Below are 57,671 nucleotides of genomic sequence, written 5' to 3'. Positions count from 1 at the left end.
CCTCCTGCACGGTGCTGGTGAACATCCCCCACATGACCAGGCTGGTCGCCAGGTAAGGCAGGTACTCGCTGAGCTTCTGCCCGAACAGGGTGCCGTAGACCATGCCGATGGATGCGATGATCACGCCCATGCTGATCGTCAGCCAGAACGGACCGACACGGGAGCGGGCGTAGCGCTGGCGGATTTCCAGCCAGCCCAGCAATGTCCACAGGCGCCAGGAGCGCAGGCTGCGTCCCAGGTCGGAGAGTGCTTCATTCATCAAGGAATTCTCGCGGGTTCAATACGGTCACCGCGTGCAGGACGCGGCGTCAAGCCGCCGCTGGCGCGGCGGCGTGGAATCAATGAAGACCTGGCTCAACGTCCCAGGGCAGCGTCCAGTTCGTGACGGAGATCGGCCAGATCTTCCGTGCCCACCGACAGACGTATCAGGTTGTCGGTGATGCCCAGTCGCTTGCGCTGGGCCGGCGGAATCGACGCGTGGGTCATCACCGCCGGCAGCTCGATAAGGCTTTCCACCCCACCCAGCGATTCGGCCAGTGCGAACAGTTCGCAACGTTCCAGCATGCGGCGGGCCTTGGTCTTGCCGCCCTTCACGCGCACCGAGATGATCCCGCCGAAGCCATCCATCTGGCGCTTGGCCAGAGCGTGCTGCGGGTGGCTCTTCAGGCCAGGATAGATCACAGCTTCGATGCGGCTGTCGCGTTCGAGCCAGCGGGCCAGTTCCAACGCGCTTTCATTGTGTGCACGCATGCGCAGGTGCAGCGTCTTCAGGCCACGCAGGGCCAGGAAGGAGTCGAACGGGCCGGCCACGGCTCCGATCGAGTTCTGCAGGAAGGCCATCTGTTCGGCCAGGGCATCACTGCCGGCCACCACGATGCCACCCACGATGTCCGAATGGCCGTTGAGGTACTTGGTTGCGGAATGCAGGACCAGATCGGCGCCGTACTCCAGCGGACGCTGCACCATCGGCGAACAGAAGGTGTTGTCCACGACCAGGAGCAGGCCCTGCTTGCGGGCGAAGGTGCCCAGCTTGGCCAGGTCCACCACCTTGAGCATGGGGTTGGTGGGGGTTTCCGCCCAGATCATGCGGGTATTGGGCCGTATCGCTGCCCGTACCGCGTCCAGGTCGTTCAGGTCGACATAGGTGAACTCCAGCCCCGCCGAACGCTGACGGACGCGCTCGAACAAGCGGTAGGTGCCGCCATACAGATCGTCCATCGCAATGACGTGGTCGCCCGCGTCCAGCAGCTCCAGCGTCGTCGACGCAGCGGCAAGCCCGGAAGCGAATGCAAAGCCGGCGGTACCCCCTTCAAGGCTGGCGACACAGGCCTCGTAGGCGTTGCGGGTCGGGTTCTGAGTACGTGAATACTCATAGCCCTTGTGCTTGCCGGGGCTTTCCTGGACGTAGGTCGAAGTGGCGTAGATCGGCGTCATGATGGCGCCGGTGCTCGGGTCGGGCTGCTGTCCTGCATGGATGGCACGGGTGCCGAGGCCGAGCGAGTTCGGGGTCTTTGCCATTCGAAGTAACCTGGAGGTACGAAGGTTTGGGGGGCCTATTCTAGGGCAAGCCGTGAGAGGGCCCCGCCAAGGTGTTCAGGAAGGTGGTGATGGCGCCAGGGCCTGCAGGATCAGGCCGTCGGGCGCTGCCGGAAGACCAGTCGGGAGAAGATGACGTAGTTCCAGGATGCCACCATGACCATCACGATCAGTTTCGCCAGCAGGGGCGGAACGCCGAGAGGGCCTGCCAGCAGACTGATTGCGACATTGCCCAGGATCAGGTTGATTACAGCCAGGAGCCCGTACCTGGCCAGTTCCGCGCCCCAGGCGCCTTCACTGCGGAAAACCCAGTGGCGATTGAGCATGAAGCTCACGATGAAGCCGCCAGCGAAGCTGACTGATTGGTTCAGCAGCAACCAGTCCGTACCCAGCCCGGTCTGAAGCAGGAGGAAGATCGCATATTCGACGGCGGCGGCCGAGCCACCGGAAAGGAGGAAGCGAAACAGGCGCGGCATCATGGATACGACAGAAGTCCGGAAAGGGAGGGCACCGTTGGCGGCGCCCTCCGTGCAAGCGTCATGCAAACGGGCTCAGAGCGCTGCTTCCAGCTCCGGCAGGATCGCGAACAGATCCCCGACCAGGCCGATATCGGCAATCTCGAAGATCGGCGAATCCGCATCCTTGTTGATCGCCACGATCGTGCCGGCGTCCTTGATGCCGGTCAGATGCTGGATCGCACCGCTGATGCCCACCGCCACGTACAGCTCCGGCGAGATGATCTTGCCGGTCTGGCCAACCTGCAGGTCGCTGGGCACGTAGCCGGCATCGACCGCAGCGCGCGAGGCACCGACGGCGGCGCCGAGCTTGTCGGCCAGCTGGAAGATGACCTTGAAGTTCTCTTCCGAGCCGACGCCGCGACCACCGGAGACCACGCGCTTGGCGCTCTGCAGGTCCGGGCGGTCGCTGGCACCGGCGGCCAGGCCGACGAAGCGGGTGTGCGAGGGCAGGGCGGCATCGACGCTGGCCGCTTCAACGGGGGCACTGCCACCCTGGGCGGCTTCCGGCCACGACGCAGCGCGCACGGTGGCGACCACGATCTGGTCGGCAGGCGCTTCCACGGTGATGATCGCGTTGCCGGCGTAGATCGGGCGCTTGAAGGTATGGCTGCCTTCGACAGCCATCAGGTCGGAGACCTGGTTGACGCCGAGCAGCGCGGCCACGCACGGCATCAGGTCCTTGCCGAAGGTGGTCGACGGGCCGAACACGTGGGTGTAGCTCTTGGCCAGCTGCGCGATCTGCGGCGCCAGCACCTGGGCCAGGGCCTGGGCGTTGGCGGCGTTGGCCACGGTCAGGACCTTGGCGACGCCAGCGATCTTCGCGGCCTCAGCGGCGACAGCGGCCGGATCGGCGGCCAGTACCAGCACGTCGATGCTGGCGCCGCTGATGGCGGCGGCGGCACTGACGGTCTTGGCGGTGGCGGCGTTGAGCTTGCCGTCGTGGTGCTCGGCGATGACGAGAATCCTGCTCATTACAGCAACCCCTTCTGCTTGAGTGCGGCAACCAGTTCGGCCGCGTCCTTGACCATCACGCCCTTGCTGCGCTTGGACGGCGCGGCGTAGTGGGTGGTCTTGAAGGTGTCGGCGGCTTCAACGCCGAGGTCGGCCAGCTGCAGGGTTTCCAGCGGCTTGGCCTTGGCCTTCATGATGTCCGGCAGCTTGATGAAGCGCGGCTCGTTCAGGCGCAGGTCGGTGGTGACCACGGCCGGCAGATCCACTTCCAGCGTTTCCAGGCCGGCGTCGACTTCACGGGTCACCGTGGCCTTGCCGTCTGCGATTTCCAGCTTGCTGGCGAAGGTCGCCTGCGGGCGGCCCCACAGCGTGGCCAGCATCTGGCCGGTCTGGTTGGCGTCGTCGTCGATGGCCTGCTTGCCGAGGATCACCAGGTCCGGCTGTTCCTTCTCGATCAGCTTGAGCAGGGTCCGGGAGGCGGTCAGCGGCTGGATGGCCTGGTCGGTGACGACGTGGATGGCACGGTTTGCGCCCATGGCCAGGCCGTTGCGCAGGTGCGCCTGGGCGTCGGCCGGGGCGATGGTGGCAACCACGACTTCGCTGGCGATGCCCTTGTCGCGCAGGCGCAACGCTTCTTCCAGGGCGATTTCATCGAAGGGGTTGGGCGACAGCTTGACGCCGTCAGTGACCACGCCGGAACCGTCCGGCTTGACCTGAATGCGGACGTTGTAGTCCACCACGCGCTTGTACGCGACGAGGATTTTCATCTTGTACGGGGTCCTTGTAGTACCGGCCGCTGGCCGGCTCACAGTTGCTGGAGATCATCCGGTCCTGCAACAGCAACCGGTTCGGGGGTGGGATCCCGATTCTAGCTGGCTTGGGGTGACCATGCGAATGCGTATGGTTCGGTGGAGCCGCCACGGCGTCCCCGCGTTGGCGTGCTGCGTGTGCAACATGGTGGTGCGGATGCGGGCGTTATGCTCCGGTGGTCACTGAAGTCGCCACGATGTTTCCCGGGCCCGGGGAGAGCGGGTCATGCGTGCGTCAGAACCTGGAGACGATGTTGATGGGATTCGATCAATGCCCTGCCTGTGAGGGGCAGCTCAAGGCTGGGCTGCAGCCTTGGCACCTGCAATGTGGCCGGTGCAGTTACGAGGGAAGCTCGCTTCGCGTGGATATCGACGTGCAGGGGGATCGCGAGGTGCTGGACGAGGTGCTTCGCGAAGAGGGGTTGAGTGACCTTCGGCAACGCAACTTCGCCGTGCTGGCCGAGGATCTGGCAGCGCGGTTCCCGCAGCGGGCGGAGGGGCGCCCGCGGCTGTTGGATGTCGGGTGTGCCCATGGTTGGTTCCTGCAGGCCACCGAGGGCCATTTCGAGGTCGTGGGCATCGAGCCCGACGCCCGCGTAGCCGATTCGGCCAGCGCGCGCGGCTTGCCCGTCCGCCGGGGGTTCTTCCCGGACGTGCTGCAGGCGGGTGAGAAATTTGACGTGATCGTCTTCAATGACGTCATGGAGCACATCCCCGACATCCTGTCTGCGATGCGGGCCTGCACGGCCGTCCTTCGCCCCGGGGGCGTGGTGGTGATCAATGCACCGGCACGCACGGGCGTGCTCTACCGGGTCGCGCGGGTGATGGCCCGGATGGGGGCACCTGCCAGCTTCGAGCGGTTGTGGCAGAAGGGGTTCCCGTCGCCACACGTGCATTACCTGGACGACGGCAGCATGCGCGCGATTGGTACCCGCACCGGTTTGAGCCTGCAGCACGCCCGTACGCTGCCTTCCCTGAGCGTGAAAGGTCTGTACGCGCGCATCCGCTACGACCGGTCGGTGTCGGCGGCCAAGGCCATGGCGCTCACGGCCGCGTTGAGCGTGCTCGCGCCGGTGATGCGGCTGCTGCCTGCGGACATCAAGGTCTGGATGCTTCAGGCCGAGTCCGATCCTGCTGGCGGGATGGCCGGCTAGCGCCTGTTCATTCAGGTGTTGGGGGGGCGAGCGGCTGGGCATGTATCCTTGGCGGTCAACGTGCGGCGGGTTGCAGACGCAGCCCGCAGATCTGCCCACTTCAAGGAGATGCCTTTCGTGCCCACATGGCTTGTCACCGGCGGCGCCGGATTCATTGGCGGTAATTTCGTTCTCGAAGCCGTCGCCCGCGGCGTCAAGGTCATCAACCTCGATGCGCTGACCTACGCCGGCAACCTGAAGACCCTGTCCAGCCTCGAAGGCAACGCCAACCACGTGTTCGTGCAGGGCGACATCGGTGACAGTGCGCTGGTTTCCCGCCTGCTGGCCGAGCACCAGCCGGACGCGGTGCTGAACTTCGCCGCCGAGAGCCACGTGGACCGCTCCATCGACGGCCCGGGCGCCTTCATCCAGACCAACGTGGTGGGCACCTTGGGCCTGCTGGAGGCGGTGCGCGATTACTGGAAGGCGTTGCCGGCCGAACAGGGCGCGGCCTTCCGCTTCCTGCACGTGTCCACCGACGAGGTGTACGGCACCCTGGGCGAGACCGGCAAGTTCAGCGAAACCACTCAGTACGCCCCGAATTCGCCGTACTCGGCGTCGAAGGCGGCTTCGGACCATCTGGTGCGCGCCTTCCACCACACCTACGGGCTGCCGGTGCTGACCACCAACTGCTCGAACAATTACGGCCCGTACCACTTCCCCGAGAAGCTCATTCCGCTGGTGATCGCCAAGGCGCTGGCCGGCGAGCCGCTGCCGGTGTACGGCGATGGCAAGCAAGTGCGTGACTGGCTGTTCGTGTCCGACCACTGCGAAGCGATCCGCACCGTGCTGGCCAAGGGCCAGGTCGGCGAGACCTACAACGTCGGTGGCAACTCCGAGAAGCAGAACATCGAGGTGGTGCAGGCCATCTGCGCGCTGCTTGATGCCCGTCGTCCGCGCGAAGACGGCCAGCCGCGCAGCAGCCAGATCACCTATGTTGCAGACCGTCCCGGTCATGACCGCCGCTATGCGATCGATGCCTCCAAGTTGAAGAACGACCTGGGCTGGGAGCCGGCCTATACGTTCGAGCAGGGCATCACCTTCACCGTCGACTGGTACCTGGACAACCAGGAATGGGTCAACGGCGTGCTGGATGGCAGCTACCGCCTGCAGCGCATCGGCACCACGGCCTGAACCCAGGAGACAACATGACCCAGCGCAAGGGCATCATCCTCGCCGGCGGTTCCGGCACCCGGCTGTATCCAATCACCAAGGGCGTCAGCAAGCAGCTGCTGCCGGTGTACGACAAGCCGATGATCTACTACCCGCTCAGTGTGCTGATGCTGGCGGGCATCCGTGAAGTGCTCATCATCAATACCCCCCATGAGCAGGTGCTGTTCCAGCAGCTGCTGGGCGATGGTTCGCAGTGGGGCATGGACATCCAGTACGCGGTGCAGCCGAGTCCGGATGGCCTGGCACAGGCCTACCTGATCGGTCGCGATTTCGTGGCCGGCAAGCCGAGCTGCCTGGTGCTGGGCGACAACATCTTCCACGGCCATGGCTTGCGTGAAGTGCTCAAGCGTGCCGATGAGCGCGACCACGGTGCCACTGTGTTCGGGTACTGGGTGAATGATCCGGAACGTTACGGCGTGGCCGAGTTCGACAAGAGTGGCAAGGTCATCGATCTGGTGGAAAAGCCGGAGAATCCGCGCTCGAACTACGCGGTCACGGGCCTGTACTTCTATGACGGCAAGGCCAGCGATTACGCGGCCGAACTCAAGCCGTCGCCGCGTGGCGAACTGGAAATCACCGACCTCAACAAGCGCTATCTGCAGGAGGGCAATCTGCACCTGGAAGCGCTGGGCCGCGGCTATGCCTGGCTCGATACCGGCACCCACCAGTCCCTGCTGGAAGCGTCCAACTTCATCGAGACCATCCAGACCCGCCAGGGCCTGCAGGTGTGCTGTCCGGAGGAAATCGCCTTCGGCAAGGGCTGGATCAATGCCGAACAGCTGGAGGCGCTGGCCGCACCACTGATCAAGAATGGCTACGGCCAGTACCTGCACACGCTCGCCCTGCGAGGAGTCGTTCCGTGAAAGTAATTGAAACCAAGTTGCCCGGTTGCGTGGTGATCGAGCCGGCCGTGTTCGGCGATGCCCGTGGCTATTTCTTCGAGACCTGGAACGCCGAGCGCTTCGCCGCGCTGGGCCTGCCGGATCGATTCGTTCAGAGCAACGTGTCCACCTCGGCACAGGGCGTGCTGCGTGGCCTGCATTACCAGTGGCCGCGCCCGCAGGGCAAGCTGGTGTCGGTGCTGGAGGGCGAGGTGTATGACGTCGCCGTGGACATTCGTCGCGGCTCGCCGACGTTCGGTCAATGGGAAGCGGTGGTGCTGAGCGCGGAGAACAAGAAGCAGTTCTGGATTCCGGAGGGTTTCGCGCATGGCTTTGCCGTGCTCTCCGAGCGCGCGGTGTTCAGTTATCTGTGCACCGAGGTCTACCTGAAGGACTTCGACGCCGGTGTGCGCTGGAATGATGCCGACATCGCGGTGGATTGGCCGGTCAGTGCACCGACGCTGTCGGCCAAGGACGAGAACGCGCCGTTCCTGAAGGACATCGCCGAAGATCGCCTGCCGGTCTACGTGCCATGACTGTTCTGGTGTTCGGTGGCAACGGCCAGGTCGGCCAGGAGCTGCTGCGCGCGCTGGCGCCACTCGGTGAGGTGATTGCCACCACCCGCAGCGGGCAGCTGCCCGACGGCAGTGCCTGCGAGGTGGCGGATTTCGGCCAGCCCGACAGCCTGCCGGCGCTGCTGGACCGGTTGCAGCCGTCGGTGGTGGTCAACGCGGCCGCCTACACGGCCGTGGATCGTGCCGAGCAGGATGCCGAGGCGGCCTTCGCCGCCAACGCGCAGGCACCGGGCGTGATTGCACGCTGGTGCGCCGCTCACGACGTGCCGTTCGTGCATTACTCCACTGATTACGTGTTCGATGGCCAGGGCAGCGCACCCTACCGCGAGGATGAGCCAACCGCGCCGCTGGGCGTGTATGGCACCAGCAAGCGCGATGGTGAGGAAGCGGTGCGTACGGCCGGTGGCCGTCATCTGATCTTCCGCACGGCGTGGGTCTATGCCTCGCACGGCGTCAACTTCCTGCGCACCATGCTGCGCGTGGGCGCCGAGCGCGATGCGTTGCGGGTGGTGGCCGATCAGATCGGCACGCCGACCCCGGCCGCGCTGATCGCCGACGTCACCGCGCAGGCGCTGCAGCACCCCGGGCAGCTGTCCGGTACCTGGCATCTGACGGCCAGCGGCCAGACCAGCTGGCATGGGTTCGCCGAGGCGATCTTCGCCGAAGCATTGGCCACTGGCCTGTTGGCCAAGGTACCGACCGTCGAGGCGATTGCCAGTTCCGAGTATCCGACGCCGGCAAAGCGCCCGGCCTGGTCGGTGCTGGACAACCGCAAGCTGCAGCAGGATTTCGGCATCGTGCTGCCGGCATGGCAGGACGGGTTGAAGCGGGTGATGGCTGAGATTGCCGGCGCCTGACAGTAGATCCACGCCATGCGTGGATAAGGCCCAGATCGGAATCGAACAGCATCCACGCATGGCGTGGATCTACCGATCAACCGGCGGGTGCCGGGCCACAGGCCCGGCACCAGATAACCCTCAACTCCGACCGTACGTATCCTCGAAGCGCACGATGTCATCCTCGCCCAGGTAGCTGCCGGACTGCACTTCGATCAGTTCCAGCGGCAGCTTGCCGGGGTTGCGCAGGCGATGGGTCACGCCCAGCGGGATGTAGGTGCTCTGGTTCTCGCTGAGCAGGATCACCTCGTTGCCGCGTGTCACTTCAGCGGTGCCGCTGACCACGATCCAGTGCTCGGCGCGGTGGTGGTGCATCTGCAGGCTGAGCGTGCCACCGGGCTTGACCGTGATGCGCTTGACCTGGAAACGCTCGCCGTTGTCGATCGAATCGTACGCACCCCACGGGCGGTAGACCTTGCGGTGCCATGTCGCCTCGCTGCGACCGTCGGCCTTCAGCTGCGCCACCACGGTCTTGACCTCCTGCATGCGGTCGGCCTTGCCGACCAGCACTGCATCGTCCGTCTCGACCACGATCACATCGTCCAGGCCGACCAGTGCCACCAGACGCTCCGCGTAGGCGTAGGTATTGCGGCAGTCGATGGCGATCACATCACCCTGGTGGGCGTTGCCGTCGCCGTCCTGCTGCGAGACATCGCGCAGCGCCGTCCACGAGCCGACATCGTTCCAGCCTGCGTCCAGCGGAATCACCACGGCATCGCCGGTCTTTTCCATCACCGCGTAGTCGATGGAGTCGGAAGGAACCGCAGCGAAGGCGTCCTTGTCCAGACGGGTGAAATCCGCATCGCGGCGGGCCTGCTGCCAGGCCTGGCGGCAGCCGGTCAGCATGGCAGGCTGGAAGCGTTCCAGTTCCTGCAGGTAGCGCGAGGCCTTGAACAGGAACATGCCGCTGTTCCAGTAGTACTGGCCGCTGCTGACGTAGCCGGTGGCCGTCTCCAGGTCGGGCTTCTCGACGAAACGCTCGACTGCGCGAAGGCCCTGGCCATCAGCCGCCTTGATGTAGCCATAGCCGGTTTCCGGGCCGGTCGGCACGATGCCGAAGGTGACCAGCTTGCCGGCCTCGGCAGCATTGGCTGCAGCCTGCACAACCTGGCGGAACGCGGCCTCATCGGTGATCACATGGTCCGAGGGCAGCACCAGCAGCAGCGCATCAGCGCCATCACAGGTGGCCTCCAGTGCCGCCACCGCGATGGCGGGCGCCGTATTGCGGCCCACCGGCTCCAGGATGATCGCAGCCGGCTCGGCGCCCACCTGCTGCAGCTGCTCGGCAGCGACGAAGCGGTGCTCTTCGTTGGCGATCACCAACGGACCGTGTGCGGCGATGGGAGCGACGCGCTGCCAGGTGGCCTGCAGCATCGTCTGTTCGCCTGCCAGCGGCAGGAACTGCTTCGGGTACGCCTCGCGCGACAGTGGCCACAGGCGGGTGCCGGAACCACCGGACAGGATGACGGGCTGGATGTTGCTCATGATCTTCCTTGATTACTGCTGGATGAGGCGGGAAATGTCATCAGTGCGCGCCTGCATCAGTGCCGCGTCGCCGCGGGCTTCAACGTTCAGGCGCAGCAGTGGTTCGGTGTTGGAACTGCGCAGGTTGAAGCGCCAGTCGCCGAAGTCGGCACTGATGCCGTCGGTGTGGTCCAGTGCCGGGGACTGCGCCGCGAAGTGCGCCATCACGCGTGCAACGGCCGCCTTTGCGTCGGCGACCTTGAAGTTGATCTCGCCACTGCAGGGGTAGGCGGCCATGCGGTCTTCGACCCAGTCGGCCAGCGAGCGTCCGCTTTCGGAAATCAGCTGGGCGATCAGCAGCCACGGGATCATGCCGGAATCGGCGTAGGCGAATTCGCGGAAGTAGTGGTGGGCGCTCATCTCGCCGCCGTACACCGCATCCTCAGCGCGCATTTTTTCCTTGATGAAGGCATGGCCGCTCTTGCACAGCACCGGCACGCCGCCGGCCTGCTCCACCATCTCCACGGTGTTCCAGACCAGGCGCGGGTCATGCACGATCTTGCCACCGGGATTGCGCGCCAGGATGGCCTTGGCCAGCAGGCCGACCAGGTAGTAGCCCTCGATGAAGCGACCGCTGTGATCGAAGAAGAAGCAGCGATCGAAGTCACCGTCCCAGGCGATGCCGAAGTCGGCACCATGCTCGCGCACCGCGTCGGCGGTGGCAGCACGGTTTTCCGGCAGCAGCGGGTTGGGAATGCCGTTGGGGAAGCTGCCATCGGGCTCGTGGCAGATGCGGATGAACTCGAACGGCAGGTGCGGTGCCAGCAGGTCGACAATCGCGCCCGCGCCACCGTTGCCGGCATTCACCACCAGCTTCAACGGCTTGAGCTTGCCGGCATCGACATAGCTGAGCAGGTGCTGGATGTAGGCGCTCTTGTCATGCTGGGCGGTCTGCCCGGCGCGCGGCGGCTGGGCCTCGGACGTATCGGCGGCCACCGCGTCGGAAATCGCAAACAGGCCGGTATCGGAGCTGATCGGACGGGCATTCTCCTTGACCAGCTTCATCCCGTTGTAGTCCATCGGGTTGTGGCTGGCGGTCACCATCACGCCGCCGGCCGCACCGAGGTGATCGGTCTGGAAGTAGACCTCTTCGGTGCCGCACAGACCGATGTCGATCACCTCACGGCCGGTACCGCGCAGGCCTGCGGCCAGCGCATCCTGCAGCGCCGGGCTGGTCAGGCGCACATCGTGGCCGAGGACCACCGGGCCGGGAGCGAGCTGCGCGGCCAGGGCGACGCCAATGCGGCGGGCCAGGTCTTCGTTCAGTTCTTCCGGCACACGGCCGCGGATGTCGTAGGCCTTGAAGGCGGGCAGGGGCATCGATCAGATCCTTTGTGAGCTCAGTCTTTCATTGTAGCGCCCGACCTGTACGGGAATCGTTTCCATCAGGCAACGCCACGTGACTGACGTTCGAAATCAGGCCTGCACCGACCCTCTGCCGGCCCGGCCACGGCGTTTGACCGGTGCACCCGGCAACGGCGCCAGCAGCGCCTGCACATCGTCCTCGCTGAAGCGCGGCCCGGCGCTGCCGCCGCCTTCCAGGATTGATTCGGCCAGCGCTGATTTGCGCTCCTGCAGCTCGGCGATCCGCTCCTCGATGCTGCCAGCCGCGATCAGGCGGTAGACGAATACCGGTTGCTGCTGCCCGATCCGGTGGGCGCGGTCGCTGGCCTGGTTCTCAGCCGCCGGGTTCCACCAGGGGTCGAAGTGAATGACGGTGTCGGCGGCGGTCAGATTCAACCCCACGCCACCGGCTTTCAGGCTGATCAGGAACACCGGTACCTCGCCCTGCATGAAGCGCTGCACCGGTGTGACCCGGTCCTGGGTATCGCCGGTCAGGGTCACATAGGCCAGGCCCATCCCGTCGAGGGCCTGCGCGATCAGCGCCAGCATGCCGGTGAACTGTGAGAACAGCAGGATGCGACGACCTTCCTCGACCATCGGCGGCAGCATCTCGCGCAACAGCTCCAGTTTGGCCGAGCCTGCAGCCCGTGCCGGGGCGTTGCCCGGCAGCAGGCGCGGATCGCAGCAGACCTGGCGCAGTTTCAGCAATGCATCCAGCACCACGATGTGGCTGCGCGCCAATCCGCTGCCGCTGATGGCCTCGCGTACCTGCTTCTCCATCGCGGCACGCACGGTTTCATAGAGATCACGCTGGCCGCCCTCCATCTCCACCGCGCGGGTGATGATGGTCTTGGGCGGAAGCTCCGAGGCGACCTGGTCCTTGCGTCGGCGCAGGATGAACGGGCGCAGCCGCTGCGCCAGCAACTGGGCACGGCGGTGGTCGCTGCCGCGTTCGATGGGGTGGCGCCAATGCTGGTTGAACTGCTTCTCGGTGCCGAGCAGGCCGGGCAGCAGGAAGTCGAACTGCGTCCACAGTTCGCCCAGGTGGTTTTCCAGCGGCGTGCCGGTCAGGCACAGGCGATGGCGGGCCTGCAATGTGCGCAGCGTGACGGCCGCACGTGATTTCGGATTCTTCACCTGCTGGGCCTCGTCCAGGATCAGCAGATGGTAGGCATGTGCCTGCAGCGCCTGCTCGTCGCGCCACAGCAGGGGGTAGGTGGTCAGCACGAGGTCGTGTGCGGGAATCGATTCGAACAGCGTCTCGCGGGCCGGTCCGTGCAGGGTCAGCACGCGCAGGTCCGGGGTAAAGCGCGCGGCTTCGCTCTGCCAGTTGTGCAGCAGGGACGTCGGCACCACCAGCAGCGCAGGCTGATCCAGACGCCCGCTTTCCTTTTCGATCAGCAGATGCGCCAGCGTCTGCACGGTCTTGCCCAGGCCCATGTCATCGGCCAGTACGCCGCCCAGACCCTGCTGGCGCAGGTACTGCAGCCACGACAGGCCCTCGAGCTGATAGGGACGCAGCGTCGCCACCAGCCCCGCCGGCGGCGATACTTCGCCCAGTGCGGGTGCCTGCATCAGCCGCTGCACGAGCGCCTGGGTATCCTTGCGGCCGCGGAGCTGCAGGCGCGCAGTGTCCTGCAGTGCCTGCAGGCGGCCACGGTCAAGCGCAGACAGGCGCAGCGGCGCGCCACGCTGGGCGAACAGGTCGGCCAACAGGGCCATGATCGGTTTCAGTCGTGCGGCCCGCAGTGCCAGGCGCGTGTTGTCGCCTGCCATCAGCAGGATGTTCTCGTCGTCGCCGATGGCGTCCAGCTGGCCACGCATCCAGCGGGGATCGGACTGCAGCACCTGCTGCAGCAGCGGAACCATCGACACGTTGCGGCCTTCCACCTGGATGTCCAGGCCCAGGTTGAACCAGCCCGCATCCGCCGGGTCCGCCTGGATGTCCAGGTTGATCTCATCGACCCGGGTGATGCGATGGCGGAAATCGTCGTCGGTCTCCACCTTCCAGCCCAAGGCTTCCAGGCGCGGCACGTCGTCCAGCAGGAACCGTGTCCAGTCATGGGTGCGCAGCTGGAACTGCGGGCCTGCGCCATCCAATGGCGCCCGCGGCTCCGTGTCGCGATGCAGCCCCACCGAGCGCAGCTCGGCCTCACGTCGTGATTCCTCACCCAGGTCACGGGGCAGCAGGGCGAGCTGGCCCTCCGGATCGTGTGCGAACAGGCTCGGATCATCCAGGAACCGCACGTGCTCGTCGTACTCGAAGGCCACGGTCGCGATATCGGCCCATTGCGAAGGGTCGCGGGGGCCGAGCCACGGCGGACGGAACTCGACCGTGTGCAGGCGAAGCACGGGGGTCATGGCGCTGATCTGCAGCGTAGGCAGCGTGTCGCTTGCATCGGGGCGCGGCAGCGCGGGGTCGATCTGTTGCAGCAGTTGCGCCACGATCGGTTCCTCATCGGGGAGCAGGTGGGGAAGGGCGAGGAACGCGTCCGCGTCCTCCGGCTTGACGTCCAGCAGGAGAAGGCCGACTTCACCGGAGACCGGATCCAGGTAACCGGCACCAGATCCCAGTACGAGGCCTTCCGCATCGCCTTCCACGCTCAGTGCCGGCGCCAGCAGCAACCTGCCGTGAGTCGTCTCTGCGCTCCACCCCAACGTACCGCGACGTGGTGCGCCGGGCTTGGCCGGCACGCGATCATGCATGCCACATGACACCCAGCCATGCCCGCTGGACACGATCGACTGCAGGATCGTGCCGACGTCGAACCACTCCGGCGGTTTCACCGACTGATGCAGGGCCCACAGCTGCGCCACCGCGGCCAGGTCGGCCTGCGTCAGGTAGGCGGGCGGTTCCAGCAATAGCTGAGGGGTGATTTCCTGCCACTTGTCGAACTCGATCGTGCCGTCGAGGGCGTACTTGACGCGACGGAGCAGGATGGAAGGCCGGTGATTGAACGTGGACAGCTCGAAGATGATGCCGTTTCTACGTGACCGGGGAGGCTGGGCTCTGACGGCCTGCCAGCGTGACAGCTGTTCCAGCAGTTCGCGGCGTGGCGACTGGCCCGGTTCGTGCGCCGACGCTGGATCGTCATCGCCCAGATCTGCTGCGTCCAGCATGTGGGCGACCAGCACGGCCGCCACGTGCTTGCAGTGATGGCCGACAGGGCACGAGCATTCACTTTGCAGGCGGCTGCGAGGATGGCGCAGGCTGGCTTCCAGATCGATTTCCACCCGGTAGGGATATCTGGCCGAGCCTTTCACTTCGGCGATGAGCATTCCACTGGTCAGATGCATGTTGCGGACACCGGACAGGCAACGTTCGCTCTTTTCCAGTGTCCACGCGTCCATCCAGCGGAGCAGGTCTTCTTCGGTGTAGGTCTGGGCCATCAACGAGGGTGGGCCGGGCATGGGGCCGGCCATTGGCAGGGGAACCGGGCATTCTACGGAACCCAGTGCGATGCCCGTGCAATGCTGCGGCGCATCCAGGCCCTTCGCCGCCCTCCAGCTAGAATGCGGTCATCCTCAACGTGCAGGGTAGTACAGCAATGCAGCAATCGACTTCCACCGGCAAGCGCAGCAAGCGCTTCGCCAGTGCGGCGGAGGCCCTGCAAGGGGTGGTCGCCGATGGCCAGACGCTGGCCGTGGGCGGCTTCGGCCTGTGTGGCATTCCCGAGGCATTGATCGCCGCGCTGCGCGACAGTGGTGCCAAGGGCCTGACCGTGATCTCCAACAATGCCGGCGTTGATGGTTTCGGCCTGGGCCAGCTGCTGGAAACCCGGCAGATCAAGAAGATGATTTCGTCCTATGTGGGCGAGAACAAAGAGTTCGAGCGGCAGTTCCTGGCCGGCGAGCTCGAGCTGGAGTTCAACCCGCAGGGCACCCTGGCCGAGCGCCTGCGTGCCGGCGGCGCGGGCATCCCGGCGTTCTTCACTGCCACCGGCTACGGCACCGTGGTGGCCGAGGGCAAGGAAACCCGTGAGTTCGATGGCAAGCACTACGTGATGGAGACCGCGCTGCGCGCCGACGTTGCCCTGGTCAAGGCGTGGAAGGCCGACGAAGCGGGCAATCTGGTGTTCCGCAAGACCGCGCGCAACTTCAACCCGGCCTGCGCGATGGCCGGCAAGGTCTGCATCGTGGAAGTGGAAGAGGTAGTGCCGGTTGGCGCCATCGACCCTGACCAGGTACACCTGCCGGGCATCTACGTGCACCGTATCGTGCACAACCCGCATCCTGAGAAGCGTATCGAACAGCGCACCATCCGCGCGGAGGGCAACTGACATGGCGTGGACCCGCGATGAGATGGCGGCACGTGCCGCCCGCGAACTGACCGATGGCGCCTACGTGAACCTGGGCATCGGCCTGCCGACCCTGGTGGCCAACCACATCCCCGAAGGCGTGGACGTGTGGCTGCAGTCGGAAAACGGCCTGCTCGGTATCGGGCCGTTCCCGACTGACGCCGAAGTCGATGCCGACCTGATCAACGCCGGCAAGCAGACCGTGACCGCGCGTGCCGGTGCCAGCTACTTCGGCAGCCACGACAGCTTCGCGATGATCCGTGGTGGTCACGTCAACCTGGCCATCCTTGGCGCCATGCAGGTCACCGACAAGGGCGACCTGGCCAACTGGATGGTGCCGGGCAAGATGGTCAAGGGCATGGGCGGTGCGATGGACCTGGTGGCCGGCGTGCAGCGCGTGGTGGTGCTGATGGAGCACACCGCCAAGAACGGCGAGCACAAGATCCTGACCGAATGCACGCTGCCGCTGACCGGTGTTGGCGTGGTCGACCGCATCATCACCGACCTCGCCGTGTTCGATGTCACCGACGCCGGTCTGCAGCTGGTGGAAGCGGCGCCGGGCGTCAGTGATGACGAGCTGAAGGAAAAGACCGGCGTGGCGTTCCAGCGCGGCTGAACGATGGATGGAAGGGGCGCGCTGTGCCCCCTCCGCCCTCAACTGCGTCGGGCGTAAGCGTATTCATTGCTGCCGGCCTCCGGGTCGGCCTCACCGAGGCACGCTGCGGCTGTCGTGACGCGCAGTCTGGCGTGTTCGCAGCAGGCGCCCAGCACACGTTCAATGGCATGGGCCAGCGTTCCATCGATCTGGCCCTGCTCGTCCTCGAACGCGCTGCGATGCAGATGCGCGTCCAGCAACGGGCGCAGGGCCTGCAGCCGCCACCAACCCATGCTGCCTGCACCAAAACGGCTGGCGTCCACCGGCGTTTCCAGTCCCAGCCGGACCTGCAGTCGCGCCAATGCGGGACCATTGCCACCGACAAAATCGGCGACCGGCAGCAGGTGCCCTTCGGCCACCACCATGCCCAATCCTGGATCGGCCTGGAACGCGGCATGGATGCGCGCGGCACGTCCGCCCTGCACCAGCCGTTGCAGGAGTTCCTGGCGCCACTGGTCGCCATCGGCGCGATGCGTTGAACGCTTCGTGTGCAGCTTCAGTACTACATCGTGACCGGTCTGCAGCAGCCCTTCGGCGACCTCCAGGAACGGAAGGATGTCGCGCCCATGGTTGTCCACGGCGATGACCTCACCCTCGAGCCCATGCGCCACCAGGGCCTGCCGCACCGGCTCCGCCTGGTGTGCCGGGGTGGTCACCACGATTGTCCAGTCCAGTGCCGCTTCGCGCAGCGCGGACAGGACGTCCGGCAGCGTTTCCAGATACCAGGCATGGAGATGCACTGCCGGTTTCTGAAGCAGTGCCGGAGCAGGCACGAGCGCATCGCGGGTGGCCTGCAGCCAGGCATGACCCAGCCGTGCATCCGGTTCCAGCACGGCGCCTTCTGCCCATTCGTTCCAGGCGTTGATGAACACCATCCGCTGGCTCGCTGGCGCCGGCGCCAGACGTTCATGGATCGTGGTACGCAGCCAGTCCCGGTAGCCGCGTGGGGATGCATGCAGGTAGACGCGGCCACGGCCGGAGCGGCGCGCTTCGTTGTCCCAACCTGGGTTCACGCCCGGGTAGAGCGGGTAGTCCGGCAGCGGTCGCGCTGCAATCTCGGTGGCCAGTTCACGCCAGTCGCGCACATCGCCATTGAAGGCCGGATTGAGCAGCCATTGTTGCGCCGACAGCGAACGCGGGTTGCTCATGTTCGGCGGGAACTCTACTGCCGCGTCGAACCCGATGTCGCGTGGATCCGGGCGCTCGAAGCCCTGCACGTACGCCAGGTGGATCTCGCCGACGCCATTGTCGCGGCACCAGCGGCGCCAGCGTTCGGCGGTCGCCCGGGCGTCGGGCAGCAGGTGCGGGCGATAGACCAGCAGCATCGGCCGGCCCTCGACCTTCAAGGCACGGCGGTCGCGCAGGTAGGGCGCGACATGCGCGATGAAGGCCAGATCGTCCTCGGCGCTGTGCTGCTGGCCGATCAGGATGTCCTCGTCGCGGCCATCCCAGCGTCGTGCCCAGTTCTCGTTGGCCCAGCACAGGCAGAACGGCAGGTCGATGCTGTCGTCGGCCAGCCACTGGTGCAGCGGGTCCTCCATCAGGGTGCGGCCGCTGAACCAGTAGTAGTAGAAGCAGAACGCGCCGATGCCGTACTCCGCAGCGAGGCGTGCCTGGTCCCGCATCACCTGGGGGTTGCGCAGGTCGTAGAAGCCCAGGTCCGCCGGCAGCCGCGGTTGGATATGGCCCTCGAACTGTGGCAGCGCGCGGGTGACATTGCGCCACTCGGTAAAGCCCTTGCCCCACCACGCGTCGTTCTCTGGGAAGGTGTGGAACTGCGGCAGGTAGAAGGCCACCAGCGTGGCGGGCGATGGCGACGGCAGGACCGCCTCGCGCCACGGTGCGTGGCCGATCGCCGCCTCGTCCGCCCGCCAGCGCAGCTGCGCGCTGGCGCGCTGGCCGGCGTCATCCTGCTGCCCCTTCGGTGGTGGCGGCACCCAGTCGCCATGCCGTGCCAGCAGCCGGGTACGCAACCGGTCGCGCTGTGCCTGTGACAATGGCAGCGCCCGGAACAGGGCACGCAGCAACGGGAACACCGCTTGGCGCATGCTCATCGGGGGACGCCCGGTGACAGGTGGAAGGAAACGGACATCGGCATCTGGGCAACGGTCATGGTGCCATTTTCGGTGCTGGCGGCCATGACGGCAAACGCCGGCATGCTAGCGTGTGGCCATGCTCTTCCCCCACGACCTGCCTGACGCCGATGTTCAGCACCTGCCGGGCTGGTTACCGGCGGGCGAGGCCGATGCGCTGCTGCTGATCCTGCAGGCCGCAGTCCCCTGGGAAATCCATCGCATCCGCATGTTCGGCAACTGGGTGGATTCGCCGCGGCTTAGCTGCTGGATAGGCGATCCACAGGCGCGCTACCGCTATTCCGGTGCTGAATTCGTCCCGCACCCCTGGCCGCCCGTATTGCAGGCCATGCGTGAGCGCCTGCAGGCGGAGGGCATCGGTGGCTTCAACAGCGTGCTGCTGAACCGCTATCGTGGTGGCGGTGATTACATGGGCTGGCACAGCGATGACGAGCCGGAGCTGGGGCCGGCCCCGGTGATTGCCTCGCTGAGCCTGGGCGCGGCGCGCCGCTTCCTGCTGCGCCGGCGCGATGACCCGGCGCGGAAGGCCGAGTATCTGCTCGGCCATGGCGATCTGCTGCTGATGGCGGGGCAGACGCAGAGGTTCTACCAGCACGCGCTGCCGAAAATGGCGCGGGTGCAGGGCGAGCGGATCAACCTGACGTTCCGTTGGATTACGCCGCGGTGAGGGCTGCCGCCGGGCATGGCCCGGCGCTACCGGAACCGTGCGGCGGGCGCCGCGTCATGGCCGGCGAAAATCGTGCGGGGTAGCGCCGGGCCATGCCCGGCGAATGCTGCGGTCAGCGCGTAACGGTCGGCTGGTCGGCCTGCCCGCTCTGCAGCGTCCAACCGACGACATCCTGCGCCAGCTGCTGCAGGCCCCGTTCAAAGGCGGCGGTCACCGCCGGCATGTCGGTGCTGCCGACCGGCTGCGACTGGCGGAAGGTGCGGTCAGCGACCACGCGCTGATCGGCGACGTGGATCAGCTTGGCGTTGAGCTCGATCACCACTGTCGGCGTTGCCTGTCCCTGGTAGTCCGATTCGAAGCGGCGCACGTCGGTGGACAGCTTGTAGTCGGCGCGGATGCCGGCGGTGCTGCGCGCCACGCCGCGAATGCGGCCGGAATCCTCGAAGCCGCGCAGCAGGGTGTCTTCGATCATGTCGGTGGCCGGCTGCGCCCAGCTGGCGCCCTTGTAGATTTCCAGTTCCGACGGCGTCGGCCGCACATTGATGCGCGGGCTGTCGACCATGCGCGCTGCGCTGGGCTTGGCCAGCACCAGCTGCCAGCTGGCCTGTGGCCACGCCGGGTCGGCCTTCACCTGCACCGAGGGCGAGTACAGCGTCACTGCGGTCTTTTCGCTGCTGCCAAGGATGGAGCAGCCGCCCAGCAGGGCGACCATCGAAGCGGCCAGCAGCAGGCGCGGAAGGGTGGTCGGGCTCATTGGGGTTCGAACTCCTTCGGGGCGTCGCGGCCAAGCAGGTAGCGCGCGGGGTTGTTCTCGAGGCGGTCGCTGACCCGGCGCAGGTCGCGGATCAGCCCGCGCAGTTCGGTCAGCGTCGGGCCCAGCTGGCCGAGGCCGTCGTTGGCGAAGCTGTTGATGGCAGCACGGTTCTCACCAAGGATCGAATCGGCGTTGCCGGCGGCCGAGTCCAGCTTGACCAGCGTGCCGTCAAGCTTGTCGATGATGCCCGGCAGCTGCTGCACCAGGTTCTTGTCCAGGCGCTCGATGGTGCCGTTGGTGGTCTTCAGCGTGGTGTCGAGACTGCGCGCGGCGTCACGCGCGCTGAGCAGCAGTGCCTGGGTGCCCTGGTCGCGGTCGGCCAGGCCACCGCTGATGGTTTCCAGGTTGGCCAGCGTCGCGTTGATCGAGGCCACGTTGCGGTCGCTGAGGATCTGGTCCATGCGCTCGACGATGCGGTTGGCCACATCGGTGATGTTCTGCAGCGCCGACGGCGTGGTCGGGATGATCGGTGCCGGGTCCTTGTTGACCGTGGTCAGTGCCGGCGACTGCGGCGTACCGCCACTGAGCTGGATGATCGAGGGGCCAGTCAGGCTGGTGATCGCCAGCTTGGCACGGGTATCGGTCTTCACCGGCGTGGTCGAGTTCAGGCGGATGCGTGCGACCACCTGGCGCGGGTCATCCGGCACCAGGTTCAGTTCGATGATCGAACCGACCGCGATGCCGTTGTACTGCACCGGGCTGCCGACCGACAGGCCGGTCACTGCCTCGCGGAACACCACGCGGTATTCCTGCCAGGTGCGGTCGGAGGAGTACTTGGCGGCCCACAGGCCGAAGGCCAGCAGGGCCAGGCCGGTGATCAGGGTGAACGCGCCGATCAGCACGTAGTTGGCTTTGGTTTCCATGGCTCAGGCACTCTCGATCTGTTCGCCGCGCGCGGCACGCGCACGCGGTCCGTGGAAGTATTCCTGGATCCACGGATGATCCAGTTTCTCGATGTCCGGCAGCGGCGCGTTGGCCACCACTTTGCGGTCGGCGATCACCGCCACCCGGTCGCAGATGGCGTACAGCGTGTCCAGGTCGTGGGTGATCAGGAACACGGTCAACCCCAGTGCTTCCTGCAGGGTCTTGATCAGTCGGTCGAAGGCGGCCGCGCCGATCGGGTCCAGTCCCGCAGTGGGTTCATCCAGGAACAGCAGCGGCGGATCCAGTGCCAGTGCACGGGCCAGGCCGGCGCGCTTGCGCATGCCACCGGACAGCTGCGAGGGCAGCTTGTTGATCGCATCGGCGGGCAGGCCAGCCAGCTTCACCTTCAGCAGCGCCAGCTCGTAATGCCACCGTTCGGGCAGTTCGCGATGGTGCTCCTTAAGCGGTACCTGCACGTTCTCGCCCACGGTCAGCGAGGAGAACAACGCGCCATCCTGGAACAGCACGCCGGTGTTGCGTTCGATGTGCAGGCGGCTCTCGGCATCGTCGGCGCGCGCATCGCGGCCGAGCACCTCGATCTGGCCGGCATCGGGAACACGCAGGCCCAGGATCGAGCGCATCAGCACCGACTTGCCGGTGCCCGAGCCGCCCACCACGCCAAGGATCTCGCCCCGGCGCACGTCCAGGTCCAGCCCATCGTGCACGGTCTGGCTGCCAAAGCTGTTGACCAGCCCGCGCACGCGGATGGCCAGGTCGTGGCCGTCGTCGTCCTGCATGGGCACTTCTTCGGGGGTCGGGTGCGTGCTCATGTCACCAGTCCATGTGCATGAACCACAACGCCGCGAAGGCGTCGATGATGATCACCAGCGAGATCGTCTGCACCACGCTGGAGGTAGTGCGTTCGCCGACCGACTGCGCCGTGCCTTCCACCTTCAGGCCTTCCAGGCAGCCGATCAGGCCAATCACCAGCGCGAATACCGGTGCCTTGGACAGGCCGACCAGCATGTGCCGCACTTCCATCGTGTCGTGCATGCGGGCGATGTACATCTGCGGCGGAATATCCAGGTCGAACGCGCCAACGGTGATACCGCCGGCCAGGCCGGCGACCATCGCAATGAAGGTCAGCAGGGGCAGGGTGACCAGTAGCGCCATCAACCGTGGCAGCACCAGCAGGTCGATCGGGTCCAGTCCCAGCGTACGCATCGCATCGATTTCCTCGCGCGCCTTCATCGCACCGATCTGTGCGGTGAAGGCACTGGCAGTGCGGCCGGCCAGCACGATCGCGGTCAGCAGCACGGCGAACTCGCGCAGGAAAGCGATGTTGACCAGTTCGACCACGTAAATCTCGGCGCCGAAATCGCGCAGGATGGTCGAGCCGAGGAAGGCGATCACCGCGCCGACCAGATAGGACAGCAGTGCGACCAGCGGTACCGCGTCCAGTCCGACCTGCTCCATCTGGTGCACGGTGGCGGTCATGCGGAAACGGCGCGGCTCCTTGACCAGGCGGGCTGCCTTGACCAGGTTCTCGCCGAGGAAGCTGCACAGCGCCTTGATGTTGTGGCCGGTGGTGTGAACGCTGACACCCAGCCGCTCCAGTGCGGCCAGCACGCCGAAGTCGCGCTTGGGCTTGGGACGGTCGTCGGCCACTTCTTCGATGGTGCACACCAGCGCCTGGTGGTCGGCACGGAACTGCAGCGCGTCCTCGGCCAGGTCGGCGCGATGGGCCACGCGCAGTACCTGCAGCACGCCGGCAGAATCCATCTTCTCGATGCCGGTGGCATCGATGCCGGTCAGCGTGTCGGGAACGCCGCGCAGGACTTCGGCCGCGGCCAGCGCGGTCTTGAGGGTCCAGGTGCCGGACAGGCGGATCACGCCCGGGTCATGGGCATCCTGTTCGAGCTGGGGGGCGTGGTTCGGGGTCACTTGGGCCATTCGGGTCGCAGCATAACCGTTCTGTATCGGGCTTCGCGTCGAACTCGGATGAATTTCTCCGGTAAGCCTCAGCCTAGGTAATACTACGGCGCATGTCCGCAGACGCTCACACGATCCCCACGCCCCAGGCCACCTACGCGCAGCGCGTGGCCTTTGTTTCCGAGATCGCCGGACGCCTGCACAGCTATGGCACAACGGCCCAGCGCCTGGAAACGGCAGTGGTGGCACTGGCCCGCCAGCTCGATCTGGATTGTGAACCGTGGTCGAATCCCACCGGTATCATTCTCAGCTTCAGCGATCCGGCGCAGGCGATCGGCTCCAGTGACATCACCCGCGTGATCCGCCTGGCGCCAGGTGAAAACGATCTGCACAAGCTCAGCGTCGCCGACCATATCGCCGAGGAAGTAGCCAACGGGCGGATGAGCATCGCCCAGGGCCATACCGCACTGCGCCAGCTGGACAAGGATCCGGGCCGGCGCGGCAAGCTGCGCACCATCCTCTCGTTCACGCTTGGTGCGGCCGGCGTGGCCGGCATGTGGAAGCTGCCGTGGCTGGACATCGCGACCGCCGGTGTCATCGGCTTGATGATCGGCCTGCTCGGCATGGTCACCGACCGTCGCCCGGCCACCCGCGAAGCCGCCGAGGCACTGGCCGCGCTGCTGGCCGGCCTGGTCGCCACCCTGGTCGCGTCCTTCGTCGGGGCACTCAACCTCAATACGGTGATCATCGCCTCGCTGGTGGTGCTGCTGCCCGGCATGTCGCTGACCAATGCGGTCAACGAGCTGGCCAGCCAGCATTGGGTGTCAGGCACCGCGCGTTTTGCTGGTGCGCTGACCACCATCATGAAGCTCAGCGTCGGCGCGATGATCGCGGTGACCCTCGCCGACGTGCTCGGCCTCGATCCGGTGATCCGCGCCACGCGACCGCAGGGGCCCTGGGTGGAGTGGGGCTCGCTGCTGACCGCGGCATTCGCCTTCGCGATGCTGTTCAAGGCCAACCGCCGCGATTATCCGTGGGTGATCGCCGCCTCGGTGGCCGGTTATGCGATCTCCAAGTTCGGTGGCCACGCCTGGGGCGCACCGGCCGGCATCTTCCTGTCGGCGATGCTGCTGACTGCTGGTGGCAACCTGTTCGGCCGCCTCGTTGGCCGCCCGGGTGCAATCATCCGCCTGCCCGGCATCATCATGATGGTGCCCGGCAGCACCAGCCTGCGCGGCGTGCTGACCCTGGTCCAGCAGCAGGACGTGGGCGCCGGCCAAGGCGTGTTCCTGACTGTACTCAACGTGGTGATGGCGCTGGTCGCCGGCCTGCTGTTCGGCAACCTGCTGATGCCAGCGCGCAAAACGCTGTAGATGGGGACCGTTGGTCCACACGCCGAAAAATGAAAAACGCCGGCTTTCGCCGGCGTTTTTCATTGCAACCCGATCCGGCCTCAGGCCTTCTTGATCAGGAAATCTTCCGGCTTCTTGTTGCCCTTGGCGGTCAGCTCGGCCATCCAGCGCGGCTGCTTGCCACGACCGGTCCAGGTTTCCTTGGGGTTGGCCGGATTGCGGTACTTCGGGGCAACCTTGCCCAGCTTGCGGCCGGCGGTCTTCGACGGCGCCTTGGAGACCTTGGCCACCTTGCGCGCGCGCGGGGCCGGGGCGTCGCCGAACAGTTCCTCGATGGTGTAACCCTCGGTCTTGGCCAGCTTGATCAGCTGGGCGCGGACTTTGGTGATCGGCCGGCGCTTGGCGACGATGGTCTGCTGCTTCTTGGCGGTGCGGATCAGGGCGCCCAGCTCGCGTGCCGACAGGCCGGTCAGGTCAATGCTCATTTACTGTTACTCCGGAAACTAATGTGTGGACGGGACGAGCCAGTCCATGGCGTCGGCGGACAGAATAGAGATGAATTAATCAGAGCACAAATGCAGGCAGGACAGGGCTTGGCGACATCCCGGCTGCATTGCGTCGATTTTGACCGGATTATGTCCGCTGCAATATTGCTCGCATGCGCGTCAGGTAAAAAAAGACCGGGGCATGCCCCGGTCTTTTCCTGATCAACCCTGCAGACGCTGCAGCAGGGTGGCTTTGTCCAGGCTTTCCGCTTCGCTGGCGCGGCGTGAGCGGTACTCGTAGGTACCGGCGGCCAGGCCGCGTTCGCTCACCACCACGCGGTGCGGGATGCCGATCAGTTCCATGTCGGCAAACATCGCGCCCGGGCGCAGGCCACGGTCGTCGAGTGCCGCATCCAGGCCGGCATCGTGCAGCTCCTGCAGCAGGTTGGCCGATGCCTCGGCCACGGCGGCATCGCCCTTCGGGTTGATCACGCACACCACCACCTGCCACGGGGCCATCGCGTCCGGCCAGATGATGCCGGCCTCGTCATGGTTCTGTTCGATCGCGGCAGCCACCACGCGCGAGATGCCGATGCCGTAGCAGCCCATCGCCATCACCGCGGCCTTGCCGTTCTCGTCCAGCACGGTGGCTTCCAGGGCCTTCGCATAGGTGCGGCCGAGCTGGAACACATGACCCACTTCGATGCCGCGGGCAATCTTCAGCTCGCCGCCATCGCGCGCGCGATCACCGGCGCACACGTTGCGGATATCGGCCACTTCCGGTTCCGGCAGGTCACGGCCCCAGTTGACGCCGGCCAGGTGGAAACCGGCCTCGTTGGCGCCGACGACGAAGTCGGACATTGCTGCCACTTCGCGATCGGCGACCACGCGGATCGGCCTGGCCGGTGCCACCGGACCGAGGAAGCCGGGGACGCTGCCGAGGTGTGCGGCGATTTCCGCTTCGCTGGCAAACCGCTGGTCTTCCAGGCCGGCCACTTTGCCCAGCTTGATCTCGTTGACCTCATGGTCGCCGCGCACCAGCGCCAGCACGAACTGCTGGGCCTCGCCTTCGCCGGCCATCAGCGCCACCGACTTCACGGTGCGCTGCAGGTCGATACCGAGCAGGGCGGCGACCTCCTCGCAGGTCTTCTGGGTGGGCGTATCAACCTTGCGCATCGCTTCGCTGGCCGCGGCGCGCGCAGCCGGATCGGCGGCGATGGCTGCTTCCATGTTGGCGGCGTAGTCCGAGCCCGTGGAGAACACCAGCGCATCTTCGCCCGAATCGGCGATCACATGGAATTCCTGCGAAGCGTCACCGCCGATCGCACCGGAGTCGGCCTGCACCATGCGGAAATCCAGGCCCAGGCGGGTGAAGATGCGGCTGTACGCCACCTTCATGTTTTCGTACTCGCGCACCAGGTCTTCATCGTGCAGGTGGAACGAATACGCATCCTTCATCAGGAATTCGCGGGCACGCATCACGCCGAAGCGCGGGCGGATCTCGTCGCGGAACTTGGTCTGGATCTGGTAGAAATTCACCGGCAGCTGCTTGTAGCTGGACAGTTCGCTGCGGGCGAAATCGCAGGCGGCTTCTTCAGCGGTGGGGCTGTAGCAGTACACCTGATCCTTGCGGTCCTTGATCTTCAGCAGCTGCGGGCCGAACTTCTGCCAGCGGCCGGTCTGCTCCCAAAGTTCCTTCGGCTGGATGGTCGGGATCTGGAATTCGACGGCACCGGCGCGGTCCATTTCCTCGCGGACGATGCGTTCAACCTTGCGCAGCACGCGCAGGCCCAGCGGCGACCAGGTGTACAGACCCGATGCCAGCTTGCGGATCATGCCCGCACGCAGCATCAGCCGGTGGCTGGTGAGCTCGGCGTCGCTGGGGGTTTCCTTGGTGGTGTGCAGGTGGAACTGGGAGAGGCGCATCGTCGGCTTCGGATAACGGCAGAGACCTCTATTCTGCCAGCCCGGCCGGGGGAGGGGTATCGGCAGGGCTGCGCCCTGCACCCGCAGAAGCGGTAGTGCCGGCCGCTGGCCGGCAACCTCAACAGCAACAGCAGAAGCTGGTTTCCTGGGGATGGCGGGGTGGGTCCGGTTGCGGGGGACGGCGCAAGTACGTCCCTGTAGCCTCGATCGCCGCATCCATGCGGCTCACGCCCCCGCAACCGGACCCACCCCGCCTTCGACAGTTTTCCGCGATCTGTCATGGATCCACGCCGTGCGTGGATGAATCTCCATCGGAATCGAATATCTCGAATTGAATTCGAAGAGCATCCACGCATGGTGTGGATCTACCAGACATCGGGAAACTGTCAGGGGTGGGGCGGTGTGGGTAGGCAGGACCGTTGGCGCCATGGATGGCGCCATCGAGCCCCCATGGAAGGGTTTACGGCGTGTCCTGCCTACCCACACCGCCCCACCACCCCAAGGAATACCTGCTGCTCTGGCCGTTGCCGTTGCTTCGGCCTCGGCAGGTGCAGGGCTGCAAGCCCTGCCGATACCCTCACTCTGCTGGGCAGTACGCCTTGATCGCCGCTTCGGCCAGCCCCTTCTGCGCTGTGCGCTGCTCCGGGCTGAGCGCGGTATCGGCCTTGCCGTCGCCGTTGGTGTCCTGCATGACGGTGCCGGTGCCTTCCAGCAGGGTCAGGTTGGCGCGGGCGGTACTGCACTGCTCGGAAACCGGCGTGGCCTCGGGGGCTGCGGGCGTGGCCGACGCGGGGGCCTGGGGGCTCCGGGCCTGCTCGCGGGTTTCGTACTGTTTGCCCGCCGGAGGGGTCTCCGAATACTGGGTCACGCCATGGGCGTCCTTCCATTTATAGACCGGGCCAGCCACGGCGTTGGCACTGGCCAACAGCAGCAGGCATCCAAGGCAGGACAGGGCACGCATGGCAAACTCCACGGAATGGGCGTAGAACGCCGATTGCAGCATTGCCGCCGACCACTGGCAAGTCGATTAAACTGGATTCCATGGACCCGATCACACCGCCGCCGCGCTCGCGCACGATTTATCTCCTGCCCAACCTGTTCACCACCGCCGGCCTGTTCGCCGGCTTCTACGCGATCATCGCCGCGGCCAACGGGGATTTCGTCAACGCGAGCATCGCCGTGTTCGTGGCGGCGGTGATGGATGGCCTGGACGGGCGCGTGGCGCGCCTGACCGGTACCAGCAGCGAATTCGGCGTGCAGTACGACTCGCTGGCCGACCTGGTCAGCTTCGGCATGGCCCCGGCGCTGGTGATGTACCACTGGTCGCTGTCGTGGCTGAAGTTCGATGACCCGCTGCTCGGCCGCGTCGGCTGGGCGGTGGCCTTCCTGTATGCGGCCTGCGCGGCGCTGCGCCTGGCCCGCTTCAATACCCAGGTAGCCGTGGTCGACAAGCGCTGGTTCGTCGGCCTGGCCAGCCCGGCCGCGGCCGGGTTGATGATGTCCTTCGTCTGGGCTTTTGCCGATGGCAACCTTGGCTGGGACGGCAACCAGCTGCGCTATGTGGCACTGGCGGTGACGATCGTCGCGGCATTGCTGATGGTCAGCCGCATCCGTTTCTGGAGCTTCAAGGGCGGTGCTGCCAAGGGCGGTCGTTCAGACCGGGTGCCGTTCCTGGTGCTGGCGCTGGTGCCGGTTGCCATCGCCATCGCGGTGATCGATCTGCCCCGCGTGCTGTTTGCGGTCGGCATCCTGTACGCCCTGTCCGGCCCGGTGATGTGGGCGGTGCAGCGCCTGCGCAAGAAGCCCGAGGCCGCGTGAGCCAGGATCTGCCCGTGCTGTGGTCATCGGCCCAGCAGGCCTGGCTGCAGGCCATGGGCTACACCGTCTATCGCGACGGCCAGCTGGCCGCTGAGCTGGATGCCGCGCTGCAGTTGAGCGTGGCCGAAGCCGAGGCCGCGCAGCCAGCGGAACCGACGCGGGCAAGCCGTCCAGCCACGCGTGAGCATCTCGCCGAAGCGATCCCCGCACCCCGCGCGGAACCCCCGGCACCGCCGCGCCGCGAGACGCCGGTCACTGCACCTGATACCGCCCCTGCGCCGGTCCGCCCGCTGCCCATCGGCAATGCACGGCAGCCGGTGGTACGCCTGCCGGATCGCCTGCAGATCGCATTGTTGCGGGCCTCTGGCTGCAATCCCAACGACCCGGCGACACAGACACTGATGGAGAGCTGGCCGCTGGACCAGCTGCGTCACGATCCGGCCGCCAAACGTGCGCTGTGGCCGCAGCTGCGCGCCCTGCGCAAGCGGGGCATGCCATGAGTGCGGTCCGGCAGCCCGGTCCGATCAGCCTGCGCGCGCTGCGCGAGAGCGACCTCACGGTGGTGATGGCGATCGAGGTGCGCGGCTATCCGTTTCCGTGGACCCGCGGCATCTTCGTGGATTGCCTGCGTGCCGGTTACCCCGGCCTGGCCATGGAGCGTGATGGTCAGCTGATCGGCTACGGCATGCTCAGCATCGCCGCCGACGAGGCACATGTCCTGAACATCTGCATCGACCCGTCGACGCAGTCGCGTGGCCTGGGTCGCCAGTTGCTGCGTGCGCTGGTGCAACTGGCCGGCGACCGGGGTGCGCAGCGCGTGTTCCTGGAAGTGCGGCCTTCGAATGCGCCTGCACTGGCGCTGTATCACAGCGAAGGCTTCAACGAGATCGGCCGTCGACCGCGCTACTACCCGGCCGCACAGGGCCGCGAGGATGCGGTGGTGATGGCGATCGAACTGGTCCACGGCGACCTGCAGGCGATGCCGCCGTTGTAGCGGGGAATGGTTGCCGGCCAGCGGCCGGCACTACCGGTAGGGTAGGTGCCAACCTGGGTTGGCACGCTCTGCTCACGCCAACCGCAACGCCAACACCCCACCTACGATCAACGCCGCCGCCAGCCAGCGTGCGCGTGGTATCCGTTCGCGCAGCAGGAACACCGAGATCAGCAGCGCAAACAGGATCGACGATTCGCGCAGCGCCGAGACCATCGCCACCGGCGCCTGGGTCATGGCCCACAAGGCCATCGCGTAGGAAGCGGTGGTGCCGGCACCGCCGGCCAGGCCCAACGGCCAGTGCTGGCGCGCATAGGCCAGCACCGCGCCGCGCCGCGTGTACAGCGCCCACAGCGGCAGCGGAATGCCCGACAGCAGGAACAACCACAGTGTGTAGCTGAGCGCGCTGCCGGACTGGCGCGCGCCCTGCGCATCGACCAGCGTATAGGTGGCGATCATCGCTGCGGTCAGCAGTGGCAGGCGCAGCTGGCCACTACGAGCACCCAGTGCCATGCACAGGATGCCGGTGCTCACCAGCACGACGCCCAGCCATGCGGCAGCCGGCAGCTGCTCGCCCAACAGGGTGCCCACCAGTGCGACCAGGATCGGCGCGCTGCCACGCATCAGCGGGTAGGCCAGGCTCATGTCGACCTGCTGGTAGCAGCGCGCGACCAGTCCGTAGTACGTCACCTGCAGCAGCACCGAGGCGGCCAGCCAGGGCCAGCTGTGCGCGGCCGGTAACGGCAGGAAGGGCAGAGCGGCAGCGGACAGCAGTGCGGCGCTGCCGGTGACCAGGACGGTGCCGAGGAACTTGTCCGGTCCGCGCTTGACGATCGCATTCCAGCTGGCATGCAGTGCCGCAGCCGCGAGAACCAGCAGGAAGATGGACAGAGGCATCCAGCGATGATGCCATGCCGGGGAAATGGAAACGCCGGGCATTGCCCGGCGTTTCCGATTCCGCTTCGGTGGGTGCCCACCTCTCCCGCCGTGGTAGGTGCCAACCTTGGTTGGCACATTGCATTTGTGCGGACCGAGGTCCGCACCCACCAGCGCGGTGTTACAGCTTCGCGCGCTGCTCGCGCAGGCCGGCCAGCTGGGTGTTCCAGTCGGCCAGTCGCACGCGTTCCTGCTCAACCACCGCCGGCGGCACCTTGTCGGTGAACTTGGCCAGCTTGGTCTCGCTCTTTTCCTTTTCGGCTTCGACGCGGGCGATTTCCTTGTCCAGGCGCACGCGCTCGGCATCGAGATCGACCAGGCCTTCCAGCGGCACCAGCAGCTTCAGTTCGCCAACAATCGCGGCGGCGGCAGGCGGTGCGCTTTCGCCTTCCGCCAACCACTGGATGCTGTCCAGCTTCAGCAGGAACGACAGCGATGCGCTGAAACGTTCGATGCGCACGCGGTCCTGCTCCAGGCCGGCCTGCAGGCGCAGCGGCACCTGCTTGGACGGGGCCACGTTCAGTTCGCTGCGCACGCGACGCACCGCACTGATCACGGCCTTCAGCCATTCCACGTCGGCCTCGGCCTGGGCGAAATCGCCTTCGAACTCGGCGGCGGTCGGGTACGGACGCAGCGACAGCGTGGTCTCGGCCAGGCCCAGGCGCGGGGCCAGCTGCTGCCACAGCTGTTCGGTGATGAACGGGGTGAGCGGGTGCAGCAGGCGCAGCAGCGCTTCCAGCACGTACAGCAGGGTGTGGCGGGTGCTTTCGGCATCGGCCGCGTCGGCACCGTTCAGTGCCGGCTTGCTCAGTTCCAGGAACCAGTCGCAGAACTCGTTCCAGGCGAACTCGTACAGGCACTGCGCCAGCAGGTCGAAGCGGTAGTTGGCGTAGTGGCCCTGGGCCTCGGTGCACACCGCCGCCAGGCGCGAAAGGATCCAGCGCTCGGCATCGGTGCGCGGGGTCGGCACGCCGTTGAACGCAGCACCCTCGGTGTTCATCAGGGTGAAGCGGCTGGCGTTCCACAGCTTGTTGCAGAAGTTCTTGTAACCCTCGGCGCGGTTCATGTCGAACTTGATGTCGCGGCCGTGGGTGGCCAGCGCGGCGATGGTGAAGCGCAGCGCGTCGGCACCGTGGGCGGCGATGCCGTCCGGGAATTCCTTGCGGGTGGCCTTCTCGATCTTCTCCACCATCTTCGGCTGCATCAGGCCGCCGGTACGCTTGGCAACCAGATCGTCGATGGTGATGCCATCGATGATGTCCAGCGGATCGAGCACGTTGCCCTTGCTCTTGGACATCTTCTGGCCCTGGCCGTCGCGGATCAGGCCAGTGAAGTAGACGTCCTTGAACGGGATCTTCCCGACCAGGTTGTCGGTGGCCATGATCATGCGGGCCACCCAGAAGAAGATGATGTCGAAGCCGGTGATCAACACCGACGACGGCAGGTAGCGGTCGAAACCGCGCTCGGCCATCGCCTGCTCGTTCGGCCAGCCCAGGGTGGAGAACGGCCACAGCTGCGAGGAGAACCAGGTCTCCAGCACGTCGCTTTCCTGGTTCAGCACCACGTCGCTGCCCAGGCTGTGCTTCGCCCGCACTTCCTCTTCGCTGCGTCCGACGTAGCAGTTGCCGGTGGCGTCGTCGAACCACGCCGGGATGCGGTGGCCCCACCACAGCTGGCGGCTGATGCACCAGTCCTGGATGTTGTTCATCCAGTGGCGGTAGGTGTTGATCCAGTTCGGCGGCACGAACGAGATCGAACCGTCCTCGACCAGTTCCAGGCCGCGCTTGGCCAGATCGTCCATCTTCACGAACCACTGGTCGGTGAGGTAGGGCTCGATCACCTGGCCGGTACGATCGCCGCGCGGCACCTGCAGCTTGTGCGCCTTGGTCTCGACCAGGATGCCCAGGTCTTCCAGTTCGGCCAGCACGGCCTTGCGGGCGGCGTAGCGATCCAGGCCCTGGAAGCGCTCCGGCGCGTTTTCATTCAGCGCCGCCACCGGGGTGAACAGGTTGATCATCGGCAGGCTGTGGCGCACGCCCACTTCGTAGTCGTTGAAATCGTGCGCCGGGGTGACCTTGACCACGCCGGTGCCGAACGCGCGGTCGACGTAGTCATCGGCGATCACCGGCACGCGGCGGCCGGTCAGCGGCAGCACCACGCTCTTGCCGATCAGGTGCGCGTAGCGCTCGTCTTCCGGGTGCACCATCACCGCGGTATCGCCCAGCAGGGTTTCCGGGCGGGTGGTGGCGACGACCAGGTAGTCGCGGGTTTCGCGCAGGGTTTCCACGCCGTCGGCATCGCGCTCGACGTGCTCGTAGCTCAGGCCCTCATCCAGCGTGTAGGCGATCGACCACAGGAAGCCGTCTTCCTCGGCGCTCTCCACTTCCAGATCCGAGATTGCCGTCTTCAGCACCGGGTCCCAGTTGACCAGGCGCTGGCCGCGGTAGATCAGGCCCTGCTCGTACCAGCGCACGAAGGCCTCGTTCACTGCCGCCGACGGCTGCGGGTCCATGGTGAAGGTGCTGCGCGACCAGTCGGCAGATGTGCCCAGGCGGCGCATCTGGCGTTCGATGATGTCGCCGGACTGCTGCTTCCACTCCCAGACCTTGCCGATGAAGCCTTCGCGGCCCAGCGAATCGCGGGTCTCGCCGTTGCCTTCCAGCGCCAGGTTGCGGCTTACCACCATTTCGGTGGCGATGCCGGCGTGGTCGGTACCCACCTGCCACAGCGTGTCGTAGCCGCGCATGCGGTGGTAGCGCACCAGTGCGTCCATCAGGGTCTGCTGGAAGGCATGGCCCATGTGCAGGGTGCCGGTCACGTTCGGCGGCGGCAGCAGGATGGTGTACGGCTCGCCCGTGCCGGACGGCTTGAAGTGGCCGGCCTTCTCCCAGGCCTCGTAGAGGTCGGTCTCGAAGGACTTCGGGTCGTAGCTGGAGGCGAGTTGGGTCATGCGGGGGAACCGGTAATCAAGGCGGGAGGGAGATCAGCGCGGCCCGAGGGCGCGCCGGATCTTCTGGTCGGTGTGGTACTGGCTGACCGCGTAGGCGGCCCAGATCGCGGCGGGCAGCCAGCCGATCAGGGTGATCTGCAGGATCAGGCAGACGATGCCGGCAAACGGCCGGCCGATGGTGAAGAAGGACAGCCAGGGAAGAATCAGGGCGATCAGCAGGCGCATCAAGGGGTCCTCGCTGTACTTACATGTCGTGCTTGTTCAGGTCGTAACCGGCGGCCTTGTACTGGCGCCAGCGTTCGCGCAGCGGTTCGCGCGCTTCCGGGTCGGCCGGAACCACTTCCAGCACGCGCTCGCACTCGCCCAGCCACGGTTCATCACGCAGATTGATCACCAGCGGACGGGTCGGTGCCTCGGTGCCGGGTACGGCGATCAGCACCAGGGCTTCTTCCTCGTCCATGTCCTCGCCGGCGATCTGGTGCGGGATGTAGGCATCGTTGTCGAACGCCCACAGCAGCTCGTCCAGCTCCTCGGCCTGGGCCTGGTCGCGGGCCAGCACCAGGGTGAACAGCCCGGCGTCGTTGGCCTTGCGCGCCAGCTCGCAGACCAGGCGCAACGGCTCGGTCAGGAAGCGGGGCTTGGCGATCAGGTAGAAGTCGGCGCGGGGCATGGCAGGGTCCGGGTCAGGCAGGGGCCCGGCGCTGCCGGGCGAGGCCCTGGCCGGCGGGCGCCGGCCAGGGTCGGGTACGGCATCAGGCGCGGGCGACCTGGTCCAGCAGCCACTGGCTCAGCAGGCCGACCGGGCGGCCGGTGGCCATGCCGCGCTTGCCTTCGTCGCTGGCCACGCCGGCGATGTCCAGATGGGCCCAGCGCTGGCCTTCGGCGAAGCGCGACAGGAAGCAGCCAGCGGTGATTGCGCCGGCCCAGCGGCCGCCGATGTTGTAGACGTCGGCGAAGCTCGAATCCAGCATCGGCTGGTATTCGTCCCACAACGGCAGGCGCCAGGCGCGGTCGAACACCTGCTCGCCGGCGGCCAGCAGCTCGTTGGCCAGATCGTCGTGCTTAGTCATCAGGCCGGCGGTCTGGTGGCCCAGGGCGACCAGGCAGGCACCGGTCAGGGTGGCGACGTCGACCAGCGCGGCCGGCTCGAAGCGCTGCGCATAGGTCAGCGCATCGCACAGGATCAGGCGGCCTTCGGCATCGGTGTTGCCCACTTCGATGGTCTTGCCCGACATCGAGGTGATCACGTCGGACGGGCGGTAGGCGTTGCCGTCGATGGCGTTTTCCACCGCCGGCACCACCACCACCAGGTTCAGCGGCAGCTTGGCCTTGACCGCGGCGACGAAGGTGCCGATGACGTTGGCGCCACCGCACATGTCGTACTTCATCTCTTCGATGCCGCCCTGGGTCTTCAGGTTGACGCCACCGGTATCGAAGGTGATGCCCTTGCCGACCAGCACGTACGGCTTGGCGTCGCCGCCGCCGGACCATTTCAGCACGACCAGGCGCGGGCGGTTGGCCGAGCCGCGGGCCACGGCCAGCAGCGAGCCCATGCCCAGCGCTTCCATCTGGTGCTCGTCGAGGATCTCGGCTTCGGCGCCGTCGTGCTCACCGGCGAACTTCACGCCCACTTCAGCCAGGTAGGCCGGGGTGCAGTAGTTCGGCGGCAGGTTGCCCAGTTCGCGGGCGAACTCGACACCGGCGGCGATGGCCTGGCCCTGGGCCAGGGCCTGCGCGTCGTCACCGGCGATGGCCAGCTGGGCCAGGCCGGCGTCGTCGGCCTTCTTCTTGCCCAGGGTGGCGGTGTAGCGGTAAGCGGCGTGATCGGCGGCGATCACTGCCTGGCGGATCGCCCAGGCCGCGTCGCGGTCCTTCACCGCCACCTCGGACAGGGTGAACAGCGCGCTGCGGGCGGCGCCGGCCTTCAGCGCACGCACCGCGTCGCCCACGGCCTTCAGGTACTGCGGCACGCCGAAACGGGCCGCTTCGCCCAGGCCGACCACCAGCACGCGCGGGGCGGTCACGCCCGGCAGGTCGTGCAGCAGGGTGGTGGCGCCGGTCTTGCCGGACAGGTCGCCACGCTGGGCCAGCGCGGCCAGGCGGCCGCCGCTGGCGGTATCCAGTGCCTGCGCGGACGCAGTCAGGGTATGGTCGGCATAGGCGCCGACGACCAGGCAATCAACGGCGGCCGAAGCCGCGGCGAGGTGGTTCAGGGTGAATTCGAGAGCCATTGAGCAGATTCCATTGGCAAGTCCGTACAATCGCGGACCGTTTACGCCCAGACAGTAGACTGGGCGGCACCGCGAACGAACCCCAGAGTTTAAACCACCGCCCCATGTTGAAGCTCGACCGATACCTGCTGGGCGATTTCGTCCAGAGTTTCCTGGCTACCCTGATCGTCCTGCTGGTGGTCAGCGTGGGCGGCGTGCTGGTGGACATCCTCGGCAACATCGCCGACGGGCGCCTGCCGGCCAAGCTGCTGTTCTCGCAGCTGGGCCTGCAGTTCATCGCCTATCTGCCCCTGATCCTGCCGCTGGCGCTGATGCTGGGCCTGCTGCTGGCGGTCGCCCGTCTGTACCGGGACTCGGAAATGGCGGTCATCACTGCCATAGGCGTGGGCCCCAAGCGCCTGCTGCGGCCGCTGCTGATGCTGGTTCTGCCGGTCGTGGCTGTGGTGGGCGCCTGCTCGCTGTGGCTGGGGCCGTGGGCTGGGCGGGTGGCCGAGCAGATGATCATCGAGGCCAACCGCAGTGTGCTGATGGCCGGCCTTGAGCCGGGCCGGTTCACCCCGCTGCCCAATGGCGGCGTGGTCTACCTGTCCTCGATCTCGCCCGATGGCACCCGGCTGGGCAGGGTGTTCCTGCAGCGGCAGAAGGGCGACCGCCTCGAAGTGGTGTCTGCCGCCGGTGGCCGGATGTTCTTTGAAGGCGCCCGCCAGCGCTTCCTGGAGCTGGACGATGGGCACCAGGTGGAGGGCCCCGTAGCCGGTGGGCTGGATTACCGCCTGGCGACCTTTGCGCGCAACGACGTGGCCCTGCCCGACGGCGCGCAGACCCGCACCGAGAACGATCCGGAGCTGATGCCGACCACGAAGCTGTTCGGCGATGCCCGGCCGCAGGCCCAGGCCCAGCTGCATCGCCGGCTGGCCCCACCGCTGATCGCGCTGGCCTTCGCCCTGTTGACCGTGCCGCTGGGCCGCAGCTCGCCGCGCCAGCAGCGCTACGGGCGGATGATGCTGGCCCTGCTGGCCTACATGGTCGGCACCAACCTGATGTTCATCGGCAGCGGCTGGATTGCCACCGGCAAGATCCCGGCCGAGCTCGGCCTGTGGTGGCTGACCCTGCCGCTGCTGGGGCTGGCGATCTGGATGTATGCACGTGATGGCCGCCTGGGCCGTCCGAAGGGAGCCCGCGCATGAGGCTGCGCCCGATGCGTTTCGATCTGTACCTGGGCCAGTCGGTATTCACCACGGTGCTGTTGACCTGGGCGGTGCTGGTCGGCCTGGACGTGGTGATGGCGTTCTCCGGCGAGTTCAAGGACATCGGCAAGAACGGCTACTCGCTGGGCCATGCCGCGGCATGGGTGCTGTACACGGTGCCGCGCCGCGCTTACACCATGTTCCCGACCGCGGCGGTGATCGGCGCGCTGATGGGCCTGGGCCAGCTGGCGGCAACGTCCGAGCTGACCGCGCTGCGTGCGCTGGGGCTGTCACGCAAGCGCCTGAGCGTGTCGGTGGCGATCGCGTTGTCACTGCTCACCGCAGTGATGGTGCTCAGCGCCGAGACGCTGGGCCCGTGGGGCCAGGACCGTGCCGATGCGTTGAAGTCCAGCGCCAAATGGGGCCAGGACATTTCCACCGCACGCTACTCCGGGCTGTGGGCGCGCGAGGGCGACACCTTCCTCAGTGCCGCCGGTGGCGAAGAGCAGCTGGTGGGTGACAAGGGCACGCGGCTGATCCTGCGAGACGTACGCCTGTACCGCATCGCCGAGAACGGTGGGATCGCATCGCTGACCCATGCCGCAACCGCCGAGCACGACAACGACGGCTGGGTGTTGACCGGTGTGCGTCGCGATACGTTCGGCGAACGTTCGGCCACGCGTGAGGAAGTGGCACGCGAGCCATGGAATTCCAAGCTGGATGCCGGTGCGCTGGCGACCGGCATCGCCAAGCCGCGCAACCTCAGTGTGGCCGAGCTGCGGACCAGCATCGAGTACCGCGAGCGCAATGGGCTCGATGCGCGCGACTATGAGGATGTGTACTGGAGCCGCTGGTTCTATCCGCTGAACGTGCTGGCGCTGTGCCTGGCGGCGGTGCCGTTCGCGTTCGGCTCGCTGCGCAGCGGCGGCATGGGCAAGCGCCTGTTCCTGGGCATCCTGTTCGCATTGGGCTTCTGGCTGCTGCAGCTGTTCTTCGGCCGCATGGCCGGTGCGTTGAAGTTCGATTACCGCATTGCCTATGCCTTGCCGCCCATCGTGATGCTGGCGGTGTCCGGGCTGCTGTTCCGGCGCAAGTCGGGCTGATTCCGGCAGCGCCGGGCCATGCCCGGCGGCGGTTTGCGGTTGGCCATGTCCGCCGGGCATGGCCAACCGCAAACCAGGGCATTTCACCGCTTGGGCATGCGCACCAGTCGGGTGCCGCTGGCGCGGTCGTGCCAGGTCAGGCGTTGGCGGTCGATCCATGCCCACCAGAATCCCAGTCCGCCCAGCAGCAGGGACAGCGTACCCACTGCGAAGCGCAGCCAGAGCTGGCTGCGCCGCAGCGGCGCGCCATCGCTGGAGTGCAGTTTCAGCCGCCACGGCCGCATGCCCAGTGTCTGCCCGCCGCGGCGCCAGCTCGCCGTCGCGTACCACCCCGTGATCACCCAGCACACCGCCCACAGCAGCCACTGCCAGGCACTGAACGGTGCGATGTTCTCGCGCTGGGCGTGGCCATCGAAGGTGTAGGCAAGGGTGAACACGGTGCCGGCCAGCATCCACAGCGCCAGCACCGGCAACGCGTCGTAGATCATCGCCAGCACCCGCCACATCAGCAGCGCGCGCGGGCGGGGCATCTCGGTGGCGGCCGCAGTGGCCGTGTCGGTGGCAGGGCGGGACATGCGCCGAGCATACGCAATGCTGGCCGCGTGCGCAGGCGGCCCCGTATCCTGCACGCATGGCCCTCGTTTCCACCCCCGCCGAACGCCGCCAGCTGGTGCAGCAACTACCCGAGCTGCGCGCCGACGACAGCGTGCGCATCCAGCGTTTTCTGGATGCGATCTGGGCCGAGAATGGTCTGGCCCGCGCCACCCTCGACAGCTACCGGCGCGACCTGGAGGGGCTGGCACGCTGGACCGATGGGCGCGAGGGCGGCCTGGCCGGCATCGAACGGGCTGGCTTGTTCGATTACCTGGCCTGGCGTACCCGGCATGGCTGGTCGCCGCGCAGCAATGCGCGGCTGCTGTCGGCGCTGCGCGCGTTCTTCGCCGATGGCGTGCGCCGGGGCGAACGCAGCGAGGACCCCAGCGCGCTGCTGGACCCGCCGAAGCTGCCGCGGCTGTTGCCGAAGGCGCTGGCCGAAAGCCAGATCGAGGCGCTGTTGGCGGCGCCGGACATCGACAGCCCACTGGGCCTGCGTGATCGCGCCATGCTGGAGCTGATGTATGCGGCCGGCCTGCGTGTGAGCGAGCTGGTGCTGCTGCCGGCCACGGCGGTCAACCTGCGCCAGGGCGTGCTGCGGGTCACCGGCAAGGGCAGCAAGGAACGGTTGGTGCCGCTGGGCGAAGAGTCGCAGCATTGGCTGGAGCGCTATCTGCAGGACTCGCGCCCGCAGCTGGTCGGCAAGGGCAGGGTGCAGGCCTTGGCCGATGGGCAGACCCCGTTGTTCATCGAGCCGACGCTGCATGCGTTGACCCGGCAGGCGTTCTGGCACCTGGTCAAGCGCCACGCGCAGGTGGCCGGCATCGATCCGGCGCGGATCAGCCCGCATGGCCTGCGCCACAGCTTCGCCACGCACCTTCTCAACCGGGGCGCGGATCTGCGGGCGCTGCAGATGCTGCTGGGCCACAGTTCGCTGTCCACCACGCAGATCTACACGCTGGTGGCGCGCGAACACCTGCAGAAGCTGCACGCCCGCCACCACCCGCGGGGCTGAGCGGAGGGCTGAACCCCGGGCCTGAGCCGTGTGCGGTGTCGCGGCCCGTTAGCGGCGGCTGTGTCAGAATCCGGGGTCTTCTTCTGCTGCGGATCGCTCCATGCTCCGATTTGCCATCGCCGCCGTGTTCGGTGCGCTCAGCCTGACTGCCTGCGCCCAGCCGGCCCCACCGGCGGCCAAGGCACCTGCTGCTGCCGCTGCCAAGGCGGCCAGCCCGGCTGCCAACGGCTCGGCCGACCAGGCCGTGCGTGCCGCGCTGACCGCGCTGAATCCGGGTTTCGAAGTGGATTACATCGGCGCCGCGCCGTTCCCGGGTTTCCGCGAAGTGGTGGTCTCCGGCCAGCTGCTGTACGTGTCCGATGACGGCCGCTACCTGTTCCAGTCGCAGCCCTACGACACCCGTGCCAAGGGCCCGGCCAACAGCGAAGGCCTGCTGGGCTATCGCCGCGACCTGCTGGCCAAGGCCAACCACGGTGACCGCATCGTGTTTGCCGCGCCGAACGCGAAGTACACCATCAGCGTGTTCACCGACATCGAGTGTGGCTACTGCCGCAAGCTGCACCAGGACATCGCCGAGCTCAACCGCAACGGCATCAGCGTTGAGTACCTCGCATTCCCGCGCATGGGCCTGGGCAGCAAGGACTACACCGACATGATCTCGGTCTGGTGTGCGGCCGACCGCCGCCAGGCGCTGACCAACGCCAAGCGCGGTGGCAGTGTGCCGGCCAAGAACTGCACCAACCCGGTGGCGATGCAGTACGCACTGGGCCAGCAGCTGGGCGTGAACGGTACGCCGGCGATCTTTGCCCCGGACGGCACCCAGCTGGGCGGTTACCTGCCGCCGGCGCAGCTGCGAGCCGCACTGGAGAAACTGTCGGCCAAGCGCTGATCAGAACACCGCCGGGCATGGCCCGGCGCTACCGTAGGCTGGTGGGTAGCGCCGGGCCATGCCCGGCGGATGAATCATGAGAACGAGGCCGGGGGCGCGATGCACCCCCGGCTTTTTTTTATTTCAGGCCATCACTGACCGCTTTGGTCAGCGTGCCCTGTGCATCGTCACCACTGAACTCCCAGACGAACGCGCCGCCCAGACCTTGAGTCTTCACGTAGCCCATCTTGCGGGTGATGTTGGCCGGCGTGTCGAAGCTCCACAGCGTGCTGCCGTTGTAGATCCAGGTGGCACCGGCGGTGTTGTCGGTGTAGCCCGGCCACGCCAGGTTCTTCAGCACCTTCCAGTCTTCGATGCCGGCCTCGTAGGTACCCGGGGCGGCGCCGGCCGCGGTCTGGTACAGGCCGTTGTTGGCGTTGGCCACACCGGTCCAGCCACGACCGTAGTAGCCGATGCCCAGGTTGAGCTTGGCGGCGGGCACGCCACGGCTGATGAAGGCCTCGATGGCGTCGTTGCTGTTGTACAGCTTCTGGTCGCCGGTGGACGGATCATTCGGCGAATCGAACAGCGCCGACTGGTGATTGGTCTTCGCATCCCACGCGCCGTGGAAGTCGTAGGTCATCACGTTGATGTAGTCCAGGTACGGGTGGTACGCAGCCGGATCGGTGACGCGGATCTTGTCGATGCCGGCACCCACCGCTACCGTCAGCAACAGGCCCGGACGCACTGCATCGAGCTGGCGGCGGAACTCGGCCATCAGCGCGTTGAAGTTGGCGTTGTCTTCCGGCTTGCCGCATTCGATGCCGCAGGCCACCGGGTATTCCCAGTCGACGTCGATGCCGTCGAACACACCCAGCGCGGCACCCGCACCACCGGCACCGTCGGTCACCGGCAGGTTGCCCTTGATGTAGGCGTCGATGCAGGAGGCGACGAAGGCCTGGCGGTTTTCCGGGCGCGCCGCGCTGGAGAAGCCGCGCGACCAGGTCCAGCCGCCCAGCGAGATCAGCACCTTCATGCCCGGGTACTTGGCCTTGAGCTGCTTGAGCTGGTTCCAGTTGCCGCGCAGCGGCTGGTCCCAGGTATCGGCGCTGCCGCTGACACTCTCGGCGGCACTGAAGGCCTTGGTGTAGTCGGCGAAGGCATCGCCACCGGCACCGCTGTTCGGATCCGACGGCTGGGTGACGCCCACTTCGCAGCGGTTGTTGCGCACGTTGCCGAAGGCATAGTTGATGTGGGTCAGGCGCGCGGCCGAGCCGCTGCTATCGATGTTCTTGACCCGGTAGTTGCGGCCGTAGATGCCCCACTGGGTGAAGTAGCCGATGACCCGCTTGCCGGTGGTACCACCGTCACCGGCCAGCGTAGTGGCGCTGATCTCGGTGCCCTGTGCCGACGCATTGCCGGCGTTGTCGCGCGCACGTACGCGGTAGCGGTAGGTGGTCGAGGCGGTCAGTCCGCCATCCACATAGCTGGCACTGGACGGCGAACCGACCAGGCTGCCGTTGCGGTACACGTCATAGCCGGCCAGGCCGCTGCCCCCGGTGTTGTCGGTGGACGGGCTCCAGCTGAGCGCGATGCTGTTGGCGGTGCGGGTGCCGACCGCCAGTGCGCCTGGCACGCTCGGCGCGGTGGTATCGCCACCGGCGGCGTTGACGGTGATGGTGATGGTCGCGGTGCTGCTGGTGGCGTTGTTGTTGTCCGTGGCGACCGCGCGCAGGGTGTGGCTGCCGGCGCTGGCATTGGCCCAGCTGGCCGCATACGGCGCACTGGTGGTCACGCCCAGCGTGCTGCCATCGCGGAAGAACTCGACCTTGGCGACGCTGCCGTCCGGATCACTGGCGTTGGCGGTCACGTTGACCGTGCTGCCGGCACTGAAGGTGGCGCCGTTGGCCGGCGAGGTCAGGCTGACCACCGGCGGCTGGTTGGCGCCGCTGCCATCACAGGCGCCGAGGTTGGTGTAGTAAGGCGCACCGGCCGGATGGTCCGGCGGCGCGTTCCAGATGTCCTGGTTCGCCCGATAGAGGACGCCTCCTTTCTGCAGGGTATCGCCGGCCCGGTAGATCTTGGCCTGGTCCCACTGGGCCACGCCGGCACAGCTGGCGGCCTGCGCCAGGCCGGGCAGGGCGACGGTTCCGGCAGCCAGGGCGAGCAGCCAGGCCAGGCGGCGGGGACGACAGCTTCGGGTGGAACGTTCGGCACTGCGCACAATCGGGTCGTACATGGGTAAGTCTCCGATCAAAGGGCGCGCGGGCCCCGATGGCGCCGCGCGTGACGCAGGTCCGGGCGTCGCCCGGGAAGGCGACGGGTGGGGCCGGACGGAGGCACCTGGGAGGCCGGGGAGAGAGTCCGGCGCCAGGTGGGGACAACGTTGTCATCAATCGCGTGGTCAATCCGTGAGCAAGCGCATGGTTCGGGGATTCGGGCGGAGAGCGCGCTGCGCGCGGCCGGCGGCCGGCGGCCATCGGCGGAGCCCCTCGTGGCTGGTCGGGGCGCGAATTCATGGGTTTGGCCGGGCGGGTGGGCATCGCGGGGGACGCCGTAAACCCTTCCATGGGGGCTTGGCCGCGGCATCCATGCCGCGGACACCCCCGCGATGCCCACCCGCCCGGCCCCTGACAGGTTCCTGCGCGGCCAGCCACGGAAGACAGAACAAGAAATCAAAAGCAAAAGCCGGTCGCTTCGCTCTTCATGCCTGATATCTGAAATTTCCTGGTTGCCGGCCACCGGCCGGCACTATCGCAGAGCATCCACGCATGGCGTGGATCTACTGCAGATCGCGGAAATCTGTCGAAGGCGGGGTGGGTCCGGTTGCAGGGGTGTCCGCGGCATGGATGCCGCGGCCAAGCCCCCATGGAAGGGTTTACGGCGTCCCCTGCAACCGGACCCACCCCGCCATCCCACGGAATGCACGCTGTTGCTTCGGCTGTTGCCGTTGCCGTTGCCCTTGGCCTCGGCGGGTGCCGGGCGCCGCCCGGCCAAAGCCCTTCCCCCGCTTCCGGTACAATGTCGGGCCCGTTTCCCAACTACGGTTCCCCGGACATGATGGTCCTCGAGGGCGCGCCCGCCCTGTCGCTGTTCCGCCGCGAACGTCTTGAATCCCGCCTGCAGTCCATCGCGCCCTCCCTGCGCATCAGCGGTGCCTGGCACGTCTACTTCGTGCAGCCCGAAGGCAGTGCCGCCCCCGACCTCACCACCCTGTGCCGCATCCTTGAAGCTGCGCCGCAGGCCGAGGCCGTGGCCGAAGGCGCGGTCAGCCGCATCGTGGTGCCGCGCCTGGGCACGCTGTCGCCGTGGTCGAGCAAGGCCACCGAACTGGTGCGCGGTGCCGGTCAGCCGGTCAGCCGGGTGGAACGTGGCCTGCGCATCGACGTGCAGGGTTGGCCGGCCGATGCCGCCGCCCAGCAGGCGCTGGTCAAGGCGCTGCACGACCCGATGACACAGTCGGTGCTGGAGACCATGGAACAGGGCCAGGCGCTGTTCTCGGCGCCGGCCCGTGGTGAACTGGAACGCGTGCCGGTGGACCAGCTGGAGGCCGCCAACCAGCGCCTCGGCCTGGCCATGGCGCAGGACGAGATCGACTACCTGCGCGAACGCTTCAGCGCGCTGGGCCGCTCGCCGTCCGACGTGGAACTGATGATGTTCGCGCAGGCCAATTCCGAGCACTGCCGGCACAAGATCTTCAATGCCAGCTGGACCATCGACGGCCAGGAGCAGGACCGCTCGCTGTTCCGGATGATCAAGAACACCCACCAGCAGACGCCGCAGCACACGCTCAGCGCGTACAGCGACAACGCCGCGGTGATCGAGGGACATCCGGCATCGCGCTATCGCCCGGACCCGGCCAGTGGCGAGTACCGCCGCGAACCGCAGGTGCCCAGCGCGTTCCAGATCAAGGTGGAAACGCACAACCATCCGACCGCGATCGCGCCGTTCCCCGGTGCTTCGACCGGTGCCGGTGGCGAAATCCGCGACGAAGGTGCAACCGGTCGTGGCGGCAAGCCGAAGGCGGGCCTCAGTGGTTTCTCGGTCTCGCACCTGCGCATTCCCGAGCTGCCGCAGCCGTGGGAAGCGCCGCGTGCGCTGAACCCGCGCATGGCGCCGGCACTGGAAATCATGACCGACGGCCCGCTGGGCGGCGCTGCGTTCAACAACGAGTTCGGCCGTCCGGCACTGCTCGGCTACTTCCGCAGTTTTGAGCTGCCGGAAGGCGCTGATCTGGTCCGCGCCTACGACAAGCCGATCATGCTGGCCGGTGGCCTCGGCGCCATCGATCGCGTGCAGGTCGACAAGATTCTGCTGAAGGATGGCGACGCCGTCATCGTGCTCGGCGGCCCGGCGATGCTGATTGGTCTCGGCGGCGGTGCTGCAAGCTCGGTGGCCTCCGGTGAAAGTGCCGAAGACCTCGACTTCGCCAGCGTGCAGCGTGACAACCCGGAAATGGAGCGCCGCTGCCAGGAGGTCATCGACCGCTGCGTGGCGATGGGCACCGACAATCCGATCAAGTTCTTCCATGACGTCGGTGCCGGTGGTCTGTCCAATGCCATTCCGGAACTGCTGCATGATTCCGGCGTGGGCGGCATCATCGACCTGGGCAAGGTGCCCACCGACGATCCGTCGCTGTCGCCGATGCAGTTGTGGTGCAACGAGTCGCAGGAACGCTACGTGCTCGGTGTGGCGCAGGAGCGCCTGGCCGAATTCGCCGCGCTGTGTGCACGCGAGCGCTGCCCGTTCGCTGCAGTGGGCGTGGCCACCGCGGAAGAACATCTGGTGGTGGCCTACGGTGCGGTGCCGGGCAACATCCCCGCCGATGCACCGATCGATCTGCCGATGGACGTGCTGTTCGGCAAGCCGCCGAAGATGCACCGCGACACCGCGCATCCTGCCGCGCCGCGCTGGCCGGCGCTGAAGACCGGCGGCCTGGATTTGCAGGAAGCGGGTCTGCGCGTGTTGGCGCATCCCACTGTTGCCTCGAAGAACTTCCTGGTGACCATTGGCGACCGCAGTGTTGGTGGCTTGACCGCGCGTGAGCAGATGGTTGGCCCGTGGCAGCTGCCTGTGGCCGACGTGGCGATCACCCTGGCCGACTTCGACGGCGTAGCCGGTGAAGCGATGGCGTTGGGTGAACGTACCCCGCTGGCCCTGCTGGATGCTGCAGCCTCCGCGCGCATGGCCGTGGGCGAGGCGCTGACCAACCTGTGCGCGGCCCCGGTCGATGCGCTGGACGAAATCAAGCTGTCGGCGAACTGGATGGCCGCCGCCGGCCACCCGGGTGAAGACGCGCTGCTGTATGACGCGGTGAAGGCGGTGGGCATGGAACTGTGCCCGCAGCTGGACATCAGCATCCCGGTCGGCAAGGACTCGCTGTCGATGCAGGCGCAGTGGCACGACCAGGGTGAAGCACACAAGAGTGTCTCGCCGGTGTCGCTGGTGATCACCGCGTTCGCGCCGGTCGCCGACGTGCGCCAGCAGCTGACCCCGCTGCTCGACCGCGAGGTGGAGAGCGAGCTGTGGCTGATCGGCCTCGGTGCCGGCAAGCAGCGTCTGGGCGGTTCGATCCTGGCCCAGGTGCATGCCGACCATGGCGACCTGCCGGCCTTTGCCGGTGCCGCCCCGGACCTGGATGACCCGCAGCGCCTGCGTGGCTTCTTCGAATTGATCCGCGATGCGCGCCAGGCCGGCCTGCTGCTGGCCTACCACGACCGCAGCGATGGTGGTGCCTTCGCCGCGCTGTGCGAAATGGCCTTCACCTCGCGCCTCGGCCTGGACATCACCCTCGATGCCTGGGGCGATGATCCGTTCCGCAGCCTGTTCAACGAAGAACTGGGTGCAGTGGTGCAGATCGCGCGCGAAGACCGCGCCGCGTTCGCCGACCTGGTCGAGCGCCATGCACTGACCGAGTGCGCACAGCGCATCGCCAAGCCGACCACCGCGCCGGTGGTGCGCGTGTCGCTGGCCGGCGAGAACCTGGCCGAGTGGCGCTGGGAAGCGCTGTTCGACGCCTGGTGGTCGGTCACCCACGCGATGCAGAAGCGCCGCGACAATCCGGCCAACGCCGATGCCGAGCGCGAGATCGCCCGTGCTTTCAATGCGCCGGGCCTGAAGCCCAAGCTCAGCTTCGACCTCAACGAAGACGTGGCGGCTCCGTTCATCAGCACCGGTGCGCGTCCGCGTATCGCGGTGCTGCGCGAACAGGGCGTCAACGGCCAGATCGAAATGGCCAACGCCTTCGAACGTGCTGGCTTCCGCGCCTTCGACGTGCACATGAGCGACCTGATCGAAGGCCGCGTGGCCCTGCAGGACTTCACCGGTCTGGTGGCCTGCGGTGGCTTCAGCTACGGCGACGTGCTGGGTGCCGGCCGTGGCTGGGCGACCTCGATCCTGGAGCGCAGCGCGCTGCGTGATGCCTTCGCCGCGTTCTTCGCGCGCGAGGACAGCTTCGCGCTGGGTGTGTGCAACGGCTGCCAGATGATGAGTCAGCTGAAGAACATCATTCCGGGTGCCGAGCACTGGCCGCAGTTCCGCCGCAACGCCAGCGAGCAGTTCGAAGCCCGTACCGCGCTGCTGGAAGTGGTGGAATCGCCGTCGATCCTGCTGCGTGGCATGGCCGGTTCGCGCCTGCAGGTGGCGGTGGCACATGGCGAAGGCCAGGCCGTGTTCGACAATGCCGTCGACCAGGCAGCCGCTCGCGTTTCGCTGCGCTACATCGACGGCAACGGCAACGTGGCCAGCCAGTACCCGTTGAATCCGAACGGTTCGCCGGACGGCATCACCGGCCTGACCAGTACCGACGGTCGCGTCACCATCATGATGCCGCACCCGGAACGCACCCCGCGGGCGCTCAACCTGAGCTGGGCCCCGGCCGAGTGGCAGGGTGATTCGCCGTGGATGCGCATGTTCCGCAACGCGCGGGTGTGGTGCGGTTGATCGCATCACATCGCGCAGGCATCAATGCCGCCGCGTATGGAAAAACCCGCCGTTGATCGGCGGGTTTTTCTTTGCGCGCGTGAAACTCCTGTCCTGCCCGCTAGTTACATGGATTTTCAGGCGACAAATGATCGTCACGCATGCCTAACAAAACACTTTCATAAACAGGTGAAATAGTGAACTGCTTCACGGCAATAGGATTTTCCGTGTCAAAGTCTTGACGATTTGGAAAGTTGCCGTTAACACTTGAACCCCGTTTCAGAATCATTCATTTCGCAGTAACCGGTTGGCGCACGCGCTCGGTTTTCTGTCGCTGCGCGCCGTTCGGCAATACCCCGCAGTAAATCACGCGAATAAACGCCCCCAGGGGACGTTGGGCCGGAAAGCCCAGCGGTGGCGTTGCTTTGCCCAAAACCAGTCCAATCAGGAGCCGTACCGATGAATCGGATTTATCGCAAGGTCTGGAACAAAGCATTGGGTCAGTTGGTGGTGGCCTCGGAACTGGCCTCCTCCGGCAGCGGCGGCGGGGTCGTTGACCAGCGCCGCGATGCGACGCAGGCCACGCCCGCAAGGCTGGCAGTGGCACTGGGCCTGGTATTGGGGTTGAGCATGAGCGGCATCGCCGCTGCACAGTCGGTGCAGATCGGCGGTAGCGCCACCTGCGTGGCATTCAGCGGCAAGCTGCTCGAAAAGTGCCTGATCGAAGGCAACGCCACGGCCAAGGGCAGCAATGCGGTGGCGATCGGCAGCAACAGCAGCGCCAGTGCAGCCAACAGCGTAGCGCTGGGCGCCGGCTCCAGGGCCACGCGCGCCAACACGGTGTCCGTGGGTGATACCGGCAAGGAACGGCAGATCACCAACGTTGCTGCAGGCGCCCAGGCCACCGACGCGGTGAACAAGGCACAGCTCGATGCGCAGGCGCGTGCAACGCAGGCTGCGCTGGCCGACGTTGCCGCCGACGGCAGCCGTTACTTCAAGGCCGATGGCGCAGGCGATGACAGCGATGCAGCGAAGATCGACGGTCAGGGCGCAGTCGCGGCCGGTGCCGGTGCGCAGTCGCTGGCCAACGCCACCACCGCCATCGGTACCCAGGCCATTGCGGCCGGCCTCGGCGCCAGCGCGTTCGGCCAGGGCGCTTTGGCGATTGGTGATGCCAGCGTGGTGGTCGGGCAGAGTGCTGCGGCCTTCGGTCTTGGTGACACCGCGGTTGGCGCAAGCGCTACCGCTGCCAGCGAAAACGGCGCGGCCACCGCGCTGGGTGCCCTGTCCGAAGCCACCGCCGATGGCGCTACCGCTGTCGGCGGCGGTGCCGTGGCGATGGGCCCGGGCAGCACCGCGCTGGGTCGTGGCGCTACCGCCGCCAACGAAGCATCGATCGCAGTCGGTGCGTTCAGCACTGCCGTCGGTGAATACAGTACCGCCCTGGGCTCCAACTCCGCCGCGGTCGCCACCGGCAGCGTGGCGCTTGGCGCCGGCTCGCTCGCCGACCGCGTCGATACCGTGTCTGTGGGTGCCGCCGAATACGGCCTGACCCGCCAGATCACCAGCGTGGCCGCCGGTACTGAAGATAACGATGCGGTCAACGTCGGCCAGTTGAAGGGCGTTGCCGCCGTGGCCGATGCCACTGCCAAGCGCTTCCAGGCCACCGGCAGCAGCAACAGCGATGCCGGTGCGCTGGCTGAAGGCGACGACGCGTTGGCTGCAGGTGAGGCCGCCAACGCAATTGGCAACGGTGCTACTGCTGTTGGTGCCGGTGCCACTGCCATCGCGCAGAACGCCACCGCCGTCGGCAACAACGCGCTGGCCTCGGGCCAGAACAGCGCGGCCTTCGGCAACAACGCACAGGCCAATGGCCCAGGCAGCGTCGCCGTGGGTGGCGCTGCGGTGGATGCCGACGGTAACCCGTTGATCACCAGCGGTGGCGTACCGGTGGAAACCGGCGCGACCAGCGCAGGCGTCGGTGGCACTGCGGTCGGTGCCAGTGCCGAAGCCAGTGGTTTTGCGGCATCGTCCTATGGTGTGGGTGCCTATGCCGCCGGCGCGCAGGCGTCGGCGTTCGGTGCGGTGGCCAATGCCATCGGCGACTATTCCACCGCACTGGGTACGCAGAGCAATGCCACCGGCACCAGCAGCGTCGCCATCGGTGGCCCGGCCGATCTGATTCCCGGCCTGGGGTTCTTCGTACAGACCCAGGCCAGCGGTGAAGCCGCGACCGCCGTCGGTGCCGGTGCCATTGCCAGTGGCGATCGCGCGGTGGCCAACGGCAGCCTGAGCGAGGCCTCCGGTGCCGAAGCCACGGCCGTCGGCTACTTCGCCTACGCACCGGGCGAGAACGCCAGCGCACTGGGCGCGCAGACCTGGGCCAGTGGCGCGCAGAGCACCGCCGTCGGTTACTACGCCACCGCGCGCGGCGCCAACAGCGTCGCGCTTGGCGCGAATTCCGAAGCGGTGCGTGCCAACAGCGTGGCCGTCGGCAGCGCTGGCAACGAGCGGCAGATCACCAGCGTCGCTGCGGGCAGCGAAGCTACTGATGCGGTGAACAAGGCCCAGCTCGACGCCGTGGCCAGCACTGCTGACACCACCGCTCGTTTCTTCCAGGCGCAGCCGGAGGCGGGCAGTGACGCTGGCGCACTGGCTGATGGCGAGGGATCCATCGCTGCGGGTTCGTCGAGCAATGCGATCGGCGCCGGCGCCATCGCGCAGGGTGCTGCCGCATCGGCCATCGGCGATGACAGCGTGGCCGTGGGCCGCAACAGCGCAGCCACCGGTAATGGCGGTGTCGCCATCGGTGGCCTCGGCCAGGCCTACGATGAATTCAACCAGCCGATCATCGGTGCCGATGGCACGGCGCAACAGGTGGGCACCACCGCTGTTGCCGATGCCACCGCAGTTGGCAGCGGCGCGCAGGCCACCGGTGCCGCCAGCAGCGCCTTCGGTAATGCTGCCAAGGCCAGTGGTGACAACAGCTTCGCCGCAGGCGGCAAGTCGCGCGCCACCGGCAGCTATGCGGTCGCGGTCGGCGACAGCGCATTCGCCAGCAGCGATGACAGCACCGCCGTAGGCGGTTACAGCTGGGCGACTGCCAGTGGCGCAGCAGCATTCGGTTCGGGGGCATGGGCCACCGCCACCAATGCCTCGGCGTTCGGCAATGCGGCGTGGGCCAGTGGCAGCGGCGCAACGTCCATCGGCTACAACAGCTGGGCCAACGGCGCCAGTTCCACCGCGGTCGGCCGCGGTGCCTTCGGTTATGGCGACAACAGCGTGGCACTGGGCTTCCAGGCGCTGGGCAACAGCATCAACAGCATCGCCATCGGCACCAATACGGTGGCCGGTGGGGAGAGCGCGATCGCGCTCGGTGCCGGCAGCAATGCCAGTGCCAGCAATACCGTCGCGCTCGGTGCCGGTTCGGTTGCCAACCGTGCGCGCACGGTGTCGGTGGGCAGCAGCGGCAACGAACGCCAGGTCACCAACGTCGCCGCCGGTACCCAGGCCACGGATGCGGTGAACAAGGCGCAGCTGGACGCGGTTGCGACCACCGCATCCAACACCAGCCGCTTCTTCCAGGCCAGCGGTAATGGCGATGACGTAGCCGGTGCACTTGTTGACGGTGACAACGCACTGGCGGCCGGTGATGCTGCCAATGCCATCGGCAATGGCGCCACCGCAGTGGGCAGCGGCGCCAACGCGCTGGCCAGCAACGCACAGGCGCTGGGCTTCAACGCCCTGGCCAGTGCCGCCAACGCCAGCGCGGTAGGTGCCAACGCACAGGCCACTGGCGAGTACGCCACCGCGCACGGTGCGGAAAGCGAGGCCAGCGGCGAGCAGAGCGCGGCGTTCGGTGCGGCCAGCATCGCCAGCGGCGCTGGTAGCACTGCCAATGGCGTGCTGTCCGAAGCGTCCGGCGAAGAAGCCGTGGCCGTGGGTTACTTCAGCAATGCCAGCGGCGACGCGGCTACCGCAGTCGGCAGCGAAAGCGTGGCCAGTGGCACGGCGTCGGCGGCCTTCGGCATTGGCGCCGAAGCCAGCGGCGGTTACAGCACCGCCATCGGTGGCTACGCACAGGCCTCGGCGTTCAACGCCACCGCGTTCGGTAATTTCGCCAATGCGTCCGGTTCCAACAGCGTGGCCGTGGGTGGCGACTCCGAGGCGTCCGGTGCCTACAGCACCGCCACCGGCCAGGGCAGCCTGGCCACCGGCACCAACAGTGTCGCCGTCGGCGGCTCGCTGTTCGGCGTGCTGGCCACCGAAGCGTCCGGCAATTACTCCACCGCCGTGGGTGGCGGCGCCTGGTCGGGTGGCATCAACAGCACTGCGCTGGGCAATGCCGCCGAATCGCGTGGTGCCAACAGCGTTGCACTGGGTGCCGATTCGATTGCCGACCGCGACAACACCGTGTCGGTGGGTGGCGGCGGCAACACGCGCCAGATCACCAACGTGGCCGATGGCACGCAGGGCAACGATGCGGTCAACAAGAACCAGCTCGATGTCGTCGCCGCTGCGGCGGAAAAGACCAGCAGGCAGTTCCAGGCCAGCGGCAATGCCGACGGCGAAACCGGCGCGCTGGTCGAGGGTGACAACGCGCTGGCCGCGGGTGATGCCGCCAACGCGATCGGCAATGGTGCCACCGCGCTCGGCAGCGGTGCCAATGCGCTGGCCGCCAACGCCACCGCCGTGGGCATCGATGCATTGGCCACCGGCAACAACGCGGCTGCCCTGGGCAGTAACGCTCAGGCCACCGGTGAGGACAGCCTGTCCCTGGGCAGCGGTGCCAGCGCCAGCGAGGTTGGTGCAAGCGCGGTGGGTGCGCGTGCACAGGCCAGCGGCGCCTACAGCACGGCCACAGGTACAGAAGCCAATGCCAGCGGCGGGCAGGCGCTCGCCAGCGGTTTCCGCAGCGCGGCTTCGGCTGATGGCACCACCGCAGTGGGTGGCTACGCCGAAGCCAGCGGCCGCCTCGGCACTGCATTGGGCTACGGCTCTGCAGCAAGTGGTGCCAACACCACCGCAGTCGGCTTCGGTGCCGCTGCGGCCGGTACCGGCGCCGTCGCCGTGGGTCAGTCCAGCGAAGCCAGTGGCGCTGAAAGCGTGGCCATCGGCGGCAGCACCTTCTTCGGCCTGATTCCCTCGCGTGCCAGCGGAACCGGTGCGGCGGCCTTCGGTGCCGGTGCGTGGGCGACCGAAGACTATGCAACCGCAATTGGCTGGAACTCGTGGGCGGCCGGCAGCAGCGCCACCGCGCTGGGTGCCAACGCCACCGCCAATGGCAGCAACAGCGTGGCACTCGGCGCCGGCTCCAAGGCTGACCGCGACAACACCGTGGCCGTCGGCAAGGCCGGCGGCGAGCGCCAGGTGACCCACGTCGCGGCCGGCACCGAAGCCACCGATGCGGTGAACAAGGGCCAGTTGGATGCGGTCGCCAGCGTCGCCGACAAGACCAGCCTTCAGTTCCAGGCCAGCGGCAATGCCGATGGCGAAGTGGGTGCACTGGTGGACGGTGACAATGCACTGGCTGCCGGCAATGCAGCCAATGCCATCGGCAACGGCGCTACTGCGCTGGGCAGCGGTGCCAACGCAATGGCCGCCAATGCCACGGCGGTGGGCTTCGACGCGCTGGCTACCGGAAACAATGCGGCGGCCCTCGGCAACGCGGCCCAGGCCGGCGGTGTCGACAGCGTAGCGCTGGGCAGTGGTGCCAGTGCCACCGAACTGGGGGCCAGCGCCACCGGTGCCGGCGCCCAGGCCAAGGGCGCCTACAGCACCGCCAGTGGTGCGCAGGCCATCGCCAGCGGTACCCAGTCGCAGGCCAATGGCTTCCGCGCCAATGCGTCGGCCGACGGCGCCTCGGCCATCGGCAGCTATGCCGACGCCAGCGGCCGTCTGGGTACCGCCGTTGGCTACGGCAGCAAGGCCACCGGCGCCAATGCGACCGCGGTGGGCGTCAGCGCCAACGCCAGCGCGGCCGGCAGCGTAGCGCTGGGTGCAGGCTCGGTCGCCGATCGTGCCAACACCGTGTCGGTCGGTAGTGCCAGCAGTGATCGCCAGATCACGCGTGTCGCTGCCGGTACCGAGCGCTCCGATGCGGTCAACCGGGGCCAGCTCGATGCGGTTGCCGCCACCGCCGATGGCACGGCGCGCTACGTCAAGGCCACCGGCGCGGGTACCGCCAGCGCCAGCGGCAGCGATGCCGCAGCGATCGGTTCGGCGGCCACTGCCAGCGGCGCACGCAGCAATGCGCTGGGTGCCAACGCGATGGCCATCGGCAACGGTGCACTTGCACTGGGTACCAGTGCCGGCGCGTCCGGCGCGAACTCGGTAGCGCTGGGCGCGGGCTCGCGCGCGCTCGATGCCAACGTGGTGTCGGTGGGCGGCGGCAACGGCACCGACGGTCCGGCCACGCGCCGCATCGTCAATGTGGCCGATGGCCGCATCGCCGCCGGCAGCAGCGATGCCATCACCGGTTCGCAGCTCAACGTCACCAACCAGCGTGTGGGAGCGGTGGAAACCCGCGTCGGTGATTTCGATTCGCGCATCGCCACCGTTGAAACCACGGCGGCCAGTGCCGTCGGCTACGACGACGCCAGCCGTGATCGCCTGACCCTGTCCGGCTTCCAGGGCACCACCATCGACAACGTCGGTGCCGGCAGCATTGCGGCTGGCAGCCGCCAGGCGATCAACGGTGGCCAGCTGTTCCAGTCGCTCAGCGATGCCGCCAGCTTCCTTGGTGGTGGCGCCAGCGTCGGCATGCAGGGCGTGTTCGTGGCGCCGAACTATGTGATCCAGGGCGCCACCTACAGCAACGTCGGCGATGCGCTCGGTGCGCTGGACCGCAAGGTCAGCGAGATCGACCGCCGCAGCGCCGGTGGCACGCGTGCCGGTGCTTCCAGCCTGCGCGCGATGAGTGCCTCGCTGGATGACAGTTCGCTGGCCAGCGCCGCCGACGCACCCGCGACGGCTGATGTGGCACCGGCCAGCACCGCGCGCGTGCAGGGCACGCCGACCGCTGCCGCCGCCGGTGCCGGGATTCCGGTCGGCACCCCGGCGACGGGCTTCAATGCCGTCGCCATGGGCGAGGGCGCCGTCGCCAGTGGCGCCTCGTCCACTGCCATCGGCCAGGGTGCCAATGCCACCGCTGCGAACGCGGTGGCGCTGGGCCAGGGCTCGGTTGCCGATCGTGCCAACACGGTTTCGGTGGGCAGTGAAGGCAATGAGCGCCAGGTCACCAATGTGGCGGCGGGCACCACGGCCACTGATGCCGTCAACAAGGGCCAGCTCGACCGTGGCATGGCCACGGCCAACGGCTATACCGACAGCCGCGTCCAGGCCGTCACCGACAGCTTCGATGTGTTCAAGGGTGAGATCGACGGACGCCTGCGCCACATGGATCGCCGCATCGACCGCCAGGGCGCGATGAGCGCTGCAATGCTCAACATGGCCACCAGTGCCGCCGGTATCCGCACCCAGAACAGGGTCGGCGTCGGCATCGGTTTCCAGGGCGGCGAATCGGCGTTGTCGCTGGGTTACCAGCGTGCGATCAGCGATCGCGCCACGGTCACCTTCGGTGGTGCCTTCAGCAGCGACGACAGCTCGGTCGGCGTCGGTGCCGGCTTCGGCTGGTAAGCCATTCCATCGCGCCGGCGGCCACCCACGCCGGCGCAGCACCTGCAGTGAGGGCCTGGGGGGAGGTCACGGCAATCCCGGCTGGGCCGGCCGGGAGTCGTCAAGGAATGATGGCCGCAGTGTTGGTTCGATCCATGACCCAGAAGAGGAATTTCGACGTGATCAAGAAGCAGAACCTTCGCATCAATGTGCTTGCCGCCGCCGTGCTGTCGATGACGGCCGTCGGTGCCGTCCACGCCGCCGGCCTGCCGACCCGTGAGCCGGTGCGCCAGGCCAGCACCGCCCAACCGGGGACCGAGCGCATCATCGTCAAGTACCGTGCCGGCGCTGCTGCCGCCACCGACCGCTCGGCGAAGCTGTCCACCGTGCAGTCCGCACTGACCCGTGCCAGCCTGTCCGGCGGCACCTCCCGTGCCAGTACCCTCGGCCCGCAGGTGGTACGCAAGCTCGCTACCGGTGCGGACCTCATCCGTGTGCAGGGCCGCCTGGCCCCGGCCGAACTGCAGCGCGTACTGAAGGAACTGCAGGCCGACCCGTCGGTGCAGTACGCCGAAGCCGACGTGAAGCTGCGCCGCAGCGAACTGCGTGCCGGCAACGTACAGCCGGCGCTGGTGCCGAACGATCCCTTCTACCAGCAGAACCAGTGGCATCTGCACAATGCGGTCGGCGGCATCAACGCACCGGCGGCGTGGGATGTCTCGCAGGGCGAGGGCATCGTGGTGGCGGTGATCGACACCGGCATCCTGCCGCAGCATCCGGATCTGGTCGGCAACCTGCTGGAAGGCTACGACTTCATCAGCGATGCGGAGACCTCGCGGCGCCCGACCAACGATCGCGTGCCGGGTGCGCAGGACTACGGTGATTGGGTCGAGAACGACAACGAGTGCTACGACGGCTCGCTGGCCGATGACAGTTCCTGGCACGGCACCCACGTCGCTGGCACCGTGGCCGAGCAGACCAACAACGGCGTCGGCATGGCCGGTGTCGCCTACAAGGCCAAGGTGCTGCCGGTGCGCGTGCTGGGCAAGTGTGGCGGCTACCTGTCCGACATCGCTGATGCGGTGGTCTGGGCATCGGGTGGCACGGTGACCGGCATCCCGGCCAACACCAATCCGGCCGAGATCATCAACATGAGCCTGGGTGGCGGTGGCGCCTGCGCCAGCACCTACCAGGACGCGATCAACGGCGCGATCTCGCGCGGTACCACCGTGGTGGTGGCTGCCGGCAATGAAACCGACAACGCGTCCAAGTACCAGCCGGCCAGCTGCGAGGGCGTGGTGACCGTGGGTGCCACCCGCATCACCGGTGGCATCACCTACTACTCCAACTACGGTACCCGCGTGGACCTGTCCGGTCCGGGTGGCGGCGGTAGTGTCGACGGCAACCCGGGCGGCTACATCTGGCAGACCGGCTCCAATGCGGCCACCACGCCGGAATCGGGAACGCCGGGCTACATGGGCATGGGCGGTACCTCGATGGCCTCGCCGCATGTGGCCGCCGTTGCCGCACTGGTGCAGAGCGCACTGATCGCCAAGGGCAAGGATCCGTTGACCCCGGCGGCGATGCGTACCCTGCTGAAGGAAACCGCGCGTCCGTTCCCGGTCGCCATTCCGGCGGCGACCCCGATCGGTACCGGTATCCTCGACGCCAAGGCCGCGCTGGCCAAGGCACTGGAAGAACCGTGCACCGAGAACTGCGGGCCGGTGGCCACGCCGCTGACCAACAAGGCCGCCGTCGGTGGCCTGAACGGTGCTGCCGCCAGCAGTCGCCTGTACAGCTTCGAGGCTGCCGCCGGCAAGCAGCTCAGCGTGATCACCTACGGTGGCACCGGCAATGTCTCGGTCTACATCGCCCAGGGACGTGAACCGAGCGACAGCGACAATGATGCCAAGTCCACCCGTCCGGGCACCTCCGAGACGGTGCGGGTAGCCAAGCCGGTGGCGGCGACCTACTACATCAAGGTCGTGGGCGAAGCGGCCTACAACGGCGTGAGCATCCTTGCCACGCAATAAGCTCGAACTGTCGTAGTTGAATGGCCGACGCCCGTCACCCCGTGTGACGGGCTTCGTCTTTTTACGAAAGGTTGCGGAGGGGCGGCGGAAAACATGGCTTAACTGTTAAAGTCGGACCGATTGACAGGAGAGTCATGTGAACGCGCTTGCTGCAACCGCTGCCGACACCGCCGAAGGCCGCATCCTGGATGCGCTGCTGGCGCGTGGCCGGTTGAAGGAAAGCGATCTGGCACGGGCGCGGCCGCTGCATGCCGAAGCCGGTGGCAGCCTGCTCGGGCTGCTGGTGCGGCTGGGCCTGGTCTCCGAACGCGACCAGGCGCAGGCCAGCGCCGAGGTGCTGGGCCTGCCGCTGCTGGAGGGCAAGCAGTTGCCCGAGGCACCGCCGCAGGGGCTGGCCGAGGGCCTGCCGCTGTCGCTGCGCTTCCTCAAGCAGTTCCACGTGTGCCCGTTGGCGCTGGATGAACAGGGCGTGCAGCTGTGGCTGGCCGACGCCCACGATCCCTATCCGCAGCAGGCCGTGCAGCTGGCGCTGGGAGTACCGGTGACGCCGGTGCTGGGCATGCGTGCGGAAATCGATGACCTGGTCGAGCGCTGGTTCGGCCAGGGCCGCAGTGCGATGGGCGCGATCGTCGAAACCGCCGACGGCGAGGGCGGTGCGGTCGACGACATCGAACACCTGCGCGACCTCGCTTCGGAAGCACCGGTGATCCGCCTGGTCAACCTGGTGATCCAGCGTGCGGTGGAGCTGCGCGCTTCGGACATCCATGTCGAACCGTTCGAAAGCCGGCTGAAGGTGCGCTACCGCGTCGACGGCGTACTGGTGGAAGGCGAAAGCCCGCCGGCCAATCTCACCGCCGCGGTGATCAGCCGCATCAAGATCATGGCCCGGCTCAACATCGCCGAGCGCCGCCTGCCGCAGGA

At 67.1% G+C, this 57,671-nt stretch carries 42 protein-coding genes and 1 pseudogene (2 of these 43 only partly in view); 20 read left to right on the top strand and 23 right to left on the bottom strand.

Annotated elements, in window-relative coordinates; translation table 11 throughout:
- From ABR323_RS02700 to ABR323_RS02680, 5 genes are all read right to left on the bottom strand, one after another.
- Positions 1-259: the start of an ABC transporter permease gene (locus ABR323_RS02700; protein WP_439448096.1), read on the bottom strand. 521 nt of this gene lie to the left of the window's left edge; 259 of the gene's 780 nt are visible here — the first part of the coding sequence; it begins with the start codon at positions 257-259; the stop codon falls past the left edge of the window.
- 95 nt (positions 260-354) lie between these two features.
- Positions 355-1,518 carry a cystathionine gamma-synthase gene (locus ABR323_RS02695; RefSeq protein ID WP_439448095.1) on the bottom strand — a complete coding sequence of 388 codons (1,164 nt, stop codon included), beginning with the start codon at positions 1,516-1,518 and terminating at the stop codon, positions 355-357.
- A 110-nt stretch (positions 1,519-1,628) separates the two neighbouring features.
- Positions 1,629-2,015, bottom strand: a complete 387-nt coding sequence (locus ABR323_RS02690) for a GtrA family protein (protein WP_439448094.1) — start codon at positions 2,013-2,015, stop codon at positions 1,629-1,631.
- Positions 2,016-2,087: 72 nt separating this feature from the next.
- On the bottom strand, positions 2,088-3,026 hold the full coding sequence (locus ABR323_RS02685; RefSeq protein WP_439448093.1) for an electron transfer flavoprotein subunit alpha/FixB family protein: 939 nt from the start codon (positions 3,024-3,026) through the stop codon (positions 2,088-2,090).
- Positions 3,026-3,772: an electron transfer flavoprotein subunit beta/FixA family protein gene (locus ABR323_RS02680; protein ID WP_057496707.1), complete on the bottom strand. Its 747-nt coding sequence runs from the start codon at positions 3,770-3,772 to the stop codon at positions 3,026-3,028. Before ABR323_RS02680 ends, ABR323_RS02685 begins: the two co-directional genes overlap by 1 nt.
- 404 nt (positions 3,773-4,176) lie before the next feature.
- Here ABR323_RS02680 and ABR323_RS02675 point away from each other — a divergent pair, with 404 nt between their 5' ends.
- The 5 genes from ABR323_RS02675 (at position 4,177) to rfbD (ending at position 8,493) form a co-directional block, all read left to right on the top strand.
- On the top strand, positions 4,177-4,968 hold the full coding sequence (locus ABR323_RS02675) for a class I SAM-dependent methyltransferase (RefSeq protein WP_439448092.1): 792 nt from the start codon (positions 4,177-4,179) through the stop codon (positions 4,966-4,968).
- Between the two features lie 117 nt (positions 4,969-5,085).
- Positions 5,086-6,141: a dTDP-glucose 4,6-dehydratase gene (rfbB, locus tag ABR323_RS02670; RefSeq protein WP_439448091.1), complete on the top strand. Its 1,056-nt coding sequence runs from the start codon at positions 5,086-5,088 to the stop codon at positions 6,139-6,141.
- Positions 6,142-6,155: 14 nt separating this feature from the next.
- Positions 6,156-7,043: a glucose-1-phosphate thymidylyltransferase RfbA gene (rfbA, locus tag ABR323_RS02665; protein WP_439448090.1), complete on the top strand. Its 888-nt coding sequence runs from the start codon at positions 6,156-6,158 to the stop codon at positions 7,041-7,043.
- Positions 7,040-7,597 (top strand): dTDP-4-dehydrorhamnose 3,5-epimerase, encoded by a 558-nt coding sequence (rfbC, locus tag ABR323_RS02660; RefSeq protein WP_004141806.1) that lies wholly within the window; start codon positions 7,040-7,042, stop codon positions 7,595-7,597. Before rfbA ends, rfbC begins: the two co-directional genes overlap by 4 nt.
- Positions 7,594-8,493 carry a dTDP-4-dehydrorhamnose reductase gene (rfbD, locus tag ABR323_RS02655; RefSeq protein WP_439448089.1) on the top strand — a complete coding sequence of 300 codons (900 nt, stop codon included), beginning with the start codon at positions 7,594-7,596 and terminating at the stop codon, positions 8,491-8,493. The genes rfbC and rfbD overlap by 4 nt, the downstream gene beginning before the upstream one ends.
- Positions 8,494-8,613: 120 nt before the next feature.
- Here rfbD and ABR323_RS02650 read toward each other — a convergent pair whose 3' ends face one another.
- The 3 genes from ABR323_RS02650 to ABR323_RS02640 all read right to left on the bottom strand — a co-directional run bounded on the left by ABR323_RS02650 (position 8,614) and on the right by ABR323_RS02640 (position 14,790).
- On the bottom strand, positions 8,614-10,017 hold the full coding sequence (locus ABR323_RS02650) for a mannose-1-phosphate guanylyltransferase/mannose-6-phosphate isomerase (RefSeq protein WP_439448088.1): 1,404 nt from the start codon (positions 10,015-10,017) through the stop codon (positions 8,614-8,616).
- 12 nt (positions 10,018-10,029) lie between these two features.
- Positions 10,030-11,376 (bottom strand): phosphomannomutase, encoded by a 1,347-nt coding sequence (locus tag ABR323_RS02645; RefSeq protein ID WP_439448087.1) that lies wholly within the window; start codon positions 11,374-11,376, stop codon positions 10,030-10,032.
- Between the two features lie 96 nt (positions 11,377-11,472).
- Positions 11,473-14,790, bottom strand: a complete 3,318-nt coding sequence (locus tag ABR323_RS02640; protein ID WP_439448173.1) for a DEAD/DEAH box helicase — start codon at positions 14,788-14,790, stop codon at positions 11,473-11,475.
- 158 nt (positions 14,791-14,948) lie between these two features.
- Between ABR323_RS02640 and ABR323_RS02635 the strand changes: the two genes are divergently transcribed.
- Together ABR323_RS02635 and ABR323_RS02630 are read left to right on the top strand one after the other, a co-directional pair.
- The gene (locus ABR323_RS02635) at positions 14,949-15,680 is read left to right on the top strand and encodes a CoA transferase subunit A (protein WP_049434964.1); all 732 of its coding nucleotides are present in this window, start codon (positions 14,949-14,951) and stop codon (positions 15,678-15,680) included.
- A gap of 1 nt (position 15,681) precedes the next feature.
- A complete protein-coding gene (locus ABR323_RS02630) occupies positions 15,682-16,314 on the top strand; it encodes a CoA transferase subunit B (protein WP_054170964.1) in 633 nt (210 codons plus the stop codon).
- Between the two features lie 38 nt (positions 16,315-16,352).
- Here the strand turns inward: ABR323_RS02630 and ABR323_RS02625 are convergent, their stop codons facing one another.
- Entirely contained in the window at positions 16,353-18,407 is a 2,055-nt protein-coding gene (locus ABR323_RS02625) for a glycoside hydrolase family 99-like domain-containing protein (RefSeq protein WP_439448086.1), read from the bottom strand.
- 118 nt (positions 18,408-18,525) lie between these two features.
- On the opposite strand from ABR323_RS02625, the gene ABR323_RS02620 reads away from it, so the two are divergent.
- The gene (locus ABR323_RS02620) at positions 18,526-19,113 is read left to right on the top strand and encodes an alpha-ketoglutarate-dependent dioxygenase AlkB family protein (RefSeq protein ID WP_439448085.1); all 588 of its coding nucleotides are present in this window, start codon (positions 18,526-18,528) and stop codon (positions 19,111-19,113) included.
- Between the two features lie 112 nt (positions 19,114-19,225).
- On the opposite strand, the gene ABR323_RS02615 is transcribed toward ABR323_RS02620, so the two are convergent.
- The 4 genes from ABR323_RS02615 to ABR323_RS02600 are packed head-to-tail and all read right to left on the bottom strand — an operon-like array spanning position 19,226 to position 22,744.
- A complete protein-coding gene (locus ABR323_RS02615; RefSeq protein WP_439448084.1) occupies positions 19,226-19,867 on the bottom strand; it encodes an ABC-type transport auxiliary lipoprotein family protein in 642 nt (213 codons plus the stop codon).
- Positions 19,864-20,790 carry an MlaD family protein gene (locus ABR323_RS02610; RefSeq protein WP_012509998.1) on the bottom strand — a complete coding sequence of 309 codons (927 nt, stop codon included), beginning with the start codon at positions 20,788-20,790 and terminating at the stop codon, positions 19,864-19,866. Before ABR323_RS02610 ends, ABR323_RS02615 begins: the two co-directional genes overlap by 4 nt.
- A gap of 3 nt (positions 20,791-20,793) precedes the next feature.
- A complete protein-coding gene (locus ABR323_RS02605) occupies positions 20,794-21,621 on the bottom strand; it encodes an ABC transporter ATP-binding protein (protein ID WP_135272231.1) in 828 nt (275 codons plus the stop codon).
- Between the two features lies 1 nt (position 21,622).
- Entirely contained in the window at positions 21,623-22,744 is a 1,122-nt protein-coding gene (locus tag ABR323_RS02600; RefSeq protein ID WP_439448083.1) for an MlaE family lipid ABC transporter permease subunit, read from the bottom strand.
- Between the two features lie 92 nt (positions 22,745-22,836).
- Here ABR323_RS02600 and ABR323_RS02595 point away from each other — a divergent pair, with 92 nt between their 5' ends.
- On the top strand, positions 22,837-24,096 hold the full coding sequence (locus ABR323_RS02595) for a threonine/serine ThrE exporter family protein (RefSeq protein ID WP_135272233.1): 1,260 nt from the start codon (positions 22,837-22,839) through the stop codon (positions 24,094-24,096).
- 86 nt (positions 24,097-24,182) lie between these two features.
- On the opposite strand, the pseudogene ABR323_RS02590 reads toward ABR323_RS02595, so the two are convergent.
- The 3 genes and pseudogenes from ABR323_RS02590 to ABR323_RS02580 all read right to left on the bottom strand — a co-directional run.
- Positions 24,183-24,560: pseudogene (locus ABR323_RS02590) on the bottom strand (H-NS histone family protein); the annotation flags it as partial.
- Between the two features lie 222 nt (positions 24,561-24,782).
- Positions 24,783-26,486, bottom strand: coding sequence for a proline--tRNA ligase (locus ABR323_RS02585; protein ID WP_439448082.1), 1,704 nt, complete (start codon positions 26,484-26,486; stop codon positions 24,783-24,785).
- Positions 26,487-27,063: 577 nt separating this feature from the next.
- The gene (locus ABR323_RS02580; RefSeq protein ID WP_439448081.1) at positions 27,064-27,447 is read right to left on the bottom strand and encodes a DUF4124 domain-containing protein; all 384 of its coding nucleotides are present in this window, start codon (positions 27,445-27,447) and stop codon (positions 27,064-27,066) included.
- Positions 27,448-27,527: 80 nt separating this feature from the next.
- Between ABR323_RS02580 and pssA the strand changes: the two genes are divergently transcribed.
- From pssA to rimI, 3 genes are read left to right on the top strand one after another with little or no spacing between them, the layout of a single operon-like run.
- Complete coding sequence (pssA, locus tag ABR323_RS02575; RefSeq protein WP_046983850.1) at positions 27,528-28,304, top strand: CDP-diacylglycerol--serine O-phosphatidyltransferase; 777 nt, start codon at positions 27,528-27,530, stop codon at positions 28,302-28,304.
- Positions 28,301-28,804 (top strand): hypothetical protein, encoded by a 504-nt coding sequence (locus ABR323_RS02570; RefSeq protein ID WP_439448080.1) that lies wholly within the window; start codon positions 28,301-28,303, stop codon positions 28,802-28,804. The genes pssA and ABR323_RS02570 overlap by 4 nt, the downstream gene beginning before the upstream one ends.
- The gene (gene rimI / locus ABR323_RS02565) at positions 28,801-29,298 is read left to right on the top strand and encodes a ribosomal protein S18-alanine N-acetyltransferase (protein WP_439448079.1); all 498 of its coding nucleotides are present in this window, start codon (positions 28,801-28,803) and stop codon (positions 29,296-29,298) included. Before ABR323_RS02570 ends, rimI begins: the two co-directional genes overlap by 4 nt.
- A 72-nt stretch (positions 29,299-29,370) precedes the next feature.
- On the opposite strand, the gene ABR323_RS02560 is transcribed toward rimI, so the two are convergent.
- From ABR323_RS02560 to ABR323_RS02540, 5 genes are all read right to left on the bottom strand, one after another.
- Positions 29,371-30,192 carry an EamA family transporter gene (locus tag ABR323_RS02560; RefSeq protein ID WP_439448078.1) on the bottom strand — a complete coding sequence of 274 codons (822 nt, stop codon included), beginning with the start codon at positions 30,190-30,192 and terminating at the stop codon, positions 29,371-29,373.
- A gap of 160 nt (positions 30,193-30,352) precedes the next feature.
- Positions 30,353-33,181, bottom strand: a complete 2,829-nt coding sequence (locus ABR323_RS02555; RefSeq protein WP_439448077.1) for a valine--tRNA ligase — start codon at positions 33,179-33,181, stop codon at positions 30,353-30,355.
- A 33-nt stretch (positions 33,182-33,214) separates the two neighbouring features.
- Positions 33,215-33,406 (bottom strand): YqaE/Pmp3 family membrane protein, encoded by a 192-nt coding sequence (locus ABR323_RS02550; protein ID WP_012510005.1) that lies wholly within the window; start codon positions 33,404-33,406, stop codon positions 33,215-33,217.
- Between the two features lie 19 nt (positions 33,407-33,425).
- A complete protein-coding gene (locus ABR323_RS02545; protein ID WP_135272244.1) occupies positions 33,426-33,851 on the bottom strand; it encodes a DNA polymerase III subunit chi in 426 nt (141 codons plus the stop codon).
- Positions 33,852-33,933: 82 nt separating this feature from the next.
- Positions 33,934-35,412, bottom strand: coding sequence for a leucyl aminopeptidase (locus ABR323_RS02540; RefSeq protein WP_439448076.1), 1,479 nt, complete (start codon positions 35,410-35,412; stop codon positions 33,934-33,936).
- Positions 35,413-35,516: 104 nt separating this feature from the next.
- Here ABR323_RS02540 and lptF point away from each other — a divergent pair, with 104 nt between their 5' ends.
- Together lptF and lptG are read left to right on the top strand one after the other, a co-directional pair.
- Complete coding sequence (gene lptF, locus ABR323_RS02535) at positions 35,517-36,599, top strand: LPS export ABC transporter permease LptF (RefSeq protein WP_439448075.1); 1,083 nt, start codon at positions 35,517-35,519, stop codon at positions 36,597-36,599.
- Positions 36,596-37,702 carry an LPS export ABC transporter permease LptG gene (lptG, locus tag ABR323_RS02530; RefSeq protein WP_439448074.1) on the top strand — a complete coding sequence of 369 codons (1,107 nt, stop codon included), beginning with the start codon at positions 36,596-36,598 and terminating at the stop codon, positions 37,700-37,702. Before lptF ends, lptG begins: the two co-directional genes overlap by 4 nt.
- 83 nt (positions 37,703-37,785) lie before the next feature.
- Here the strand turns inward: lptG and ABR323_RS02525 are convergent, their stop codons facing one another.
- Positions 37,786-38,277: an RDD family protein gene (locus ABR323_RS02525; protein ID WP_439448073.1), complete on the bottom strand. Its 492-nt coding sequence runs from the start codon at positions 38,275-38,277 to the stop codon at positions 37,786-37,788.
- Between the two features lie 56 nt (positions 38,278-38,333).
- On the opposite strand from ABR323_RS02525, the gene xerD reads away from it, so the two are divergent.
- Both xerD and ABR323_RS02515 read left to right on the top strand, forming a co-directional pair.
- Positions 38,334-39,311, top strand: coding sequence for a site-specific tyrosine recombinase XerD (gene xerD / locus ABR323_RS02520; protein WP_439448072.1), 978 nt, complete (start codon positions 38,334-38,336; stop codon positions 39,309-39,311).
- Positions 39,312-39,411: 100 nt separating this feature from the next.
- The gene (locus tag ABR323_RS02515) at positions 39,412-40,200 is read left to right on the top strand and encodes a DsbC family protein (RefSeq protein ID WP_439448071.1); all 789 of its coding nucleotides are present in this window, start codon (positions 39,412-39,414) and stop codon (positions 40,198-40,200) included.
- Between the two features lie 118 nt (positions 40,201-40,318).
- On the opposite strand, the gene ABR323_RS02510 is transcribed toward ABR323_RS02515, so the two are convergent.
- Positions 40,319-42,418 (bottom strand): glycosyl hydrolase family 18 protein, encoded by a 2,100-nt coding sequence (locus tag ABR323_RS02510; protein WP_439448070.1) that lies wholly within the window; start codon positions 42,416-42,418, stop codon positions 40,319-40,321.
- A gap of 818 nt (positions 42,419-43,236) precedes the next feature.
- On the opposite strand from ABR323_RS02510, the gene purL reads away from it, so the two are divergent.
- The 4 genes from purL to gspE form a co-directional block, all read left to right on the top strand.
- A complete protein-coding gene (gene purL, locus ABR323_RS02505; RefSeq protein ID WP_439448069.1) occupies positions 43,237-47,121 on the top strand; it encodes a phosphoribosylformylglycinamidine synthase in 3,885 nt (1,294 codons plus the stop codon).
- 438 nt (positions 47,122-47,559) lie between these two features.
- Complete coding sequence (locus ABR323_RS02500; protein WP_439448068.1) at positions 47,560-54,738, top strand: ESPR-type extended signal peptide-containing protein; 7,179 nt, start codon at positions 47,560-47,562, stop codon at positions 54,736-54,738.
- 158 nt (positions 54,739-54,896) lie between these two features.
- Positions 54,897-56,750: a S8 family peptidase gene (locus tag ABR323_RS02495; protein WP_439448172.1), complete on the top strand. Its 1,854-nt coding sequence runs from the start codon at positions 54,897-54,899 to the stop codon at positions 56,748-56,750.
- Positions 56,751-56,886: 136 nt separating this feature from the next.
- Positions 56,887-57,671 carry the 5' end (the start) of a type II secretion system ATPase GspE gene (gene gspE / locus ABR323_RS02490; protein ID WP_135272255.1) on the top strand. 937 nt of this gene lie beyond the right edge of the window, so 785 of the gene's 1,722 nt are visible here — the first part of the coding sequence; it begins with the start codon at positions 56,887-56,889; the stop codon falls past the right edge of the window.

Origin of the sequence: Stenotrophomonas sp. ATs4, from assembly GCF_051861585.1 — a bacterium.
GTDB classification, from domain to species: domain Bacteria; phylum Pseudomonadota; class Gammaproteobacteria; order Xanthomonadales; family Xanthomonadaceae; genus Stenotrophomonas; species Stenotrophomonas maltophilia_AS.
The sequence above is the reverse complement of the archived record's forward strand: the minus strand, read 5'-3'. Positions and strand labels throughout refer to the sequence as shown.

Bases quoted from the DNA above. Each gene is read 5' to 3' on its own strand.
- ABR323_RS02680 (WP_057496707.1), bottom strand. From the start codon at position 3,772: ATGAAAATCCTCGTCGCGTACAAGCGCGTGGTGGACTACAACGTCCGC.
- ABR323_RS02540 (WP_439448076.1), bottom strand. From the start codon at position 35,412: ATGGCTCTCGAATTCACCCTGAACCACCTCGCCGCGGCTTCGGCCGCC.
- purL (WP_439448069.1), top strand. From the start codon at position 43,237: ATGATGGTCCTCGAGGGCGCGCCCGCCCTGTCGCTGTTCCGCCGCGAA.
- rimI (WP_439448079.1), top strand. From the start codon at position 28,801: ATGAGTGCGGTCCGGCAGCCCGGTCCGATCAGCCTGCGCGCGCTGCGC.
- ABR323_RS02580 (WP_439448081.1), bottom strand. From the start codon at position 27,447: ATGCGTGCCCTGTCCTGCCTTGGATGCCTGCTGCTGTTGGCCAGTGCC.
- rfbA (WP_439448090.1), top strand. From the start codon at position 6,156: ATGACCCAGCGCAAGGGCATCATCCTCGCCGGCGGTTCCGGCACCCGG.
- ABR323_RS02650 (WP_439448088.1), bottom strand. From the start codon at position 10,017: ATGAGCAACATCCAGCCCGTCATCCTGTCCGGTGGTTCCGGCACCCGC.
- ABR323_RS02595 (WP_135272233.1), top strand. From the start codon at position 22,837: ATGTCCGCAGACGCTCACACGATCCCCACGCCCCAGGCCACCTACGCG.
- ABR323_RS02605 (WP_135272231.1), bottom strand. From the start codon at position 21,621: ATGAGCACGCACCCGACCCCCGAAGAAGTGCCCATGCAGGACGACGAC.
- ABR323_RS02555 (WP_439448077.1), bottom strand. From the start codon at position 33,181: ATGACCCAACTCGCCTCCAGCTACGACCCGAAGTCCTTCGAGACCGAC.
- rfbD (WP_439448089.1), top strand. From the start codon at position 7,594: ATGACTGTTCTGGTGTTCGGTGGCAACGGCCAGGTCGGCCAGGAGCTG.
- lptG (WP_439448074.1), top strand. From the start codon at position 36,596: ATGAGGCTGCGCCCGATGCGTTTCGATCTGTACCTGGGCCAGTCGGTA.
- lptF (WP_439448075.1), top strand. From the start codon at position 35,517: ATGTTGAAGCTCGACCGATACCTGCTGGGCGATTTCGTCCAGAGTTTC.
- ABR323_RS02640 (WP_439448173.1), bottom strand. From the start codon at position 14,790: ATGGCCCAGACCTACACCGAAGAAGACCTGCTCCGCTGGATGGACGCG.
- ABR323_RS02510 (WP_439448070.1), bottom strand. From the start codon at position 42,418: ATGTACGACCCGATTGTGCGCAGTGCCGAACGTTCCACCCGAAGCTGT.
- ABR323_RS02585 (WP_439448082.1), bottom strand. From the start codon at position 26,486: ATGCGCCTCTCCCAGTTCCACCTGCACACCACCAAGGAAACCCCCAGC.
- ABR323_RS02615 (WP_439448084.1), bottom strand. From the start codon at position 19,867: ATGAGCCCGACCACCCTTCCGCGCCTGCTGCTGGCCGCTTCGATGGTC.
- ABR323_RS02645 (WP_439448087.1), bottom strand. From the start codon at position 11,376: ATGCCCCTGCCCGCCTTCAAGGCCTACGACATCCGCGGCCGTGTGCCG.
- xerD (WP_439448072.1), top strand. From the start codon at position 38,334: ATGGCCCTCGTTTCCACCCCCGCCGAACGCCGCCAGCTGGTGCAGCAA.
- ABR323_RS02625 (WP_439448086.1), bottom strand. From the start codon at position 18,407: ATGAGCATGCGCCAAGCGGTGTTCCCGTTGCTGCGTGCCCTGTTCCGG.
- ABR323_RS02610 (WP_012509998.1), bottom strand. From the start codon at position 20,790: ATGGAAACCAAAGCCAACTACGTGCTGATCGGCGCGTTCACCCTGATC.
- ABR323_RS02515 (WP_439448071.1), top strand. From the start codon at position 39,412: ATGCTCCGATTTGCCATCGCCGCCGTGTTCGGTGCGCTCAGCCTGACT.
- ABR323_RS02685 (WP_439448093.1), bottom strand. From the start codon at position 3,026: ATGAGCAGGATTCTCGTCATCGCCGAGCACCACGACGGCAAGCTCAAC.
- ABR323_RS02690 (WP_439448094.1), bottom strand. From the start codon at position 2,015: ATGATGCCGCGCCTGTTTCGCTTCCTCCTTTCCGGTGGCTCGGCCGCC.
- ABR323_RS02630 (WP_054170964.1), top strand. From the start codon at position 15,682: ATGGCGTGGACCCGCGATGAGATGGCGGCACGTGCCGCCCGCGAACTG.
- ABR323_RS02695 (WP_439448095.1), bottom strand. From the start codon at position 1,518: ATGGCAAAGACCCCGAACTCGCTCGGCCTCGGCACCCGTGCCATCCAT.
- ABR323_RS02525 (WP_439448073.1), bottom strand. From the start codon at position 38,277: ATGTCCCGCCCTGCCACCGACACGGCCACTGCGGCCGCCACCGAGATG.
- ABR323_RS02600 (WP_439448083.1), bottom strand. From the start codon at position 22,744: ATGGCCCAAGTGACCCCGAACCACGCCCCCCAGCTCGAACAGGATGCC.
- ABR323_RS02635 (WP_049434964.1), top strand. From the start codon at position 14,949: ATGCAGCAATCGACTTCCACCGGCAAGCGCAGCAAGCGCTTCGCCAGT.
- ABR323_RS02560 (WP_439448078.1), bottom strand. From the start codon at position 30,192: ATGCCTCTGTCCATCTTCCTGCTGGTTCTCGCGGCTGCGGCACTGCAT.
- ABR323_RS02550 (WP_012510005.1), bottom strand. From the start codon at position 33,406: ATGCGCCTGCTGATCGCCCTGATTCTTCCCTGGCTGTCCTTCTTCACC.
- ABR323_RS02545 (WP_135272244.1), bottom strand. From the start codon at position 33,851: ATGCCCCGCGCCGACTTCTACCTGATCGCCAAGCCCCGCTTCCTGACC.
- pssA (WP_046983850.1), top strand. From the start codon at position 27,528: ATGGACCCGATCACACCGCCGCCGCGCTCGCGCACGATTTATCTCCTG.
- ABR323_RS02500 (WP_439448068.1), top strand. From the start codon at position 47,560: ATGAATCGGATTTATCGCAAGGTCTGGAACAAAGCATTGGGTCAGTTG.
- ABR323_RS02620 (WP_439448085.1), top strand. From the start codon at position 18,526: ATGCTCTTCCCCCACGACCTGCCTGACGCCGATGTTCAGCACCTGCCG.